The following is a 54913-nucleotide window of genomic DNA, read 5'->3' on the forward strand; positions in this document are numbered from 1 at the left end:
CTATGCTGGCATCACCATCCAGTCGGCAGTTATTTATGCGCTCAACCCCATCCCGCTTCAGGATCTCTGGATCCTTCCCGTTCTCATCATCGTCTACGGAATGATCAGCGTCCCGTTCGTGGCGGCCGGGCTTGCAGTGTTTGGCCTCCCCTTGACCCAACCCTTGCGGCGCTATGCTGACCATTGGTGGGTGGTAATCATTGCCGCTCTGTGGGGCGCAGTATCGGGTGAGATCGTCTACACCTTTATCGACAACGTCATCTTTGGCGCCAACTGGCAGTTCGGCACAGTCAGCCCCCAAAGCCTTGGGCCCATTTATGGCGTGCCCACCGCCCTTGCATGGTGGGTATTCCGACGGCGCGGCTGGCGGCGTGAAGAACAGCTCGCTGCGACAAACGGAACACACCTGCAAGGATGACCGCGGGGGGGCATTTTGGCCCACGTTGCTCGGACTAAAGCCATCCAGAGCCACGCCGAACGCGCTTATGTGCCTTGCTAACCGCCCTCCCCGTTCCATCTGGTTGCCGAGGCATCACACGCATTTGGATGGCAAGCAGTATGGGCACCACTCTGACCGCACAGTTCGAAACCCGTCGCGAGGCCGAAATGGCCGTTGAGCGGCTCGTCCAGCAATATGAGATCGAACGAACCGATGTCTTCATCGCAGCGGCAGGCGCGGAGAACACGGCTGGCGAAGAGCTCAGCGGATCAGACACGGAAGCGGGTCAACCGAGCCCTGAAGACCGCGACGATGCTCCTTTGAACGGCACTATCGAAGTGTCAGTCGATGTCGAGGATGAGGCGAAGGTCGAAAAGATCCTCGAAGCGTTCAGCGAGTTCCACGCGAGCGATGTCGAGCAAGACTGATGCAGCCGTGAGCTTGTGGCCTGCCACTGTCGCGCTGCCTATCAGGCCGCGTTGCGAACGATGGGCAGGCTCCTCAGGCGAGAGCGGTCGGGTTACGTTTTGCGGCTTCTGCCCAAGCCCATGGATCGTGCGATCTCGACACGCCGCTTCGAGTAGCTCTCGGCGACCATGGGGTAGTCGCTCGGGAGGTTCCACTTTGTGCGGTACTGGTCGGGCGTCATGCCCTGCTGTGCCAGATGTCGTCTGAGCGAGCGGTAGGGCTTACCGTTTTCCAAACTGATGATGTGATCAGTGCCGACGGACCGCTTCACACTCACCGCAGGCTTCTGCTTCTCCGCAACTTCGGGAAGCGGCGATGCAACATCTGCTCTTCTATCAAGCCCCGACAGCGACTGATGCACTGAAGCGATCAGGCTCGCCAGTTTGTCGACGGGCACATGATTGCTCCCAACAAAGGCGCTGACGATGTCGACGGTATACTCAAGGGTTTTCGAAGGCACGGCACTTCTCATGCTGGATCAGGGGCGCACCGCGGCTGTAAGTTGCGCAGTTGGCAAGGCGCGAACGATGTCCGCTCAAACGAATGCGGCAAGGAGGTACAGATCGCTTGATACGCTCCGCCGTCTTGATCGGTCATGACCAAGGTTTCCTTGTCAGGCGACCAAGCGCAGTTTGGCTCTCCGCTTGTCTTTGTCCTTTGCCTGTGGGGCCGGAATGGCAATGGCAAGTGGATCGGGTGATGTGTTGGTGAGGTTGTTCGATGCGTTGGCCTCAGCGACATCTTCCAGCTTGAATAGCATCGCCCGGTCATTGAGGGTTGTCGCCTCGTACGACAATGTCTCGGCGGTCATTGTCATCTCTTGTGCTGCACCAGCATTTGCTTGCGTGACCTGGTCAAGCTGGATGATGGCCTGGTTGATCTGATCGATCCCGATCGACTGCTCGCGGCACGAAGCGGAGATTTCGCCCACGAGCTTTGCCGTGTCACGAATGTCGGGCAAGAGCTGCTCGAACATCGCTCCAGCGCTTTGTGAGGCCGACAGAGTGTCGGTAGAAAGCTGACCGATTTCTGCTGCGGCCTGCTGAGAGCGCTCGGCCAGCTTTCGCACCTCTGATGCCACCACGGCGAAGCCCAAGCCGTGTGAGCCCGCCCGGGCGGCTTCGACGGCAGCGTTGAGTGCCAGAAGGTCGGTTTGCCGCGCGATCTCGCTGACAACCCTGACCTTGTTCGCAATCGTTTGCATGGCTTCAAGCGACTGAACGATGGCTGCGTGGCTGGTTGTGGCTCGATCAGCGGCAGTGGCAGCAATCCGCTCTGCCGCGGCCGCATTGTCCGCGTTCTGACGGATGTTTGCGGTCATCTCCTCAACGGCCGCCGATGTCTCCTCAGACGCCGAGGCCTGCTGAGCCGAGCCCACCGACAGCTGTTCGGCTGTTGCCGAAGACTGACGTGATCCGCCTTCAACGTTCCGCGTTGCCCCAACCACGTCTGCGATGATCGCGTTGAGTTTGAGCCGCATCTGGCAGATCGAAGTCAAAAGATCGCCGATCTCGTCATTGTAGGAATGCACAATGCGTTCGGAGATGTCACCGCGACCAATCTTATCTGCATGATGCATCGCGAGCCGGATACCGCGACCCAGCGTCCAGGCAATCCAGACCGCAGCAGCCATGCCAGCCGCAAGGGCTGCCACAATCAATGCGATCTGAATGGAGCGTGTGCGCTCATACACGGCCTGAGCATTGCTGACGAAGCGTGCGGCATCCGCAACTTCGGTGGTCTCCAAGGCTTTGAGCTGGGCGAAGAGCTGCGAAGCCAATGGCGCCTGCTCTGCTTCGATCAGTGCAATGATCCGGTCGCCGCTTGCGCTCCGCCCCTCGGTTCGCTCCTTGGCAGCTTCTGCCAAGACTTTCTCCTGAACCGCTTTGTTCTGGGCAATGAGCGGCATCAGGTTCTGCAACTCGGCTTGGGTCGCTTCGGCTGTGATGCGGCCCCAAGTTGCCTTGAGCTCCTCTTCAAGCTTGGTGACATGGCTTCGCTCAGTGGTGATCAGCGAGCGCAACAGTTCGCGCCGGGTCTCGGTCACCTCCTGCTCGATACGTTGAACAGCTCTGACCTTCTCGAAAGGCCCAGCTGCGAAGTCAGACATGGCGGCATTGGTTTGAGACAGGCTGGCAAGGCTGGAATAGCCTGACGCAGCCACAAGAAGAAGCACGCCGCCAAACGCCAGCGCGAGTTTTGATCGAATAGTGAGACGCACAAAATAACCCCATGAGTTCGACCGATCCCCTCTCCCAAGGGCTGCAATCGATCGAGTGATGGGGAGCTAGGCCTGCAGGGCTTAACGAACAGGCCGATCTTACGTCGCGTCAGCAAGATAGCGAGCACGCCGAGGGAAAGACCTCAAACGTGGTTACGCAACCCGCAACGGCAGCTGGCGTCACACGTCGGAGGCGAGCCATTCGAACTCTATCCAATCCTGAAGCAACGCAAAGTTCACCGAGAAGTCAAACAACCTACCTGCCTTAACGCACTTCACTCTTCTCCCTGCGATTGCTGCAGGCTTGGAGGGAAGAATGCAGGCACTCTACACATGCCTTGGCGATCTGCATGACGGCCGGCTGCTGCTGATCGCTGCGATGATCTGCATCGTCGGCGTTTATGCATCCTTCTCGATTGCCGCGCATGCCGGCCGCAGCGAACGCCGCGCCCGCACAAGCTGGGGGCTTCTCAGCATTCTGGCGGCTGGTGCCACCGCTTGGGCAACCCACATGATCTTGCTTCTGGCATTCCAGCCCGGGATGCTGTCGGGCTTCGATCCTGTGCTCACCGTCCTCTCGCTGATCGTCGGCTTGGTTGTAATCGGTATCGGCATGGGGCTATCGATTGGTCGGCACAGCGCAACAAGACGCTTTGGTGCGGGCACCATCCTCGGTGCAGGTATCGTCGGGTTGCACTATCTGGGCCAAGCGTCCTATCGCGTCACGGGCGAGACGCACTGGGATGGCTCGCTTGTTACCTCCTCATCCGTGCTCGGCATGCTGATCTGCGGGCTTTCCATAGTATCAGCCGGGGCGCGCAGGAAACCGTTGCGGCCATTGTCGGCGCCCCTTCTGCTGCTGTCCATCGCCGTGATCCACATCGGCGGCATGCTAGCCATGCAATTGTTGTTTGATCCGAGCATCTCACTGCCGCCAACGGCTCTGTCCCCTGAGACAGTGGCACCTGCGGTTGCCGCAGTCAGTCTTGGCCTGATCGCTCTCGCCTTCGTCGGGTTGCGCTTTACTATCAATGCCAAGCTTCAGGCCCGCCGCGACCAACTGCGACTGCGTGAACTCGCCAGTGTCGCGATCGAAGGCCTGGCGGTCTGCAACGACGGGATCATCGTTAGCACGAACGCCAGTCTCGAGCGCCTGTCCGGCTATGAGCAGGACGAACTTATTGGCAGACCGATCGCTTCCCTTTTGATGGGCCAGCAGGTCGCTTCGCTCCCGTTGGGCGAGGAACAGGATGCGAAGCTTCTGCATCAGCAAAATCAAGTCGTGCCGGTGCGCGTCGTTCGAAGCGAAGTGAAGCTCGGCAGCAAGGCGCAGACCGTGATTGCCGTGCGCGACCAGCGCGAGCGCCTTCGCACAGAAGCTCACATTCGGGTACTAGCCTACACCGACGCCTTGACTGGTCTCGCCAACCGTCAGCGCTTCAACGACCTCCTGGAGGAGCACGCGGCTGCCTGCGCCTACGGTGTCGAATGCTTCAGCCTTCTGCTTCTCGATCTCGATCAGTTCAAGGCCGTCAACGATACGCTGGGTCATGGGCTCGGCGACAAGCTGCTTAAGGCAGTGGCTGAGCGGCTCACCGCCATCAGCAATTCAAATGACGTCGTTGCAAGGCTCGGCGGTGATGAGTTTGCCATCATCATCACAGGCAGGACAGATGCTGCCAGACAGAGGGCAGACGCCTTGCTTGAAGCATTCAGCATGCCCTTTGCAGTCGATGGGCATATGCTTGGGATCTCCACCAGCATCGGTATCGCCTCAGCCTTCGAGAATGGGTTTGATCCAATCGAACTCACCCGCAAGGCAGATCTGGCGCTTTACGAAGCCAAACGCGAAGGGCGGAACAAGTATCGTCTGTTTGCCGATGAACTGAGCCTCAAGGCGCAGGCGCGTCGAAGCCTGGAACTCGACTTACGCCACGCATTGGCGCACGACCAACTCAGCGTTTACTACCAGCCGCAGGTCGATCCAAGGTCGAGCACGTTCGAAGGCGCGGAAGCGCTTGTCCGGTGGTTCCATCCCGAGCGCGGCTCGATTGCCCCCATCGACTTCATCGCAATTGCTGAAGAGGCTGGACTGATCGCCAAGCTGGGTGAGTTTGTGCTGCGTGAGGCCTGTCGCGAAGCAGCAAACTGGCCTGAGGCCACAAGGATCGCCGTCAATCTGTCTCCCATCCAGCTGCGTGATCGGCAACTGCCAAATATTGTCCGAGCCATCCTCAACCAGACCGGGCTGCCGGCGGAAAGACTGGAACTGGAAGTCACCGAAAGCGCCTTGCTGCATGACGATGGCGTCACCTACAGCAACCTTCATACTTTGCAGGCCTGCGGCATCCGCATTGCACTCGACGACTTCGGGACAGGCTACTCGTCGCTCAGCTACCTGCGCCGCTTTCCCTTCAGCAAGATCAAGATCGACCGCTCATTCGTCAGCCAGGTGCCGCACGATGCCGACAGCATGGCGATTGTCGAAACCGTAATCACGCTCGCGCACAGGCTGGGTATGACTGTCACGGCCGAGGGGGTCGAGACCCATGCACAGCTACACTTTGCTGCGCTCAAGGACTGCCAACAGGCACAGGGATACTTGGTGGGTAAACCGATGGATGCAGAGGAGTTGCGGCTGCAGTTCCTTGAAGAGAAGCAACTGAAAGTTGGGACGTAATCAATCTGCGGATAGCGGACCTTCTCTGAGAGCCTGTCCTGAGATCAGAAAATGGACTTCGTACTAATTCGGAGAGTGCTTCCAGGATTCCGTGTGTTGGGATATCGGAGATCCTGTTTAACGCAGTCTATGACCACGGACGCGTGAGGCTCACTGTTCCAATTGTCGAGGTCGAAATTTTTCTGGTGCAGGAGATCCTGCCAACATCTAACGCGAGCCGTTGAAAAGCTTGCCTGTCCGATTTCCAACTTCTGATCTCTTACTGTGCCAACATACCAATGGCGGCTTTCGGCGAATCTTCAGGGTGGGTGGAATGGCCGGAATGAGGTGCTAAGCGGAATGTCGGAACTTGGGCCGGGAGCCGACCGTCCGGTTTTGGGTAGAATCGATGAAAAGCTGCCGTTCTGCGTTCTATCCTGCTGATGTCACTTGTGGGTGCGAATACACGTATGAATATCTGACGTGAGGTCTAAGGGTCGGGATAGGAATTAGCCCTTCTCCCTCTTCTCGATCAAATGCCACCCCCCGACACGACGGCGTTTCTGCCTCCGTCACGGCATCAGGCATACCACAGGAGCAGACCTGGAATCCAATAGTTGGGATCGGTAGAAGTGCCCGCTTTCCAGCGCGCAGGGGGACCTCAGCCCGCTTCGAAAAGCAGGCTTCATGTGCTTCGAGTTGCCATACGCGACCATGACCGTCAGAGGTTGGGTGGATAGGCCTGTCAGCCACTCACTGCAGCGGCCACACGATCAGCAGCAACGGCACGGCAACGAGGATGACGATCAGCGAGAGCGGCGCTCCAAGTCGAGCGTAGTCGCCAAACCGGTAGCCACCTGGTCCCATCACCAGCGTGTTGCACTGGTGTCCGATGGGCGTGAGGAAGTCGCAGCCCGCCCCGATCGCAACCGCCATCAGAAAGGCATCGGGCCGGAAGCCGAGATCGTGGGCGAAGCCGGCGGCGATCGGCGCCATCACGAGAACCGTCGCAGCGTTGTTGAGAAACGGTGTTACGGCCATCGCAGCGACAAGGATGAGTGCGAGTGCGCCATAAGGCGGCAGAACCGTTCCGACCTCCGCCAGCTTGGCCGCAATCAGGTCGGTCGCACCCGTTGTTCTCAAGGAGTCGCTGACGGGGATCAATGCTGCGAGCATCACAAGAATGGGTCCGTCGAGTGACCCATAGACCTCGCGCAGTGGAATAACCCGAAATGCAACCATCGCCGCAGCCGCGGCAAAGAAGGCAACCGGGACCGGAACGACGCCGAAAGCTGTGGCGCCGATGGCGAGTACAAGGATTAGGACCGGTACGAAACCGCGTCGCACCGATCCGAGCCTTATCTTGCGCTCTGCCAACGGAAAAAGATCGAGTTCCCGCAACGCCACAGGCAGGCTTTCGGGGCTGCCCTGAATGACGACCACGTCGCCAGAACGCAGCATTGCCTGGCCGAGGCTTTCGGTGACGCGCCCGTTGCGGCGGCTCAAGGCGATGAGGTTGACATTGTATCGATCGAACAAGGTCAATGCCTCGGCCGAGCGCCCGATCAGTGGCGAGGATTCTGAAACCACCGCTTCAACGGAATGGAAATCCTCATCCGTGTTCGCTCCACGCCTTTCACCGGTCACGCTGAGGCTGGAATGCGCAACAAGCCGGTCAAGTGCTTCGGCCTCGCCCTCGATCGTCAGCCTGTCGCCTTTTTGCAGAACGGTGTCCGGCAATGGGGTCAGCGACGTAGTCTTGTCGCGCGCAATCGAAACGATCTGCACATCTTCATCGCCCGACGCGCGCAAATCGCCAACGGTCATGCCGATCAGCGACGATCCCTCAACGATGATCGCCTCGGTGACATAGTTCTTGATGTCGATCGCCTCGTGAACATCCGCGCTGACGCGTTGCCGTTCTGGCAGAAGCCGATGGAAGAGAACGAGAAACAGGATGCCCACGAGCGCCAAGGCAGCACCGACCGGCGTGAAATCGAACATCGTGAACGGCTCGCCCGTGATCTCGCCTCTCATGCGAGAGACAACCACGTTCGGCGAGGTTCCAACCTGCGTCATCAGTCCGCCGAGAAGTGCCCCGAATGCCATAGGCATCAAAAAACGCGAGGGTGAGACATTGGACCGGCGCGCGAACTGAAACGCGATCGGCATCATGATGGCGAGCGCGCCTATGTTCTTGATGACGGCTGACAGGAGCGTGACGACGCCAACCAGGATTAAAAGCTGAGCGGACACGGTTTTAACACCGGGCAGAAAACGCTGGATCGCGTATTCCATGACGCCGGACCGCGCGACACCGGCACTGACGAGGAGGGCGCTGCCGACAATGATGACAATGTCGTCACTGAACCCGTTGAATGCTCGGTCGAAGGGAACGATGCCGACTGCAATGGAGGCCAGGAGTGCGCCGACTGCCACCAGATCGTAGCGGAAGCGGCCCCACAGGAACGCGGCCATCATCAGCACGATAACCGATGCCGACAGGATCTGCTCGTTTGTCATTCAGAAGACGGCCCCCCTTTGCGCGCCATATGAACAGCCGGCTCCAACGCGGACAGAAGATCATTGTTGCTCGACAATTCAGGAGCAGTCCGACGTTGCCGAAGGATGTGGCCCGGCGGCAAGATGACGAGAGGCATTCGTCGCGCCGCAGGCGGCTCAGGTCTCGCCTGCAAGATCGCGCCGCGCCTTGTCCAGCTCCTCCGCATAGCGCCGCATCAGGTGGCCTTCGGTCATCAACCCGACAACGCGCCGTGTACGGAAACTGTCGACGACAGCCAGTTCTTCAGCCTTGGCCGCTTCGAAGATGTCGGCGGCCGCCTTGGCATTCATGGGCGGGATGAGCACGGTGTCTGGAAAGCGGATCAAGCTTCGAACGCTTCCCTGCTTCTCCCCTTCTGCTGAAACATCGGCATGCGCGTCGGGCACGAAGATCATGCCTGCATATTCCTCGCCGTCCTTGAGCGCGATCACGCGTTGCGCCGAACCGAGCGGGAAGAGAATGCGGAACGCCGCCAAGGACGTGTTCTCGCTCACTGTGCGGACATCGCTTCGCATCATGCTGCGCACCGTCAGATTGCGCATCCAGCCGACATCGTGCGCACTGCGGATCGTCTCGCCACGCAAGTGTAGGCGCCAGGTCGAGAACGAATAACCGAACACCGAGCGCACGACGAGCGAGGACACGATCGCAGCCGCCAGCACGATGCCAGTAAGGCTCAGGTCCCGCGTCGCCTCAAGTGCCAAGAACGTCATGGTGAGCGGCCCGCCAACCACGCCCACGGCGAGTGATGTCATGCCAACGACGGCGGCGACGCTCGTGTGTATGCCCGCTGAAGGAAGAACGATCGCGAACAGGGTTGCGAACATGTTGCCCAGAAGGGCGCCGAGAAACAGCGACGCGAAGAAGAGGCCGCCGCGAAATCCAGACCCAAGCGAGACGACGGAAGCCAAGACTTTCAAGACGAAGACGGTCGCGATCGCCCAGAAACTGAAATGCATCGTCAGATAAAGGTGCATCGCCCCATGCCCGCTTGACAATATCTGTGGCGAGATCATTCCGAGCAAGCCAATGATGACCCCGCCCAATAGGGGCCGAACGGCCGACGGCGCCTTGATCGATAGAAATCCGCGCTCGACCAGAGTTACCAGTTGCATGATGGCGATCGAGGCAAAGGCGCAAATTGCACCGAGAAGCAGAAATGGCAGATACTGGTGGGGCAAGATCGGAAGCATGGCACCGACTTCGATCGGAAACTGTTCAGCTCCCAACCAATCGGCCATCAGTGAGGCTGAAACCGCAGCCGCCATGACTGGCGCGACATTGGCCAGCGAGTAGACGCCGATGATGAGCTCGAAACCATAGAAGGCACTAGTGAGAGGGGCGCCGAACGCGGCAGCAATGGCTCCTGCCGCACCGCACCCCACGAGAACGCGCACATCGTTGCGTCGCAACTTGAGCGCACGAGCGAGCCTTGAGGCCAAGCCCGCCCCCACCTGCGTGAAGCCGGCCTCCAGTCCGACCGAGGCACCGAATCCGCTCGAAATCATGGTTTGCGCGGCGACGATCCATGTATCGTTGAGCGACATCCGGCCACCGTAGAGTGCATTGGCCTCGATCGGATCGAGCAGGGGCCGGTTACGATACCGGCGAAGAAAATAAGCCGCGATCCCCATGATGAGGCCGCCCGCAACAGGGACAACCGCATCCGCCAGACTCGAAAGATGCAAAAGGCCGGACAGGCGCACATCGACTGGCAGCGAAAACAAGCTCGCATGCATCATCTGCACGGTGCGGCTCATGAGCGTCACGAAGACGCCGGCCACCGCGCCGACCAGGCAAGCCAGCAACACAGTAGAAATGCCCTTGGCCTGAAGAATGCCGCCGATCCTGACACCATGGCCATGGGCAAGCTTCAGATGTTCGCGAATGGCTAAGGTCACGGTCAAATCAAGCTTGATGGGGGCGCGAAACGTGCAAAAAAGCGTAAGGCACGAAAATTGGCTTCGCGTGTACCGAGGATAGTGCAATCGAACAATCGGTTCGACCGTTCTCGTTGACCACATTCATCGGCAACGCGCTGCCGACCGGCATGCTTGCGCCATAGTCGGTGAGGAACTCGCCGCAGTCGACAAGCGCATGCACCCAAACCTTGCACTCACTTTCGCGCTCGGTTTTGACCTCTTCCCGTGAAGTAAGCCGCAAAGTTGTTCAAGACCCCCTGCCAGCAGGCCTGCTGTGCTTGTGGGTCAGACATGGCATTAGACTCAACGTATTGGCGAATGCGTGTGCCTTCACCCTCGCTCACAAATTCAGTTCGAACATGCATGTCACCATCGAGTATCTGCACCGACAGGTCAGGAGGGCGTAGTTCGACGTAGACACCCTCGATCTCATAGGCGGCCTGGCTGCCGATACTGCGTATACGAACTCGGAATGCTCCAGAAGTGCGCGCGTCGATCTCGCACCGGTCAGCAAACCAATCGTCACTGCGGACCCATCTTTGTGCTATTGCGGGGTTGTGATGCGCGCACCAGACTTCTCGAACTGAGGCATTTGCGAAAGCTTCGATGCAGAATCTCATGCATTGTTATCTACTGTACGGTGCTGATTTCGCCACAGCCGTTGGTGATGCACGGGGCACCCACGGCTCCGAACGGAGTCAGACAGCTATCAGCACGAGCACTCAGTTGAGTTTTAGCGCATCGGCAAATGCCGTTTCGGCCGCTAGTTGTACTCCGCCTGCAAGACAAAGGGCTCGCGCATCACCACACGATTGCGACCACTATTCTTCGCTGCATAGAGGCACGCGTCAGCTGCAGCGAACAGTTCTGATCGAGTTTGGATGGCGCGAGCACCAGTAAGCCCAACACTGACAGTCAACTTGCGTACGACGTTGGGTCTCGCTTCAAAATGGACGCTTTGCACGCTTGTGCGAATACGTTCCGCGATCAACAAAGCCTCCTCCGTGCTCGTCTCAGGCAGAAAAACACCGAACTCCTCCCCTCCGACGCGTCCAAAGATGTCGTTCTTTCTCACCTGACGGCGAATGGCATTCGAAAGCAGCTTCAACGCTTCATCGCCTGCTGTATGCCCGTAAGTGTCGTTGATCGATTTGAAGTGGTCGGCGTCGATGATCATCATCGCACCTGGTCGCCCGCCTTCTCTGGCTGTAGCCATCTGTTCGAAGAAGGCTTCACGCATAAGCGCACCGGTCAAAGGGTCAATGCTTGAGTGTGCCCGAAGCTTGGCGTGAGCCGCGGTAAGGTCGGCATGCATTCGTCTGAGCTTTTCGTGCTCCCAAAAGAAAAGAACAGCAAACGGGAGCGTTGTCACCAGAGGCATGAACATATTCATGCCCATAGCAAACGCACTGAAAGGTTTGCCTAGAGCCCAGCGAATGGTGAATGAGATCGACAAGCCCATTACACCCAGCAGGAGGGTGCCTAGGAAAGCCTTCAGAATGATACGCAGCATGCAAAGCCCATGGAGTAGGGCTCTAGTCTGCACCCGGAGCGTTAAAGTGCCTTTGGGGAATGCGATAAAGTTTGATCTGAGCATTAGGGCATACGCCGCCTGCTGATGCCGCTGGCGGGGAAATTCGCATGAACAGCGCTTAGCGGAAGGTGACACCACGACCAGTGGAGATGGGGTAGGAATGGCTCCAGTAATTTTGCCTCGGGTTCATTTGATGTCCTCCCGTTGCGCGGCTCGCAGAACCACGTAACCCAGGAGTCCCGCTGCGAGCGATCCGCACAGGATGCCGATCTTGACCTCTTCCTGGAGGATTGGATCATTGGCAAAGGCGAGCAATCCGATGAAGAGGCTCATGGTGAAGCCAATGCCGCATAGCAGCGAAATACCCAGAAGCTGTGCCGTGCTCGCACCTGCCGGCATGTCCGCCCAGTCCATCTTGACGACCAGCATAGCGGTCCCGAACACGCCGATCAGTTTGCCGAGCAGAAGGCCGAGCGCTACCCCAAGCGTCAGGTGATCGGTGAGCATCGCCGGCGAAAGCCCTACGAATGAAACACCCGCATTGGCAAACCCGAAGACCGGGATGACGAGAAACGTCACCCAGCCGTGCAGTCCGTGCTCCAGTCTGTGAAGCGGCGACTGCGCCATGTCGTCGGGCCGTGCCGGTGAAGGCTTGAGTGGAATGGTCAGCGCCAGAAGCACGCCGGCAATGGTTGCGTGCACGCCGGAGCGAAGCACGACGAACCATAAGATCGCGCCCACGAAGAGGTAGGGCCAAAGCTTGGTCACGCCTGCACCGTTCATGTTCTTGAGCGTCAGCAGTGCGACCGCTGCAAGGATAAGATACGGCACTGAGAGTTCGCCACTGTAGAACAACGCAATAATCACGACCGCACCCAGATCGTCGATGATGGCGAGCGCGGTCAGGAACACCTTGAGCGATGTGGGCACCCGGTTGCCCAAGAGCGACAACACGCCGAGTGCGAAGGCGATATCGGTGGCAGACGGGATGGCCCAGCCCCGCGCGGTGGCGGGATCGCTTGCGTTGAAGAAGAGAAAGATCAGGGCCGGCACGACCATGCCGCCGAGTGCCGCGACACCCGGCAGGATGCGACGGTTCCAGGTGGAGAGCTGCCCGTCGAGCATCTCGCGCTTGATCTCGAGCCCGACAAGCAGGAAGAACAGCGCCATTAGCGCATCATTGATCCAATGCGACACGCTCAAAGGCCCGACATAGGCAGTAAGCGTGTTGAAGTAGATGGATGCCAGGGGCGAGTTCGCGACAATCAGCGCAAGTGCTGCTGCGCCCATCAGCACGAGCCCACCGGATGCAGAACTGTCGAGGAACTCACGCAGCATCGAAAACGGACGGCGTGCACGGGTCGGATGGTCGTTCGGAACAGACAAAAGGCTGCGCTCCCTCGGAAAAACGGTTGATCTCGTTCTCCGTAGTCGAAGCTCGAAAAGCCCCGGGCGCACGCAGCACACGCCTCAAGGCAGGATACAAAAGGTGAAGCTTCGGGTCCAGCCTGCTTAAAGCAACCAGCAACAAAGTGAGCCAATTGCTGTATCAGTTCTTTGCTCGCCGAACGGCGGCCTGAAGCGTGATAGAAACGACTCATGCCTCCTCGTCCTCGCATCAAGCCAATCAGTCTCTCCCGATCGCGTCTGTATCGACGCTCCCGGCGTCTCTGGATGTCGCCGCGCCTCTGGCGGCCACGCCTCGTCTTCTGGCTGGGGGCGCTCGCTATCGGTCTGGTCAGTGTCGGCTTCGCGAAGGCCGCCGATGCGGCTCAGCATCTCTTCCGGTCGATATTGGGCGAAGACGGCGCGTGGCTGCCGCTTTGCCTCCTCCTGACACCGCTTGGCTTCGCACTTTCCTCATGGCTCGCGCTGCGCTTCTTTCCCGGCTCGCAAGGCAGCGGCATTCCGCAGGCCATCGCCGCACGCCACTTCCACGATGACGCCGACCGCCGTCCCTTCCTGTCCCTGCGGCTTGCGTTCGGCAAGGTTCTCCTGACGATCCTGGGCCTTGGCGTCGGTGCCTCCATCGGCCGCGAAGGGCCGACCGTGCAGGTGGGTGCTTCCCTGATGCTGCAGGCCGCGCGCATTGGCAACATGGCGCAGGCGCGTGGACTGATCCTCGCGGGCTCGGCCGCCGGCATCGCGGCCGCCTTCAACACGCCGCTCGCCGGCATCGTCTTCGCCATCGAGGAAATGGGCCGCGCCTATGAAGCGCGCACGAATGGGCTCGTGCTTTCGGCCGTGATCGTCGCTGGCCTTGCAGCCCTCGGCCTGCTCGGCAACTACACCTATTTCGGCGAGGCGAACGCGCACGCAACGACCTTGCGCGACTGGTTCGCCGTTCTTGTCTGCGGGGTCGGCGGCGGTGCCTTGGGCGCGGGCTTCAGCCTGTGCGCGCTGCGTCTGACCCGTCGCATACGCCGCTTCGTTTCTCCCGACCCGTTGCGGCGCACCGTCATGCTTGCCGCCGCATGCGGCCTCGGCGTGGCCCTGATCGGCCTTTTGTCAGACGGCCAGACCTTCGGCACCGGCTATGAGCAGGCGCGGAGTGCGGTGGAAGGCAGCGCACTGTCGCCGTTCTTCTTCGCCGAAAAGCTTCTCGCCTCGCTCTTTTCCATGATCTCTGGCATTCCCGGCGGCATCTTCGCGCCGTCGCTCTCCGTTGGTGCCGGCTTCGGTAGCGCGGTCGGGCAGTTGCTCGGCATGGGCGTCGGCCTTGCCGCCATTTTGGGGATGGCGGGCTATTTCGCAGGCGTCGTGCAGGCGCCGATGACGGCCTTCGTCATCATCCTCGAAATGACCGGCGGCAACGGCAATGTCATCCCGCTGATGCTGTCAGCCATGCTCGGCTACGGCACCGCGCGCGTGATCTCGCCCGAGCCGCTTTATCACGGCCTGTCGCGCCTGTTCATCGCCGATGCGCTGCGCCGTAAGCGGGCGGAGAACCAATATGCAGGCGATGCAAGCCAGATTGGCGCCTCCAATGCTTAAAAGCACCAATCAAGCTCTGCGGGCGTTCCACAATGTATCATGCGCGGTTGCGAAGAGGTCGCGGGCATAAGGGTCTTCTTGCCGACGTTCGACGCTTTCGGCCACACGTCTTGCATAAGCGGCAATTGCGGGGCGCGCTTCGGGAAGTGTGTCGTGGATCGCTGCCAGAACCTTCGTCAGGCGCAGCGCAACCTCGACCTCGGCAACCCCCTCGCGGATGATCGGATCGAAGGCATCCGCCATCATCTCCACCATGGTTGGCGTCGCGACGTGGACGGGTGGAAGATCGGACGGTGTATCGTTATCTTGATCGTCGTCCGGGTCTGGCGGCGCAAGTTTGAGGAACACGCGCAGGAGGCTGTTCATCACTTCGATCGCCGTGCCCGGATCGTTGGTCGCAGGCGCCAAGGCGCGGCTCGCCACCTCCGATAGCACAATCAAGCCCAGACGCGGATCCTGATCGAATGCGCGGTGCCGTCCGAAGGTGAAGGCCTCCCTCATCGCCTCCTTTGCCTCGTCGTCTGCGCTTCCCGTCCAAAAAAGTAGCGGTCGGAAGGGATGCACAAGCGTTCCGGGGATCGCGGCGAGATGGATCGTCAGATTGTTCTTGCTTGCGATCCGCCCGAGTGCTGGCACATCAACATGGATGACATAGCCAACCTGCTTGCCACAAAGCGGCTCGGCGCCGGCAGGCACGTCGACGGGTGGGCGTCCACCGCGAAAGGGTGAACGGGCAAAGTCCTGCATGGATTGGGACGCGGCATCTTCGACGCGGTCGATCACGTCTGACATGCGGCCGAAGGCAGTGATGTGGGTAATCCAGCGCAGCAAGGTCACCACGACGGCTGCCACCATCGCCATTGTGCCGGCAAAGAGCACGATCCGGCCCTGGTTTCCATAGAGGCCGGTTTGCAGGCCGATGATGCCAACGATGGAAAAGACGAAAGCGCCCAGAAAAGTCGACAAGGCATTCTGCGAAGTTGGATCTTCGCGCAGGAGTTGGGTCGCGCGCGGTGTGGCGAGCTGGGTTGCCGATCCATAGGCCGTCACCATTGCCGTCAGGGAGAAGGTCGTCACCGCCAGCATGCTGGATGCCAGGATCTGCAGGATGGTGCCGACGGCATTCTGACCGATCTCGACATGGAACTCGTAGGGGATGAGGCGCCCCGCCAAGCCAGACAGCGAAGCAAGCAGGATACCGCCCAGACTGATCAGTGCGGCACGGAACCCGATATGCCGCCGCATCTGCCTGAGAACCCACGACCATCGGCTCATTCAATGCCCTCCAATGTTCAGAGCGAATGAAGGGCTGCGGCAGGTTGTGACAAGGGCAAGACTGATGGCTTCGGTTAGGCCTGCTTCTCCTGCCGGCAAATAAGGTGCCGCTCAGCGTCCTACGCAGTCCGGGCGTTCGGATTACCGTGCCTCAATGTCAGATTTCGAAACTAAGTCAGAATGAAAGGAATGACTGTAATGAAGGCGCAAAGCGGAACAGCAGCTCATGGGCCAAGAGCCGACTGTCTGCTTACAATTGATGATCACCGCAAAGCAGACGTTCGTGCGCGGTGGAAAGAATGCCAGCTCTCGAGCCCGTCATGGACGTTCGGCATAAAAGGTCGAGTTGCCGAAAGTCGTCTGTCCGCTTGCAGAATTCTCAACATCAAACGACCAATAGAACGGCCTTGCCGGTGAACTCACGATGCACGAGTGCTCGTGACGTCGTGTCGATATCCCCCATTTCACGGTTCGCCCGATCACTGGCCGTAAGGATGGCGCTTTACACGCGAACCCGGCGATGCTCGATTTTCGCAAGGAGTACAAGGCTCGCAATGAGCAGGAGCGCGCCGTTGAGGGGATGGTAGGCGAGGAGCGGCGAGCTATCGCCAGCGGCGGGCGCGAACTGGACGAGCGTGAGAACGGTGAGGATGCCCGCCCACCAGCGGAAACCGCGCAGGCGCTTCACCAGAAGCGCCCCGAGAAACAGCGTCAGGACAGGCAGCGCTAGAAGTGAACCAAGCATGGCGTGAATTGCAAAGTCGCTTCCTGCGAACAGCGCCCGTCCCGCCAGAAGGAGGCGGACCCAGCGGGCAGCAGGAAAGAACCTGCTCGCAAGCGTTACGCATCGAAGAATTATCTGGTTTCGAGCGACTGAACTCGCTTCGCTCAGGTGTCCAACTGTGCGAGCCGATCTATGGCTGCCTCAACCCGAACGCGTTCGTTCGACGGAACCGGCAGAACCGGCCGTGGCGGGAGTATGCTCCCGAGGTTCAGCACATCCGCCATGGCATGCATCACCCGGAAGCTGCCGAACTGCTTGAACAAGGCCCATAGTGGCTGAAACGCCGTGTTGATCCGGTTTGTCTCGGCCAAGTTGCCTGCTTGTGCTGCGCGCGTCAGCGCGAGGGCAGGTTTGGGAAGCAGGCCTGCCACCACGCTGTACCAGGCATCGCAGCCTGCCAGAAGCGCGTTCGATGCACCCCAATCTCCGCTATAGCCGATGGCGAAATGCTTTGGTGTAATGTCCCGCAGCCGGGCCAACTCGCCTGCGAAATCATCGTTCTCGGGCAGTGGCATCTTCACGGCTTCTACATTGGGCAATTCTGCCAGACGCGCGATCAGCGCCTCGCTGAAGATGAAGCGCGTGGTGCTAGGGTTGTTGTAGATGCACAGAGGTAAGCGCCCAGCCGCAGCCACTGCCGCGAAGTGCTGGAACACTTCCTCCTCGGTGAGCGGCGCGTAGGACATGGGAGCAAGCAATAGGCCGTCTGCGCCCGCCTCATACGCATCTTCGGCCAGCGCCACAGCCACATCCGTGCGCAACGCGCCGACGCCGACCACAATCGGCACGCGGCCATCGACATGGTTCACCGCCACGCAAACAGCACGCATGCGTTGCTCGCGCGTGAAATAGGCATAGCCACCAGTACTGCCGAGCAAGCCAATGCTGTCCGCACCAGCCTCCACGATGCGGTCGAGAAACCGGGTCAGCAGCCCATCCTGAACCGAGCCGTTTGTATCGGCAGGCGTGAGCGGAAAGGCTGAAAGACCATGAAAGAGAGCCATATCCGGCCTTTCTAACTGCGCGACAAAAGCAGACGAAGGCCGGCAAACCCGAAGAACAATGCCAGCACGCCCTCGATCCACCGGCGTGCTCTTCGGTACAGGCTGACCATAGGCGCCGTCGAAAAGACGATGGCATAGCCACAGAAGATCGTAATGCTCAGCAGCGCGCAGCCGCCGAGGATCGCCAGGACCGTATGCTGCGCCGCACCAGGGCCAAGCCCGAGTGACATCAAGGCGATCCAAGCCAGCACCGCCTTGGGATTGGTCAGGTGCATGAGAAGGCCTCGTCGGTACAAGGCAAAGGGCGAGAGCCGAGTTTTGGCCATCCCGTTCCCCGATGCTGCACTGTCAGATGCAAGTGCTACCCGAGCTGCCCTGAAAGCCAGGTAGAGCAGATAAAGCCCGCCAAATATCTTCAGCACGATCAGGGCTTCTGCATAGCGTGCCAACATAGCCGAAACACCCGTTGCTGCCATCATCCCCCAGAACACCGATCCGGTAACGACGCCTGCCGCCAATATGAGGGCGGCCCGTCTCCCCTGATCCATAGCCACACCCATGATGCGCATGTTGCTCGGACCAGGGCTTGCCACCGCGATGATGTAAGCCGCATAGACCAGCAGCAACTGACGTATCTGGTCGCTCATGCTTGACCTCGAAGCTCTTGCTCCAACTGCGTCGCCGGTGCTGAACCCTCACCCAAGAGGTTGGCGGCGACACGCATGAACACGCGCGCACCGATAGAGATCAAGTCGTCGGGGAAGTCGTAATCGGGATTATGGAGTGCTGGGTGCTGCTCCCCTGCTCCCAGAAAGAACATCGCGGAACTCGCCTCGTGCCCGAACAGGCCGAAGTCCTCCGACGCTCGCATGGGTAGGTCATCTTCGCTGTGCGCAATGCTCAGTTCGTCGAGGGCCTGGCGAAGATGCTCGACTGCCTCGGGCGCATTTACGCTTGCAACGAATATCTCATGGTACTCGATCTCAAGCGATAGTCCGTGACGGGTTGCGATATCGGTCACGAGAGCTTCCGCAGCCTCGCGAAGTTCCGACATGTTGCTGTCGAGCCGTGTTCGCAGGCATGCCCAGACCTCGGCATAGCCCGGCGCGACGCCATAAACGGCCTCGCCCATGGCGGCGTGCGTGACAGTCACCATCCGGAACTCATCGACGTCGAAGCTCGCCCGACCAAGACGAGGAAGTGCGGGCATCAACTCACTGATCGCCTGCATCGGCGACACGCCAGTCTCGGGCATCGAGGAATGTGCGGTCTTTCCGGACAGTTTGATGCGCATTCCCCGGGACGCGCAGTTCACTGTCCCAGCCCTGAGCCGCACCTCACCCAACGGGACGCCTGGGAGATTGTGAAGCGAGAAGGCATAATCCGGCGCGATCTCAGCAAACCTCGGATCATCAATGACGCCGGCGGCACCATCGCCGGTTTCCTCGGCGGGCTGGAACATCAGCACAACCCGTCCGCGGGCCGGTCTTGCGCGTCCGAACTGCCGCCCGAGCGCGGCAAGGATCGTTGTGTGGCCGTCGTGACCGCACATGTGAGCCTTCCCCGGCACCTGTGAAGCGTGGGGAACGCCGGACAGTTCGTGAATGGGAAGCGCGTCGAGCTCGGAACGGAATAGAACGGTGGGACCAAGCTTGCCGCTGTCATAGACGATCGCTACGCCATGACCGCCCATGCCAGTGAGTATCTGGTCAGGCTTCGTATCCTGAAGAAATGCCACAACTTCGCGAGCCGTCAGCTGCTCCTCATTCGAGATCTCAGGATGCTGATGCAGCTTCCTACGCCAAGCTGTAAGCTCAATCAGGTCGTGGTTTGTTAGTGCCAAGGCGGAAACCTCCCTTCGCTCATGCAGGCTGACATCGAAACAGAAGCGGTCAATTCGCCGGACGTCTAGCCAGAGCGAGGCCAACGCCAAGCGCAACCATGGCAAGGCCGGAGCCCTCACGTATGCGTCGCACGAGATTAGGCCGTGCTGTTGCGCCGTGTCGGATGCCACTCGCTGCAAACGCCACCACCACGTCCGCTGCCGTGTTCAGCACCACGGAAATGAAGCCTAGCACTACAAATTGCAAAGCGATGTTGCCCGTCATATCCACGAATTGCGGGATGAAGGCGAGAAAGAAAGCTGCTGTCTTAGGGTTAAGCGCCTCAACCAAAACGCCCTCGTGAAAGGCGCGCCGTGGGCCGATGGGAGGGGCCGGCTCAATGCCGCTCATGGCGTTTAATGCATCGCGTCGTGCGGACAGGAATGTCCTGACGCCCATCCACACGAGGTAAGCCGCTCCGATGAACTTCAGAGCAGTGAATAGCTCAGCGCTCGCCAGGACTATTGCTGAGACGCCTAGACTTCCTGCCACCACATGGAACATGCCGCCTAGGCCGTTCCCCAAGCTCGATGACAGTCCCTCTGCCCGGCCGCCCGCAAGCGTGCGTGCAGCAACGTAGAAGATGCCAGGACCAGGCGTTATCGCGAGCAGGAATGCAGCAGCCACATAAAGCGCAAGCTGAGAGAGTTCAGGCATGGATAACCTCCAGATTGGCTTGGATGCTGCCATTGGTTGGAAGCAGCACGCAGTCTAGCGGGGATGTGCGAATAGTACGTGCAAAGGCTTTGTTCATGATGGCGTTGCCAGCTTCATCAGCATGAGGCCGCCAAGGATAAGCGCGGCTGCAAGAAGACGCATTGGATTAGCTGGCTCGCCCAAAACCAGAATGCCAACCAGAAATGCACCGACCGCACCGATGCCCGTCCATATCGTATAAGAAGTGCCAAGGGGCAGCACACGCATGGCCCATGCGAGCAAGCCAAAGCTCACCGCCATGGCGACAAACGTGATGACTGATGGCCAGAAGCGACTAAAGCCTGCGGATTGCTTCATGGTGAAGGCCCAGACGACCTCAAACAATCCTGCGATGATAAGAGCAATCCAAGCCACAGCGGCCTCCAGCGGTTCAACCGCCGGGCCGTCCCGGACTTGAAACCCGATATGGGGAAGGACGTGGCCTTACTTCGAGACATTCCTACGCGATGGCTCGGAACTGGTCAAACTACGTAACTGCGGCTGGAAAAGGTCGTAAGCCTCGCAAATTCAAACAGTCAGTCCCCACCAGAGCCAGATCATCCTGGCCAACTTCAACGAACTGAAAAGTGGATGCTACAAAGGTGTCCCCGCCTGCTGACTCCTATTGATGAGATAGCCCTGCCGGTGTGCCAAATGGATTACTGGCTCGCCTACCTCATCCGAAGTGTCTGGTGATAGCCGAAACCGACTGCAGTAGCCACGGCAGCAAGAGCGATGACGACTGCGATGCCGCCTGTGGCCATCGATGCGGTGGCCGAGCCTGTCATTGCGCCTGACTACGCTGCGCATGAACACAGAGCAGTATGTGGGTAGGCTCAGCGCGGAGCGCTATGTCGGCAGAGACTAAGCCAGCGAGCTGTCTGGCTGAGGAAGCCCGACGCATGCGGGGGTTTGGGTGCAAGCGTCGGGCCCGATGCGAACCCGCAGTCTTTGCAGGGAGTGCGGGGGCGTGAGGCTGATATCTGCTTCGCCTCTCATCCCTCATCGATAACGCGACATTCCGTGACGCACAGCTGTGACGCTGCGTCCGCCATCTCAACATCGGAGACTTGTCCGCGGGACATGTACGTCGTTTGCAGGTGCTTGTATCGCGAACTTTTGCCGAGGATTGAGCGCCAGGCTGATTGGCCCGACGCCTTTGCGGTCAACAAGCGCCGGGCCATGTGGATGACGCACCCCCGAACTGTCATCCGAACCTGTGGTGCTCAGCGCCGGTGACGAGCCGGGTGGGGACCAAACATGTCGCTTCGCAGCGCTGAGCGGCTCGGCTGAAGGGACTCTGTCCGAGCAGAGCCAACTTGATGATTGGGTCGGAGTAGCGCATTCACCTTTATCAACATCGGAGACACGACAACGCCTCTTCTCGGTACTTGGCGAGCAATTCTTTTTTGCGTGAATTCGCTTCATCGCAAGGCGACTGAGAAGCTGACGCAGACGATTAATCACCAAAGGAGAGGTTCTAAAACTCACAGTCGAGCGGACAGTGAGCGCTGAGACGAAAAGCCCCGGCAAAGACCGGGGCTTCGCAAGTCAGGTCATTACCAACGCACGCGTCGGCAGACACGGCGCCAGCGACCATTCCGCCGCACGGTGCGGCACACGCGACGGTAGCCTCTGCGGCGTCCGTAGTACTGACGCCTCCACCGACGCTCGCGACGTCGACGCCTGCGCCATTCCCGTTCACGCCAGTTGCGGCGATATTGAACGTCCGTTGCTTCGCCTTCGCTTGCGTCGAGTTCCTCCAAGATCCCGTCTGGGTTGATGACAGCAGCTTCCGCTTCTTCCGGGCCGATGACTTTCGCCACCGCAACAGCGCCAGCGAGACCGAGCAGCCCTGTCAGGAACGAGCGTCTGTCCATTGTCTCTGTCCTCCTATCAGTTTGCCTACCCGCACATGGTGCACCTGACACAGCTGAACAGGGGATGAAGAGTTCCGAGCGTGCCGCTCTCCATGTGACTGAAGATGAACAAGGGGTTGGGACTGCCGGCCAAGGCGGAGGCAGAGCCTGCGAGTTATGATGGGTGCAAGCGATGGCAGCCCAACCCTAGGGCATCGTGATCGATCGGTCTCGTGTCTTCATTTCGATCGAGCTTCTAACTCTACGCGCTACGCCAGCGCCGCAATCACCAAACATGCAGATGCTCCGAGCGACAACTGCCAACGGAGCCGTAGGTAGCCGAGCGGCAACAGACCTCGCCGCGCGGCTTGGGTCTCCACCGCCGCTATCGCCACAAGCAGCAGGGCCAGGACCACAAGCGCCTCCCACACAACCAAGAGTCCTGTCATTGTAGGCAGAAGTGCTGCACCCCAAGCTATCAGAGAAGGCACGACACCGAGACCAAACCGCCACCAAGCCGCGCCTTCCTCATCCGGACACGCCCGCAATGCGAGCCCCCAGTGCACCGCTCCCAAGAACGAGGCGATCACTGCACCATACCCCATCAGAGCGAACGCCGCGCCTCCGCTCCATGGCTCTTGGGTGAGCCACGTCGCAGCCGACAACATCAGGAATGGTATCAGGCCCGCCAATCCTAAGGTTCTTGCTGCAGGAGGCAATTTGTCGTGCATGCTGGTTATCTAGCTTTGCCTGCTATCTAGGAAACCCCCACTAGCCCCAAGCTCGGCTTCGGTCGGGCCTAGGGCTTTGCTATTAGGACCAACGCCAGACATGAACCCGCTCAGCCGCATTCTCTTCCGTAACAGGCTGGGCGGTTATTAACTTCCAGCGCGCTGAACTCGGCTTGGCAATTGTCTGCCACATTAATCCATCCAAATTAGGTCGCGTAGGCGGATGGTTTCGAGGAGAGTGCCGTTCTCGTCGGCAATCTCAATCTTATCGTGACCAATAAGGGCGCCCTGCCTGATCCGCTCGCTTACCATCTCCCGACCTGATGTGATGGCCTCATTGCGAGCGGCATCCAGGTCTTTGTAACTGGCACCATCAGGATCTTCGAACTGACCGGGCATGTTGAAAAAGAAACGAGGCATCGGCGACCTTCTGGACAGATGCGCTGTTCGTGGAACGAGATGGCCGCAGTGTCGTTTTGGAAATTACCTCTCAATAAATGAGAACAGGGAAGCGGGATAGAACGGTGAGCGCTCCAGATCGGTTTGGTGCACAGATTGGCTCACAGACCGGGAAGCAAAGTGAAGCCTTCTTAGGAAAAACCTCGAACCGCCTCCTACGCACACTATCCCTCTCAGATCGTGCGCTGATCGAGTCTCACCTCGAGCGCGTGTCGCTCATCAAAAGACAGGTTCTAATCCAAGCCCACGAGCCGATCAGACACCTTTACTTTCCAGAGGGTGGCATCATCGCTTGCGAAGCACCCGGGTCGAATGTGGGAGGGCTCGAATTCGGTCTGGTCGGACGTGAAGGCATGGTGGGGTGCCCATTCCTGTTGGGCCATCCAACCATTCCAGCGGATGCCGTGGTGCAGGTCGATGGCACCACCGCTCTGCGGATCGAGGCGCCAACCTTGCGCCAACTGACCGAGCAGTCGCCTTCCCTCTTCACCCATCTCTTAAGCTATCTCTACTTCTGCCTGCGACAGATCGCACAGACGGCCTATGCACGTGGCCATCATGACATGACCGAGCGTCTCGCCCGCCTTTTGTTGCTGTGCCATGATCGTGCTGATGGCGACGTGATCCAGCTGACTCATGAGTTCATGGCGCGCATGGTGGCAGGTCAACGCACCACCGTCACAGCCATCCTGCATGTGCTCGAAGGCGAAGGCCTCATTCGCAACAAGCGGGGCGTGGTGATCGTCAAAAACCGCGTAGGGCTGGAGAACCGCGCAGAGGAGGCTTATCGGTGGCCGATTCCTGAAGCAGCAGCGCAAGTGCAGGCCGTGTGAACTTGAGAGTGCCTTCGGTCTGGGCCACAGTTTCCAGATAAGCACTACGGAGTCCTGATCCTCGATCGGCTACGTCCAGCGTTTCAGTGTGTACAGCTCCTGCAGACGACCGTCGGCGTGATCTTCAGCTTAACTGGCCGTAGCCTTGTGCCACTTCAGGGCGTTCTGAGCAGGCATCAGAACGACTAGGCTGATCTTTGCTCGCGCACAGCGGCCGCTTGCCTCAATGCGTCTTCTGTAAGTTTGCGGACACGATCTCGATCCTGCGGATGAGCCTCATGCACAAAGTAGGCTGCGAGTGCGTCTGCTACAACGGCATCGACTGAAGCAAAGCGATGGGTCATCATTTCGAACAAGGCACGTCCTCCACGTTACCATGAAGAAGCCAACGACGTTTGCGAGATCTTGATCCGCGAGCAGTTTGTTTGGTCGTTTACTCGACAATTCAGCCGAGCGTCGACAACTCTAACAGTTCGTCGCCTACGTCGACTGCGGCTAACTAGGGAGCGTCCGCGGAGCGATTGCGAAGCACCAGTCTTACTGACCTAACACGTCTCATATTGAAACAACAGATACTTATGTCGGCCAGCCGACATAGTCCTTCTTGCTATCGATACCATGAAACAACTTTGAGACTGGATCCGTTGCTTCATTCCGACCATCAGAGAGGAGCACCGATAGTGTCGAAACTTAGTAAAACTGTATTCGCCTTCGCCACCTGTGGCATCATGCTTGCAACATTGCCGAGTCAGTCATTCGCTGAAAGCCGAGCCGGCATGAGTGGCGGACGCAGCGGCGGGCTTGGTGTCAGCATCGGCGGCAACGGGCGCGGCGGGCTAGGCGTTGGTGTATCCGTGGGCGGTATCGGAGTCGGTGCTTCGGTTGGAGGCGGCAAGGGGGTGAACGCAGGTGTTGGTGCCTCGGTTGGCGGCCGGAACGGCGTCAATGCAGGTGTAGGAGCTAGCGTTGGCGGTTCGCGCGGAACAAGTGCAGGCGTCGGCGCATCGGTCGGCGGATCGCGTGGCGTGAATGCTGGCGTAGGTGCAAGTGTCGGCGGCGGTCGGGGCGTAAGCGCCGGGGTGGGAGCCAGCGTTGGTGGTCGTAGCGGCCTCAATGCTGGTGTCGGCGCATCAGTCGGCGGCGGTGGCGGGGTTTCGGTTGGCGGCGGCCTTGGCGTTGGAGGTGGCGGCAATAGCGGCGGCAATGGATCTGGAACCGGCGGCAATTCTGGAGGAGGTGGCACCGCAGGCGGTGGTAACACGGGGTCGGGGACGGGCTTCGGTAACGGGCCGAGCAGCGTTGGAGACCGAGGCACCAGCCGCATGCGGTCTTTCGCACTCAGTGCTGACAACGGGCGCACTACTGCAGCCAAGATGAAGAAGCGGTGCGTCGATATCCTGGCCGATCCGGCTTCCTATGATGGTGCCCTTGTCGGCCTCTGCGCGGCAGCTCGCTGATACGCCAAAGCACGTCTCATAGCCCCAGGCTCGGCTTCGGTTGGGTCTGGGGCTTTTTGCTGTTTATGGCGGGGCAAGTGACCTGATCCTGTTCCAAAGACATCGCGTTATTAAGGCACCCCTCATTCTACCGAATTAAGCATGAAGCCAGCCGGCGCGATTTCTCTGAGACCTTTTACGGGCGATCCCGTTAGCCAAAGATCATGCCTCGATACTACTTCAGCAAATTCTTCAACGGCGGTCGCATGATCGATGATCTTGGGGAGGAATGTGCCTCAGATGCCGAGGCTCGACGCAGAGCTGTCGAAGCGCTTTCTGCGGCGGCGCTAGAGGGTAGCGCTGACCTGGCTTGCAAGGGTGCCTATTCCATCCATGTGACCGATGAGACAGGCCGCGTTTTGTATGTTGCGACGCTGAGCCTCTTCCCACTCGATCAAGAGACAACGGGCCCATAGAGCTTAGCTCGCATGCAAGACCGGCCGGTTTATCAGCGGCTGGTGCCCAGCAAACAAAAGCCCCGCGTCAGCTTGTGCCAACGCGGGCTCTTCCGGTTGCTCTGGCTCAAGCTGCAGAACTTGTAGGTGAAGCCCAGCGAGCCGCGATGGCTGTCGTATCTGTCAGCGGAGCTGCGGTAGAGGCGAACGGCACTTCAAAGCGTACTATGTGGTTTGGAGACGCTGGCAAGCACGGAAAAGAGCGGGTTCACTAGATTGCCAATCTGGAGCGCGCAGCTTTGACTGACAAGCTGGTGAGCGTCCTGCAACTTAAGACCCTCGCGAGCCGCCATCCACTGCACGAGACCCGCTACAGCGATCCGGGCAGCATCCTCTAACGGCCGGGCGCAGCCCACCACGCCGACTCTGGTATTAGTCTCGATACGGGGCCAGTCGAACGTAGGATCGAGGGCGAGCTTCTCGACCACAATGGTCGCATGGAGTGCGCCTTCTACTGCAGTTCCTGCGATCTCGCCGTCACCCTGAGCGAAGTGGCCATCGCCGAGATAAATGTGCGCGCCGTCTTGGTTCGCGCGAACATGGAGGGCGGCGCCCACTGCCAGATCGGGCAGATCGAGATTGCCGCCAAAATCGCCGGGCACGACGCTCAGCCGCACCTCGCCATGGGCAGGTGCAACGCCAAGCGTGCCGAGGAAAGGTCGGAAGGGCACCTCAAGCGGGCGCCCGTCGGTGGCTTCTGTCTGGAGTGTCTTGCCGTCTTCGCAAAGCCGCCAGATCCAGACGTGCTCATCTTGTACTGGCTGAAGGTTAGGGCTCACCCGGGTGCCCGAGAGCAGGCCAAAATTGGGGGAGATGGTCGCGACACCCCAAGGGCGAGCAGGCTTTAGAGCCAGGATACGAATAGAGAGAATGTCTCCTGCTCGCACATCCTCTACCGTAAAGGGTCCCGAGAGCGGGTTCACCTGGGGATAGGGCGCGACTTCACGTGGACGCCCTTCGCGGGTCGAGAGGCGCCCACCGAAACAGTCCTCTGTGAAGACGGTGAACGGCTCGCCGAGACGCACCGTGCGCGTGGCCGCGTGCCCCCCAAAGTGGAATACGAAGTTGTCGGTCATGCGAACCAGCGCCCTTCCCCTAGGCTTTCCGCGATCTCCACAAAGGCTTCAGTCGCATCACGATGGACGCTGTGTCCGACGTTGGGCATGATGACAACCGCGCGCTCTCCGACCTCGGCACGCAGCTGTGCTTGATCCTCGGTTGGCACGAAGCGGCTTACTTCGGGCAGAACCCAGACGGTGCGAACCGCATCGGCAAGTGCTCTGGCGCGAGAACGGAGATCCCAAGGCGCATTGCCGGAAAAGGCTGCGCGGGCGTCATCGAAATCGATCTGAAAGAGGGAGACTACCTTCCACGCGGCATCGAGCTCGGACCAGCCGGGATTGAGCGCGCACAAGCCCTCCACGGTGCGGGGCATGTTGGCTTCGTCCCAGTCGAGCATGGCCTTGGGTGTCTCCTTGTCCGCGAAGAAGGAGACCGGGTCTTCGAGCAGCACGGATTTCGGGCGGAAGATGCCACGCTCGACGCCAAGCTGGGCGAGGGTGCCACCGAAGGAGTGGCCAATCAGGAGATCGGGCTCGGTGGGAACGCTCTCCGCGAAGTCGGCGAGGAGCGCGTCGAAGGAAAAGTCACCATTGCCACGTGTGCTTTCGCCATGGCCGCGCATGTCGGGCGCGATGAAGCACCAGCCGCGCTCCGCCATAAGGCGAGCAGGCTCCGTCATCGCGCCGCCGTTGGCGGTGATGCCATGGAGGGCGACGACGGTGCGGGATGCTCCCATGTCACCCCAGCGGAAGGTATTCAGGCGTGCCACTGTTAGTCTCCTGCCGACCAGCCGACGATCCCCTGCCATAGGCGCTTGTAACCCGACCATTCAACGAAGGCGGACGGCGCCCAATGGGGAGCACAGTCAGATGTGAAAGCCACACTCCTGCCCTCTCCGGCCTCGCCGGCCACGATGAGCGGATCGTCGCCCACACAGGCGATCACGGTAGCGTCGGGCTTGGCGGAAACGCGGTTGTAGCCCAAGAGATGCGGCCAGGCGCCGTCGATGCCGGCCACGATCGGGTGCTTGGCCACCACTTCCGGCGTCACGCCCTGCGGGCGCTCGGCGCGGTCGTCGCCACGCTCGAGTGTGACGGGAAGCACCTCTTCCACGGCAGAGCCCGCATACTGACCCTTCCCGTCGATGCCCTGGAAGGTCATGTAGCCGCCCACCATTACAAGGCCGCCGCCGGAACGCACATAGTCGCGGATGGCGTGGAGACGGTTGGGCAGGACCTTGGAGCGAACGAAGGTGTCGGGATGGAGCAGCAGCGTGTTCGCGCCGATGTCGCTCAAAATCACGCTGTCGTATTCCTTGAGCGCGTCAGCCGTGAAGGGGAAATCACGCGCAGCGACGTGCGCGGGCTGGTAATGCACGTCCCAGCCGCCTTCCTCCAGCGCATCGCGCAGGAAGCCTACTCCTTCTTGGTACTCGGTGGTGGTGAAGCTATCGAAGCCCTTCTGGTGGATCGAGTGAACGGTCCAGGACTCACCTGCGATCAGGACGCGGCGGGGGTCAGTCATGATGGGGTCTCGCTGTTGGAAGAAGAGGATGCCAGGCGGCGGAGCGCATCGAGGAAGGCTCGGCGGAGCGCTCGTGGGTCGAGGCCAATCGCCACCTCGCAGTTTGCGGGCATCCCTGCGCGGCAGGCGAAGTCGACGACGGTGCGCCCGTACGTGTGGCGGCCGGCAAGCTCCACCTCGACGCGCGCAGGCGCCCAGCGGGCAAGCGCCGGCTCGGCCGCGAGTAGCGGCGCCACAGGGTCGTTGAGCGGCATCAAAGTAGGCCCTAGCAGGCCGGGGCGGAAGGTGAGCACGAGGGAGTGCAGAAGTTCGGCGGCAAAGCCTGCCATAGGTCCGCCCATACTTTCCACTTCGCCCGCCAGATCGGCGTCGATGCCGAGCTCGGGCGTTACGTCGAGTGGAACGAGTCGGATCGGAACGCCCGAGCCGAACACAACTGCTGCGGCTTCGGGATCGCAGAGCATGTTCCACTCGGCAGCGGCCGTCTTGTTGCCCAGGCCCCATGCGCCGCCCAACGAGACCACGCGCTCGATGCGGGAGGCGAGATCAGGATAGGCGCGAAGCAGCATCGCGAGGTTGGTGAACGGGCCGGTGCAGACGATCGTGGTCTTGTTGGCGGCTTTGAGCGTGTCGGCCATCAGCTCCACCGAATGGCGCGGGTCAAGCGGGACGGCGGGAAGATCGGGGCGTTCAGGGTCGAGGGCTGAGGTCTGGTCGAGCACACCGGCTACCAGCCGCTCGCGCACAAGGGGACCGACAGCACCTGCCGAGACGGGAACGGGCCGGGCATAGCTCAGCGTGATCGCGGCGTTCCTTGCTGTGCGGTGGGCTTCGAGGTGGCCCGCGCCCGTGGTGACAGCGGCAAGCTCCAGACCCGAATGGCCGGAGGCGACCAGGATGGCCAACGCGTCGTCGTTGCCGGGGTCGCAGTCATGGATGATGCGTAGGTTCATACTTTGGTCTCGGTGATGGCGGCAGGACGCCCCTTGGTGCTGGCGCGCCAGCGGGCGAAGGTCAGGCCGACGACGGCTGCGAGATAAGGCAGCATCAGCACGAACTGCGACGGCAGCGCGAAGGCCTGGAGCCGGTCGCCGACCGCGCCGAAGAAACCGAACATCAGCGAGGCCGCGGCCGTCATCCAGGGCGTGCCTGCGCCGAAAAGTGTTGCGGCAAGCCCGATGAAGCCGCGGCCCGCACTCATCTCGGGCAGGAAGAAGTGGAGCCGGTCCATGGCGAGCTGCGCGCCGGCAAGCCCGGCGAGCACGCCACTTAAGAGGAGTGCGAGTGCCTTCATACGGTCGGTGCGGATGCCGGCGGAGCGCGCGGCCGCCTCGTCCTCGCCGGTAGCGCGGAGGTTGGCGCCGGTCGGCGTGCGGTAAAGGAAGACGAAGCTCGCGGGGATGGCGAGGATGGCGAGAAGCGCGATGAAGCTCTGGCCTTCGAGCATGGGGCCGAGCACTGGCACGAAGGACAGCGCGCCCGCAGGTAAATGCCAGATGTCGGGGAAGGTAATGGGGCGAAGGCCGCCGGGGCTGTTGTAGACGCGCTCGAGCAGGAACAGGATGCTGCCCGAGGCGAGGATGTTGATGCCCAGCCCTGCCACAATGAAGTCCGCGCCGAAGCGTAACGTGATGACGGCGAGGATCTGGGAAACGAGGCATGCGGCAACGAGTGCCGCTGCAAAGGCATAGAGCGCGTTGCCGGTGACATCCCCCACGGCGATCGCGGTGAAGGCCGCGACCAGCATCATGCCCTCGACAGCGACATTGAGGATGTTGGCGCGCAGGGTGATCATGGCGGCAAGGGCTGCGAGCAGGATCGGAACGGTCTGCTCGAGCACGGCTGCGGGAAGAGTGACGAGGTCCATGGCGCTTGCCCTCAGTGGCGGGACGACTGGCGGCGCAGGCGGGCCGTCATGAGGAGGACGAGGAGGCCGGTGAGAAGCGCGACCAGGGAGCGGGGCACGTCCGTCGCGATCTGCATGTAGGCGGCACCATTCAGCATCAGCGCGTAGAAGAGCGCAGTGACAAGCGCGCTGATGGGGTGGACGCGAGCGAGCAGCGCAACCGTCAGCGCAACTAGGCCGTAGGCGGGGGAGAAGTTTTGCTCGAAGCGGTGGCCGGTGCCGAGCACGTAGAGCGCGCCGGCTAGTCCCGCCATGCCGCCCGAGACGATCATTGCCTCGATAACGCGGCGGGCGGCGGGCACGCCCACGGTTTCCGCAAAGCGTAGGTTGGTGCCGGCGGCCCTGACTTCCGAGCCCCAGACGGTGCGGAAGAGGAGCACCCAAGCGAGAACTGCGAGCACGACCGCGACGAGGAAGGCGGATGTGGCGTTGGGAACGCCGGGGATCGAGGGCAGCCAGACGCTTTCCGGCAGCGTCCAGCTGATTGCGCCATAGGTGGTAGTGTCGCGCAAGAGGTGATTCACGAGATAGGATGTGAATAAGAGCGCAACGAAGTTGAGCATCAAGGTGGTGACCACCTCGTCCACTTGGAGCTTCACCTTAAGAACAGCGGGGATGTATCCCCAAAAGCCGCCAGCGGCGATCCCGACAAAGACGCAGAGCGGCAGGAGCACGAAGCCCGGCAGGCCAGGAAGCGCCAGCCCCATCACGGTGGCGGCCATCGCGCCGAGGTAGAGCTGGCCTTCACCGCCCACGTTGAACACGCCCGCGCGGAAGGCGAAGACGATGCCGATCGCGATCAGCGCAAGTGGGGTCGCGCGGTTGATGAAGAGCGCGAAATTGCCGAGCGACTGGAAGTTGGCGAAAAGAAGCTCGCGATAGGCGAGCACGGGCTCGTCGGCGATCGAGGCCACGAGCAGGAAGCCGAGGAAGAGCGTGAGCGCGATGGCCCCAAGGGGGGCTGCGACGGCGCGCAGAAGCTGTCGGAACGCCTTCATGCAGCTTGCGCCTCGCCGCCATTCATGAGGATGCCGATGCGCTCTTCTTCCGCTTGCTTGCGCGGCAGTACGGCAAGCATCCGGCCGCGATACATGACGCCGATACGGTCCGAGAGAAGGAGCACCTCGGAGAGTTCAGATGAGATGAGGAGTACGGCAGCACCTGCGTCGGCTGCCTCCAGGATGCGGGAGTGGATGAATTCGGCGGCACCGATGTCTAGCCCGCGCGTCGGCTGCGCAACCACGAGCACGCGGGGGCGGCGCGCCATCTCACGGGCTACCACGAGCTTCTGCATGTTGCCGCCCGATAGCTGGCCGATGGCACGGTCGGGGGCCGCACCACGCACGTCGAACTCCCGGATGGCTCGTTCTGCGAAGGCGTCACGCCGGGCGGGATCAACTAGGCCGCCGCGCAGGAGGTGCGCGCGCCTGTAGTTGGTGGCGGCCACGTTCTCGGCGATGGTCATGGTCGGGCTTAGCCCCCGGTCAAGCCGATCTTCCGGCACAAAGCCCAAACCGGCGCTAATCCGCTCGGGAACGGTCGTGCCGGTGATCGCGCGACCGTTCAATCGAACGGTGCCGGCTTGGATGGGCAGGAGGCCGGCGATGGCCTCAGCCAGTTCGGTCTGCCCATTTCCGTCCACTCCCGCTATGCCCACCACCTCGCCCGCGCGGACGGCGAGCGAAACGGCGTCGAGCAGGCGGCGGCCTGAGGCATTGCTGACGGACACATTCTCCAGTTCGAGAAGGGCGGGGCCGAAGGTGCGCGGCTTGTCGGCATCCGCCCCGCGGCCCGACAAGAACACTTGGCGGCCCACCATGGCACGCGCGATGTCGGCCTCGCTCACTTCCGCTGCCAAATGCGTCCCCACGCTTTCGCCGTGGCGGAGCACGGACACGTGGTCGGCTACCGCCTTCACCTCGCGCAGCTTGTGGGTGATGAAGAGCACGGTGCGGCCGCGCTCTCGCAAATTCGCGATCACGTCGAGTAGCTCGCCGACCTCGGGCGGGGTGAGAACGGCGGTCGGCTCGTCGAGGATCAGGATCTCGGCGTCGAAAGCGAGCGCCTTGAGGATCTCCACGCGCTGCCGTTGGCCGACCGACAGGCGGCCGACTGGGGCGCGGGGGTCGAGGTCGAAGCGGTAGCGCGCGATTAGCTCGGCCGCGCGGCGTTCCATCTCGGCTCGGTTAGAGAAGACAAGATACTTGCGCGGGTTACGCCCGAGATAAAGGTTCTCGGCCACGCTCATCGAGGGCACAAGCTTGAAGTGTTGATGCACCATACCGATGCCGAGCCGCGATGCGGCGATCGGGTCGGGTATTGAGACAGGCATGCCGCGCAGGCTGATTGTGCCCGCATCAGCTTGGTGGATGCCTGCGAGGATGTTCATCAGCGTAGACTTGCCCGCCCCGTTCTCGCCGCACACGACGTGCACTTCGCCGGGTGCAACAGACAGATCGACGCTTTTCAGCGCCTCCTTGTCGCCGAAGCGCTTGGCTATGCCTTGAAGGGTGAGGATGGCGGTGCTGCCGTCCATGGAGCGTGTCCAAGTGAGAAGAAAAAAGAAGCGGACGGGCACGCGGGACCGGGAGACCCCCCCGGCCCGTCCACTCGGGAAGCGCCCTACTTCGCTGCGAAGGCGCTGGCGACGGTGACGGAGCCGGAAGCGACGCCCGCGCGGGCTTCGTCCACCTTCGCCTTGGCGGAAGCTGGTACAATGGCATCGTTCAAGACGAGGCCCACGCCGTCGTTCTTTAGGCCATAGATCACCAGCGTGCCGAAGGGCGCGGTGCCGGACTTCACCTGCTTGATCGAGTCGTAGATCGAGTTGCCGATCTGCTTCAGCATAGAAGCGAGCACGTTCTTTGGGTGCAGGTCGTTCTGATTGGAATCGACGCCGATCGCGTACTTGTTCTGGTCGGCGGCTGCCTTGAGGATGCCGAGGCCCGCGGGGCCTGCCACGTTGTAGACCACGTCGGCGCCGTTGCTGATCGCGGTGCGGGTCAGGTCATAGGCCTTCTGCGCGTCATTGAACGAGCCGATGAAGATCACCTGCACTTCGGTGCCGGGCACGGCGCTCTCGGCGCCCTGCTTGAAGCCCATGATGAAGTCCTGGATGATCGGCAGGTCCATGCCGGCCACGACCGCGACCTTCTTGGCCCCGGAGGACAGCGGGAAGCTCGCCTTGTCTGAGGCTGCAAGGGCAGCGAGCGTCCCGGCGAGGTAGGAGCCCTCGTTCTGGGCGTATTTCACGGACAGCACATTGGGCTGAGCGAGTTCGTCGTCGAAGAAAACGTACTTCTGCTCGGGATGCTGAGGCGCGACCGCCGCTAGATTGTCGTGCATGTTGGGGCCGGTGAAGATCACGTTGTAGGTACCAGCGTTGGAAACGGCTTCCAAGTTTTGGCGCCAGAGCTGGGGGTCTGACGGCGAGGCCTGAAGCAGACGGACCTTTGCGCCTTCTTCCTTTGCACGGTTGAAGCCTTCAGCGGCCGAGTCGTTGAAGCCGTGGTCCCCCAAGTTGTCGCTCATCACATAAACAGTGGAGAATTCTTCCTGGGCGGAAGCGGCAATGGGTGAAAGTGCCAAGCCTGCCGCGGCTAAACTCAGCACGAGGCGGCGGGAAAGGGATGTGGTCATGTGCTTGTTCCTTGTCTCTGGAATGGGCTCTTAGACCCGTTAGCGACTGACTGCCTTTCCACCAGCGCGACCGGGAGGCGCGTGACGGGAGCAGTTTCTTGATTATTGAGAAGTGCCAAGAGAGAGCGGCATGCCGCCTGCCCCATGGCATTAACCGGCTGCCGCACGGTGGTAAGGGCAGGCGCCAGCATGTCAGCGAATGGCATGTCATCGAAGCCGACGACGGAAATATCAGCGGGTACGGCGATGCCACGTTCACGAAGCCGGCCCATAGCCCCAATGGCGATAAAGTCGCTTCCAGCAAAAATAGCCGTGGGAGGCGCGGCACCGTCGAAAAGCGCGTCCACGGCCCTCGCGCCGAACTCGCGCGAGTAGGCACCCGACACGACTTGGGGCACTCCGTCTTCCACCTCTCCCATCGCGCGCCGAAAGCCCGCTTCACGCTCAATGGCGCTCATCAGTCCCGCAGGCCCACCCAGATAGGCAATTTGACGGTGGCCACGATCAAGAAGATGGCGTGTGGCGACATACCCGCCTGCCTCGTTCTCGACGAAGACTCGTGGAACATCGACGCCCGGGACGTCCTCGTCCACCAGTACAACCCGCGCGTGATGCGCCATCCGGGCGGCAAGCATGCCGTCGTCGGGCCGGTTGGTCATCAGGATCAAGCCATCCGCATGCTGATCCTCAAGGAGGCGAAACGCGGACAATTCACGCTCCGCCACCCCGCGTGTGCTCGACATCATTACGGCGTAACCGTGCCGCTCAGCTTCGTCCTCGATGGCGGCTGCAAGGTCTGCAAAGAACGGGTTGGCGATCTCAGGGGCAACGATAGCGATCGTCTCGGTGCGCCCGGTGCTGAGCCGTCTGGCAAGCGGATTTGGTCGGTAACGAAGGCGGAGAATGGCCTCATCGATCCGCGCAGCCGTCGGCTTCGGAAGCTCGATGCGGTGATTCAGATAACGCGAGACAGTGGTCGGCGAAACCCCCGCTTCTTGCGCGACCTCATTCAACGTAGCCAAGCGGTTGTCTCCAGCTCCACACTATGCTGACTTACGAAAGCGCTTTAGTAAAGCGATTTACGAATGCTTATGTCAAGAGGATTCCATATGCTAGAACGTGGCTCGTCCGCCGCTGCAGAATTTATGGATCGGCTTGGTGGGGCTGGCTTCCTGACGGATAATAGGGACACGGCTCCCTTTACTCGGGACTGGCTGAACAACTATGGCGCTCCTCCGCTCGGAGTGGCCCGGCCCGCAAGCACCGAAGATGTCGCAGCAACAGTCGGAATCGCGCAAACGCACGGGCTGGTGGTCGTGCCGCAAGGAGGCAATACCGGCTTGAACGGCGGCTCAGTATTGGGAGATGGCCAACAGGGCATTGTGCTCTCGCTCGGCCGAATGAATCGCATCCTATCCATCGATACGCTCGGCCTTACTGCCACGGTCGAAGCAGGTGTGGCGCTCGGAACCTTGCATGAGGTGCTGGCCGATCAAGGGTTGGGGTTCCCGCTTCACCTAGGTTCCGAAGGCTCGGCTCAGATCGGCGGTCTCGTCGCAACCAATGCAGGCGGCAGCCATGCCTTCCGCTTTGGAATGATGGGCGACCTGGTGCTCGGCCTCGAGGTCGTTCTGTCTGACGGCAGGGTTTGGAACGGCCTGCGCTCCCTCGTCAAGGACAACGCAGGCTATTCCCTGCGCCGCCTCTTCTGCGGCGCGGAAGGAACGCTCGGCATCGTCACGAAGGCGGTGCTGCGACTTCGGCCTGCGGAAAGGGCCCGCGCCACCGCACTGCTAGCCTTGGAAAGCTTGGAAGATGCCTTGGAAGTCGGCCAGCGGGTGCGAGGGGATGCAGGCGAAACGCTGGCGGCCCTTGAATTCTTTCCGGAAGCGGGGCTCGCTCTGGCGCTCAAGCACATTCCCGAGTTACGGCGTCCGTTCGAGACCCCCTATCCCTTCTATCTCCTAGCCGAGCTCGCCACGAGCGTCGAAGCAGCACCGGTGGATGCCGTGCTCGAAACGTGCCTCGGCCATGCGCTGGAGGCGGGGAGCGTAGGGGACGCGCTGATCGCTTCGAACGGCACGCAACGCACGGCCTTTTGGCGTCTGCGCGAAGAAATGCCCGAGGGACAAAGACTCGAAGGCCCGCAGCTGAAGCACGACGTGTCGGTGCCCGTATCATCTCTGCCCGCGTTCGTCGCGGAAGCGATCACTGCCGTGAACGCTGTTCTGCCTGGCGTATGCGTCAATCCCTTCGGTCATCTGCTTGATGGCAACGTGCACTTCAACCTTTCGCCGCCTCAGGGATGCTCAGGCTTCGAAGGACTGGAAAAGGGTCTCACCGAGGCCGTCTATGAGGCAACCACTCGACACCAAGGCTCGATCGCGGCAGAGCATGGGCTAGGTCAAGCCAAGGTGGACCTTGCCGATCGCTTCCGCCCCACGGTCGAACGCGAACTCATGACCCGTATCAAGCTTGCGCTCGATCCCGATGGACGCTTGAACCGAGGCAAAGTGGTGCGAGCTTAAAGACAGCGTCCGAGATCGCATCACCGACTTAAGCGAAAGGTAGATACTTTCGTTCGCCATTCTAAAGACCTCGCGCCCCCTAGCACGGGCATCCCACGACCAACATGTGGTGAAAAAGGCTTAGCGGGTGGTAGCGTATCTAACGAAGGAGGAAGTTTCGTTGCTGAATTGCATCCTTTGAGCAAACTGCAAACGGTGGTTTGCTGATTGCTCAACCGAGTCCAGTGACCTTCAACCATCAAAACGGCGCGCGGGCTTAGATTCTTGATCCGTCGCCTTTGGTTCTGTCCTGTCAGACAGTATGCCGAAAGTTGGCTGGCCGGTCATGGTGATAAAGCTCCGCGCCCTAGCGACTCCGTTTCAGCGAGCGTGCACCATCATCAACATTCCAAACTGCAGCTGGCTCAAGAACGACATAAGACCCGCTACTGATGAATATGAGGCTGGAATCTGAAATCGGAAACACGCGGCATTGGCGAGCAGCGTTGGGCGTCTACTGGAGATGACCAACTGTAATGGGCTATCGAAGACGTAATTGTGGGGCGATTTTTTCAGCGGTAAATTGCGTTGGCAGACGTTTGCAGCTGTCGGGCGAAGTCTTCCGCCACAGCAAGCCGGTCGAGATCCAACCCTAGGTCAAAGCCTCGACCGGTCAGGTGCTGAACCAAGAGGCCCGTCCGAAGATTCCCAGCGGCCCCGGGAGCATAAGGGCATCCGCCGAGCCCTCCGGCGGCGCTGTCGAAGATGCGAACACCAAGATCCAGAGCAACATCAACGTTCTCTAGCGCCACACCGCCGGTATCATGAAAGTGGCAGGCGATACTGTGCGCCGGTACGTCGGAAAGCACAGTTTGCAACATAGCCCGGACTCGCGCAGGCGTACCGCGGCCAAGTGTGTCAGCGACTGCGATCTCGTTGCAGCCGATCTGTCTCAACAGCCGCGCGATGGTCAAAACGGCATCCGGCGCAATCTCACCCTCGTAGGGACAATCAGTGGCGCAGGAGACATAGCCGCGAACCGGAAGGCCCGCTGCGTCTGCGAGCGCAAGAACAGGTACGAAGCGCTGGATGCTTTCTGCGATGGTGCAATTGGTGTTTCTCCGGGCGAAGGTTTCTGACGCGCTAGCAAAGACCGCTAGCGCCTGTGCGCCGGCTTGGATCGCAGCTTGCGCCCCTTTCTCGTTCGGGACGAGTGCGGAATAAAAGACGTCTGGCCGCTTAGGGATTCCGCGCATCACGGCATCATGGTCGGCCATCTGTGGTACCCACTTCGGCGAAACGAAAGCTGTTGCCTCAATACGGCGCAGCCCGGCCTGCGTCAGCTGTTCGATGAGCCGGAGCTTGCTTGGGGTATCAATCGCACCCTTCTCGTTTTGTAGCCCGTCACGCGGACCAACTTCCACGATATCAACGCGACCCGCCACTAATGCACCGCCGCGTACATGATCTTTTCTTCCGTGGCCTCCTCGATCGCCATCTCCTCTACGATCCGGCCCTGTCGCGCCACCAAGACTCGATCCGAGATCGCCAGGATTTCCGGTAGGTAGGACGAGATCACCACCACTGCCGCGCCAGCTTCGGCAAGTTTCTGGATGATGTCGTGGATTTCCGAGATGGCGCCTACATCCACGCCACGTGTCGGTTCGTCGAAAATCACGAGCTGCGGAGCCTGAATCAGACTCTTGGCTATGACAACCTTCTGCTGGTTACCGCCGGAAAGCTCGACTACCTTCGCACTGGAGCGGATCGTGCGTATGTTCAGGCGCTCGATCCAGCCTGCCGCTTCGCGGCGTACTTGCGACATAGAGATCACGGAAGCTGGATTGCTACCCTTGGCGATCCGGCCGAAAAAGATGTTCTCTGCAATGCCCATTGTGTCGAAGATGCCGTCGAGCTTGCGGTCCTCCGTGATGTAGGCAATGCCATGATTGACGGCTTTGCGCGGTACGCTGAAACGCACGTTCCTGCCATTGAGCTTCACACGTCCGCCATGAAAGAAGTCGCGTTTCAGGACACCGGCTGCGATCTTCATCATCTCTGTACGCCCAGCCCCCACCAAGCCAAACATGCCAGTGACCTGGCCGGAAAATACCGACAGTGTGGCGCTTCGCACTGCCCGTCCCATGGACACGTTTTCCAGTGCCAGCACCTTGGTTCCGGGCGGGCGGCCCTTGCGTAGCGCGGTTTGGCCGTAAAGCTCCTCCTTCAACTGCCGGCCGACCATAGCTTGGACGATGCGGTCGCGCGTAAAGTTCGAGCTTTGGTCGGTTGCCACTAAAGCACCATCTCGCAAGATGCTGATCCGGTCAGCAACCTCCAAGGCTTCTTCCAACGCATGGCTGATGAAGATCACAGAATGTCCCTCAGCCTTGAGACGTTCCATCAAAGCAAAGAAATGCTGTTTTTCCTCCGGCGTCAGCGTCGCCGTGGGCTCGTCGAAGATGAAGATCCGCGCATTGTGCTGCACAGCGCGGGCGATCTCCACCATCTGCTTCTTGGCGGCCCCAAGCGAGGACACAAGAGCGGTCGGGTCGACATGGAAGCTCAGGCGCTGCAATTGCTGCTGCGCTTTGATGTTGATGCCCCGAAGTCGGTTGAAGAAGTTCTCTTGACTGAGGAACAGGTTTTGCGCCACCGTCATCGACGGAACGAGGTTGGTTTCCTGGAAAACCATCGCCACGCCATGGGCTAGCGCATCAGCCGGTGAGGCGAAGCTACGCAGCTTACCTTCCACAATCATGTCACCCGAACTCAGAGGATACAGGCCGGCTAGAACCTTGGTCAGCGTCGACTTGCCTGCGCCATTCTCGCCGAGCAGCGCGTGGACCTCCCCGCGCATAAGGGTGAAGTTCACGTCGCGAAACGCAGGAACGTCGCGGAATAGCTTAGTGGCGTTCCGGAACTCCACGATGACATCGCTCAAGACCTGTTCTCCACCGGGAAGCGGAGTACGGCACCGGTGCCGCGCGCAGCCGCATAGACGAAGCTACCGCGTTCCGCGATTGAGGTGACGCCGTGAATGGCGCCGTCTGCTCTGGAATGGTAACTCGCCACCGCATGGAGCGCAGCATTCAGCCGCAGTACTAACCCATAGCTGCGCGACGGTGCCCACGGCTTCAAAATGCCCATCTGGCGCACAGAGCCAGATTGGAGAGGCTGATCGTCGTTAAGGTGATCAGCGAAGTCCGGCCCGATCCAGCTTGAAGGTGGGATTGTTGCCATCATCTCTGCGCGATAATCGTCTTCGCGCAAGATCATCTCCGTCAGTTGTCGGCGCGGCGCAAAGCAGGCTAGCCAGTATCCCCCACTGGCGGCGGGAGCTAAGCGGGCGGGATAAGCCGGCAGTTCCTCCAACCTAGCCTCCAGTCTTGCGCCGGACGCGGCTGCAATGGCAACCAGCCGGTGCTTCCAGCTCTCTGCAACCAGGATTTCCCCGTTGGGAGAAAGCGCCAAGCCATAGGGGAAGGCGAGCCCGTTGCTCAAAACACGCGGCGCGGTCGATGCGGCTAGGTCGAGGCTCAGCACCGCGCCCGTTTTGCCGTGGCTCATCAGGTCACGCTTCCAATCCGACCAAGGATGGCGATGCGAACCGATTGTGACGAGAAGTTCGGTCTCGCCGCGGAACCCGAGGGAGGTGATGCAGCCATTCGCGTTACCAAGGTCGTGAGGCGTCCAAGCACCACCGGCGTCGACCAGAACGCCTTCTCTTTCTATACCGACGGCAATGATGCCGGCAGGCGAGGCGGCCAAGGCCGTGATCGGGTGTTCGAAGCGCCGAATGGGGATCACACAGCCCCCGTTTGGGTCGATCCGGTAGAGCGTGTCGCCGCCACTGCAGAGGAAACCATTCTCGACTGCAACGAGGTTATCCGCACTGGGCAAGTCGACTATCCGTTCGGCTTCGTCCAAACGGTTGTTCGGCTTGAGCGGGCCATCGAGCGGCGGGATGCTCAGGGAATCGTCATCGGAGCGGCTGAATAAGGAAGCCAACGCGTTCCAAATCGACATCAGACCTGACCCCAGTACTCTTGACTGGAAGTCCAGGCAGAGTCGGCATCACACAGCTTCACGCGGCCGATGCGATTGTTTGAAACGCCACCGAGGTACAGATAGCCTTTATGCTCGCAAGTGGAGGTGACGGAAGGGTGGTTCCTGCCGGCAAGATCCCAAAGGACATCAAGAACCTCACCGGTTTCGGAGAGGCGAACGACGCAGCCTCGGTTGACGTTGGGAAACAGCCATTCATCAGACGCAATGCGTTTAGCCATCCGCCTACGGAAGGCCGGCTTGCGCATTGCAAGGTCGAAAGTTGCTGTGCGGAGGCCAAGCAGCGCGACCCAGTAGGTCCCATTGGAGCCGCGATTGATATTGTCGGGGTAGCCCTGCAGGTTGTCGATAAAGATTTCCCTTTGTCCCTTGTTCGGCCCATCGAACCAGTAGCGCGAGATGCGGCAGGCCCAAGTCTCGGCGAACAACAGCGACTGTCCGTCGCGACACATCGTGACCCCATTGGGAAAGATCAGGCCTCGCAGCACCGTGCGCGTTTGCCCGGTACGCGGGTCATGGCAGATCAGGCGCCCGTTGCCGCGCCCTTCCAGAGCATCGGTCACCCAGTCCGAAAGCTCGTAGCGTATGGTGGCTTCACTGAAGAAGATCCGACCGTCTCGGGCAATGTCGAGATCGTCTGGCAAACGGAGCCGCGAATCGTCGATCACGGAAAGCCAGCTGCGGTTGGTCTCATCGGTAACGCGGCTGACGGTCCCCTGTGGGTCCACGCGGTAGACTCCCATGCCGCCAACGCAAGCTAGGAGATCACCATTGCGGGCAAAGGCAAGACCTAGCGGATGGCCGCCGATACGGGCGAAAACCTCGCTTCGCGTGTAGTCTGGCGCGAAGAACCGGACGATCGTGCCGTGCCGAGTGCCGGTATAGAGATGATCGGCGGCATCCAAAACGACATCCTCTGGCCCTTCCACGGCTCCCAGACCGATCAGTTCGCTTTCGCCAAGCCGGTCGTTGGGCGCAAACTGCGCCTGATGACGTTCGGCCCGAGACGGCAGTGCTAGGTAGGTTGGCGAGACATAGACTTTGCTCAGGATCTTGGCCCGGTTCTTCACCCATTTGGCGTCAAACAGCACGGCCAGGATCAGGATCAGTCCGAGCACCAACTGGTTCACGGAGCCGGGTGTGGACATGCGGATCAGGCCATTGGTCAGAATGAGCACCAAGACTGCGCCGACGATCGCATTGCCAACGGAGCCTCGACCGCCGCCAAGCGACACGCCCCCGAGTACAACTGCGGTCAGAACTGCAATCTCCATCCCTATCCCGGTATCCGCCCCCGTGCTGCCCAAGCGTGCGGAAAACAGGAAGGCTGCGGTCCCGGTAAGAAGGCCAGACGTGACGTAGGCAAGGCACACAGTTCGCTTCACGTCTATGCCCGCGTTGTAGGCCGACTTACGCGCACCGCCGACCGCGCGTAGGCGCCAGCCCGGGCGCAATCGTGACAAGGTGATGTGGATTGCAACGGCAATCACGACGAAAGCGATGAAGGATACAGGAAGGCCGTAGAAGGCGCCGAAGCCAAGATAGTCCCAAGCCGGTGAATCCGGCGTGTTCCCAACAATCGCGCTAGCCAGCCGTGGAAAGATAATATCGTAGAGGGCGCGATAGATCACCAGCGTGACGAGTGTGGTGATAAAGGCGCGCAGGCGAAGATAACCGATCAGGACGCCGTTCAGGAGGCCGCAAAGCAGTCCTGCGCCAAGTGCTAAAGCGAGCGAAACTGCGACCGGCAGGCCGAGTACATTCATACCAACAAGCGAGGCCAAGACGCACAGGGCAAACGTTGATCCCACTGACAGGTCGATACCGCCAGACATGATTACGATCGTTAGTGCGAGTGCGACCAAGCCGAACTCCGCCAGCTGCCGCGACAGGTCCGCCATGTAGGCTATGTTGACCATGCCGGGCACCAGGACCGCCATGGTGACGAGCACCACGATGAGCGCGGCAAAAGGGATCGCACTGTCGATCCAGCTCTTAGACAGGACTTCTCCGACCAGACGGCCGGAGAAATACCTGTGTCGAAACTGGATTAGCTTATCGCTATTGGCCATGGCGAGCGCAGCCTTACTTCAGCTCGTCCAGCGTCCAACAGTTACGCTGATTAACGTTGTTTTTCGTGATCATAGTCAGCGGGTTGAAGTACATTGTCTGCACCTCACCTGCTGTTCCATCGGAAAGCAGTAGCCGCACGATCTCCTGGTTCAGAAGATCACCCTGCAGCGGCACATTGTAGCTGATGTAGAGGTTGAACAAACCGTTCTTGACGTTTTCGCATCCTACCTGATTGCCGCCGCCTGAGGTTACGAGGAACACTTGGTCGCTCTTGCCAGCCTCCTTGATTGCGGAGGCAGTACCAGTGTCTTGATTGTCCCAGATGCCGATGGCGCCGCACAGATCGCCATGCTGCTGCAGCACGGTTGACATGATTGAACGGGCCTTCTCAGGGTTGTACTCCGTTGCCTGCTGCGAAACGACTTGAATGTCCGGGTGCTCGTTTAAGACTTTGTAGATGCCATCCAGCTGGAAGACGTCAGAAGCGGCGGTTGGCACGCCGGTGTCAATCGCGACCTTTGTAGAGACGCCTTTGCCTGCATCGCACTTCTCAACAATGGCCTCGGCAGCCTTGCGGCCGATCTCGGTCCAGTCGGCACCAACATAGGAATCGGTGGTGGTGTTCGACTCTAAGTTGATCTGAACAATTTTAATGCCAGCTGCCTGCGCCTGCTTCAGGAGACGTGCATAGGACTGGATGTCCGGATTGTGGATCACCATTAGGTCTGGCTTTTCGGTGATCAGGGACTGAATTGCTTTGGTACCTGCATCCGTGCTCCAAGCTGGGTCGCGGATGTCGAAGCTGTAGCCCAACCGGTCCGCCTGCTTGCGCATCTGCGCCGCCCATCCTTCGGTGAGGTCGAAGCCCATGGACAAGGGTACGAACACCACTTTCTTGTCCTTCAACGAAGTATGAAACGCCGTACTGCGTGGGTTCTCAAGACCCTTGTCCTGTGCGCCGGCCACGGACAGACTGGCCGCTAGGGCCACTGCCGCGAGAAGTGCTTTCGTGAATAGTCCGCTCATCATTCCATCCTCCCAGAGTTGATGAAGCCGTTGGTCAAAGATCTCCCTGCTGCGACGTCTGCTCGTCGCGAGGGTTCACAAGAGAATCGACAACGATCGCCAAGAGCAGGACGACGCCCTTCACTAGGTTCTGGATCGTGTAGTCGATGTTCATGATGGTCATGCCGTTGAGCAGGATGCCAACAAATACGGTGCCCAGAATGACGTTGCGCACGCTGCCGTGCCCGCCGTTCAGGCCGATGCCTCCCAGAACTACTACGAGCAGGATGTCGTAGATCATGGTGGAGTTGAACAACCGCGCATTAATAGCTGCCGCCGAGGACGCTAAAATCAGCCCGGCAACATAGGCAATCAGGGCAGTTGACGCATATTGCGCCACGATCATCGGGCGGGTCGGCAGGCCGCTCACGCGCGCTGTGTTCGGGTTGTTTCCCATCGCATAGGTCATCCAGCCGAAGCGGGTTCGTCGCAGCACCAGTTGGACGACTACGCAAAGCAGAGCGAAGGCAACAACGGTGACGGGGATCCCAAAGACGTTGCCTTGTCCAATCAGCCGGAACCATTCTGTGTCCGGTGGAACGTTCTGCATCTCGAGCGTGAAGAAAAAGGTTCGGCCGGTTCCATAGATGACAGAGCCTGCCGCCAGCGTGGCAAAGATGGGCGGCACTTCGCCGAACGCGATTAGTGTGCCGATCATAATTCCTGCCAGCATTGCAAAGCTAGCACCGATCAGCAGCGCTAGTTCGAACGGATAGCCAGCGCGCGTGATGACAAATGCCCATGACACGGACACCACCATCACTGCGATCATCGAGACGTCGATACCGCGGGCGATCACCACGAGGGCCATGCCGAGCGCTAGAATGCCGAGAATGGATACGCTGCGCACAAGGACGAGGAGGTTGCCGCTGCTGAGAAAACTTGGGAGCAAGATGGAGAACGCCAGGAAGGCGACTACAGCTAATAAGAAGACAATGCCTTCCTGGCTCTGCAAGAGCCGTTCCCGAATAGTGGGGCCCCTAGCGCCAGTTTGCTGCTCCGCGGCACTCATGATCTGTCCGCGCTACGGATAACTTGAAGTAGTTCCTTGGCGCGGTCGACCCGCACATCGTGGGTACGCGCTAGTTCGGCGGCTACCCGCTCGACCTCGTCCCCCGAAGCTCCGGCCACGATCGCGATATTGCGAGCATGAAGCGCCATATGTCCTTTCTGAATGCCTTCGGTAGCAAGAGCGCGAAGCGCCGCCATGTTCTGAGCAAGGCCCACAGCGACTGTTACCTCCGCAAGTTCCTGCGCGCTTTGCACGCCCAGAAGCTTCAACGCCGCGCGTGCTGCAGGATGGGTCTTGGTCGCGCCTCCCACGAGGCCCAGCGCCATTGGCATTTCTAGCGTTCCCATCAGATTGCCACGGGCGTCGATCTCCCAGCGACTAAGCGAAGTGTAGCGGCCTGCCCGGGCCGCCCAAACATGGGCGCCAGCCTCGATGGCCCGCCAGTCGTTGCCGGTCGCGACGACGATCGGGTCAATCCCGTTCATGATGCCCTTATTATGGGTCGCGGCACGGTAGGGATCGACGATTGCGAAGGCACAAGCCTCAACGATGCCCTGCGCGATCCGCTCGCCTGAATAGTCCTGCGTTTGCAGGGCCTGCGGCGTCACTGAGACAGCTGCACGGGCAAGCCGTAGATCGGCATAGTTAGACAGGATGCGCAACCGCACCACCCCACCCGTGATCGTCTCGATCAGCGGGGCGACGGTTTCAGCCATGGTGTTCACAGTGTTGGCGCCCATGGCATCACGGACATCGACCAGGAGATGCACGGCGAGCATTGAGCCAACCGGCGTATCCTCAAAGATGTGCACCTCGATATCTTGGCAGCCGCCACCGAGCGAGATCAGAACCCTGTCCCGTTCGTTGGCTGCGGCGATAATTGCATCGCGGTCGCGAAGCACGCGGGCACGTGCGGCGTGCGGATCGCGGACTTCGAGGACCTGTACCTGAGCCCGCATGATCGGCCCGGTGCTCGAAGTTACGAATCCACCACAGTCGCGCGCAATGCGCGCCATGAAGGATGCGGCGGCCACAACCGATGGCTCTTCCACCGCCATCGGAATCAAGTAGTCGCGGCCATTGATGGTGAAGTTGGTAGCAACACCGATCGGCAATTCGAAGGTACCGACCACGTTCTCGATCATGCCGTTGGCAAGGGTAAGCGGAAGACCGCCTCCACCCAGGACGCCGCGCTCGGCTTCACTCAGATTAACGGCGACCGCAACCCGATCAAGCCGCTCGGCCGGCGACAAGTTACGCAGGTTCTCCAAACGTGAATTCAAAGCGGGACGCGTCGCGCTTTCTTGTAACACTGCCAAGGCCGCTCCTCCCAGATGCAGTCTCCCCTTGCGTCGGATCAGAGCCTTTTGATAGCGTCATGGAAAGGTACAGTTTGGCACAATTGCCTTGAACTGTACCGTGGGAGTGAAGAGGTGACAGTTTCAAAGCAAGGGCGTAGCGGATTTACGCTCGCTGAAACGATCGCTCGCAGACTCCGCGATGACATCTCCGCTGGAACCCTCCTGCCCGGAGCTCGCCTCCTTTCAATACGCCAGGCTGCTGTCCACTTCGGTGTATCTAAGAACACAGTCGTGGACGCCTATGAGCTGCTTGTTCTATCCGGTGATGTGATCGCACGCGCTGGCTCCGGCTTTGCTGTCACTAGTAGGGGAGCTGCAGCGGCAGGCTCTCGCCCGCATCATGTTACTGAAGCCGTGGACATCGCCTCGCTTCTTTCCGCTCAACTTGAACAGGATTTTGAAGTTCGCGTAGGGGACGGACGCCCTCCCCCGTCTTGGACGGAGGAGTCAGAAATCCGTCGCTATCTGGGCGCTTACGGGCGAGCCCTGCCTTTGGATTCTGACGCCTATGGTTCGGCTATGGGCTTTCTACCCATGCGCCAACAGTTGGCGCGTCGCTTGGCCAACCAGCAGATCGAAGCAAGCGAGAATAACCTTCTCCTGACGTTCGGCGCCAATCATGCCTTGGACCTGATTATCAGAGCCATGGTTTTGCCTGGCGATACGGTGTTTGTGGATGAACCAGGCTACTATCCGCTGTTTGCCAAGCTTAAGCTTGCCCGCGCTAACGTCATGGGCATCGCGCGCACGCCGGATGGGCCCGACGTTGAAGACTTTATTGCCAAAACCGCAACGGCGCGTGGTGGCTTGTTTTTTACGCAGTCCATTGGCCACAACCCAACCGGCGGCTCGATAACGCTCTCAGTGGCTCATGCCGTTCTCAACGCGGCAACGCGACATGGCATCTTAATTGTCGAAGATGACCCATTCGCGGATCTTCCGATCGTAACGCAGGACAATCGACTCGCTCGTCTCGGTCAGCTGGAAAACGTTATTTCCGTGGGTACGTTTTCCAAGACGCTCTCAGCTAGCCTGCGCTCCGGCTTCATCGCGGCGCGAGCAGACAGGATATCGGCCCTCGCAGAACTAAAGATGCTCACGACCGTAAACAGTTCGGGGCATGTCGAGCGAATAATTCATCGGCTGATCAGCGACGGGCACTACGACCGTCATCTAAAGCGGCTCGGACGCCGAATCCAGCATGCCGCTCAGCGAGTACGTACGGACTTGGCTAAAGTGGGAATGACGATCTTCTCCGACCGCAGCGACGGGTACTATATCTACTTGCGGCTGCCGGACAGAGTAGATGACATCGAACTTGCTAAGCAGGCGGCACAGCAGGGCATCCTTATCGCATCTGGTAGCGTATTTTGCCTCGACCGACACAGTCCTCATTCAAGGGGAATGCGAGTGAACATTTCCCGAGCAGACAATGAAAGGTTCTACCACTTCCTTCTGCATGCGCTTGCTTAAGACGTCGATGAGTATGATTTAACATAGAAAGCAATCTTTGCGGAAACCTGTCCTCGCCTCTCATGTCGCTCCTTGTTGATTAGTTAGAGTTGCGGACCGTCAGCTCTAGGGCCCGCTCCATCCGTTGATACTTGTGGGCGCTTAACTTGATGTGTGCACAAGTCAGAATAAATCGGCGCTCTTGTGCTCATGCCCAAGCACTTGCCCGATCCGCAGATCGGAAGTTTCTGGGCTACTTCCGAACGATATGAACAAGTTCGCCTTGATCCATTTTCCCGAAGCGTTGGCGCCGGTGCCCAGTTGGGCGTTGTCGTTGGGTCATTGAGAGAGCTATCCGAGGCTTACGCTCATGCTTGAGGTTGCGATCCCCGCCGCCTGAGCTATCCCACGTGTCCAAGCACGGCGACGCGTGAACTTAGTTCATGGCCTGATTAGTCGATCAACCTAACCTTGAAGGACACCGAAATGATTGAACGGATCGGTGCGGCGGACCGTTGGAGCGATGCGGTTATTGTTGGAAACCTGATCTTCCTGGCTGGCCACGTTGCCGAGCAAACCGTGGGTGCGGACGTGCGCGAGCAGACCAGGGAAGTGCTCGCGCTTTTGGATGACACGCTGGCGCAGGCGGGCGTGACGAAAGCCAACCTTGCGTCCGTCCAGATCTATCTCTCAGACATTTCGACAATCGACCAGATGAACGAGGTTTGGGACAGTTGGGTACTGCCGGGCCAAGCCCCTGCGCGTGCCACGGTCGAGGCACGGCTTGCGCACCCTGGACTCGCGATCGAGATCACGGCTGTGGCCGCACGCTGACTTGAGCGGTGCCAAAAGACCAAAAAGTCTGTCCGGTGTGGTGTTGCATGCGGACACGAGAAGGGGTCGTAACATCCTCTGGGTGGCCTTCGTAGCTGTGCAAAACGAGTGAGCGAAATAAAGGGGAAGGACTTGGGCCGGCAGCGGACGGTCTGGGTTCCTGCACAATCAGTGCAAAGCCCGTCCTTCCACCTTGAAGTGCATTATCGCCTAACATCTGCAAGGTAATAGGATATCACTCCCACACCTGTATTCCGCGGCTTCAACGGATGTTCCTCCGGTGGCGTAACGCAATCGCCTACTTCTGGCTTGAAGAATCTGCTGACAGCGGCACCACGATCTCGTTCCAGAACTCCTCTTCATCGATGTGATTCTGGATAGCGGCCTTCTGCGTGCCGACCGGGCCCGGAATGGCTTTTGAGTTGGGATCATCGCTGTCCCCAAATGCCAGGCTTCGACCGTAGTCGAGGCCCATCTCGGTGTTCACGTCGACCGCAACCCCAATGATCGGCTGCGGTTTGCCGTCTGCAGGACGGGGCGCGTTGTTCCATGCCAGGACGATGGATGGGTCGATCACATAGGCGGCAGCGAACAGGTCCCAGACATTGGTCGGCCCGAACTTGGTCTTGCCCTGTTTCTTCATACGCTCTTCCCGTTCGAGCCACAATTTCCTGATCCCCGGGAAAGTGCTGTCGACCATGCGGCGATAAAGGTCTTCCGGCATGCCGCCGCTGTGCTCGTTGGCTTCGAGGCCGGCGATGACTTGGTTGCCATACGTCGCGAAGGTCTCGGATTTCGGATCACCCCATTTCGCGCGTACGCTGATCTTGGCCGCTTCGGGGTCGGCCCACCAGTTGAACTCGGCGGATGCGGATGAATTGCCGGGCACGAAGAAGGCGCCGCCCATATAGACGATCCTCGAAACCTTGGACGGGAATGTCGGGTCTTTCAGGATGGCGCGCGCGATGTTCGTCAGCGGGCCGATCGCGATGATCGTGATCTCCCCGGGATGCTTGTTGACCGTGCGGACCATGAAATCGACCGCATCGTCGCTGCCATCCGCGTCGGGATGATCGAGGCCATAAACATTCGCGTATGAGGGCGCCTCTCCATATTTGAGCTTATAGACATCGGCCCAGTTCGCCATCGGGTCGGCGTCGATGCCGTCGCCGGCCGACGGACGCATGTAGCCGCCCCATCCGATGATCGGGCTGATTTGCTGCTCCGCCGCCATGACTGCCGGGTTGGTGCGGTCGCCGCGCCAGTTACGAATGCCGTAGCGGCTGCCCTCATAGATCGGAACGCTCGATCCGGTCGCCTCCAGCTGGCGCACCCCGGTCGCCACGCCTGCCGGCATCGGCGTGTTTCCAGCCACGACCGTAACGCCGAGCAGATCGATATTGGGCGCACGGTCGAGCAAGAGCATCGCGGTGCCATCGTCGAACAACTCGACCATGTCAGTGTCCAGAATGACTTTCGCGGGGTTCTCCGCCGTCGGCTTTTCTTGGGCAATGGAAGGGCCAGCCAGGATCAAGGAACCGACAACGAGTAGGAGCTTGCGGCTTCCTGCTGATATCCTTGGCCAGTCGACCTCATGATTTTCGAATAGCAACTTCATCGTCTTCCTCCCGCGAAGCCGTGCCGTCTTTTTGGTCGAAGCGGTCATGTGAGCGGGGCAGTCGAGTTCGAAGTTCTGAGCCATACGCCGCAGCCGATCGAAGGTGCGACTGTAGGCTTCAGGGTCTTCGAGCGTCAAGAAAAGGCGAAAGAGCCAAGGCTCCACTGTGCCTCAGTTTGGTTGGTCTGTCGTATTGACAGCTTTTCGATCCGAACCCTACGCTGCATTCGGTCGGCTTCGCGGGAGGCGTTCGCCGACCGAATGGGAGGAATGCATGACCAAGGTTTCGATTGCCCAGAACCTGGGCCTGGGTTCAGGCGCGCTTTCACGCCGGCAACTTCTTCTGACGGGCGCGGCCGGAGCAGGCGCCCTGCTGCTGCCGGCCATTCCAGTTTTCGCTGCCGACAAGCCGAAGATCGGTCTGGTGATGAAGTCGCTCGCCAACGAATTCTTCAAGCAAATGCAGGCCGGCGCGGAAGATTACGCCTCGAAGAACACCGACAAGTTCGAATTTGCTGCGGTGGGCATGAAGGACGAGCGTGATTTCGCCGCGCAGGTGGATGCGGTCGAGAACTTCATCACGCAGCAGTTCAACGTGATCGTGCTGGCACCTGCCGATTCCAAGGCCATGGTCACGCCGGTGAAGAAGGCGCTCGAGGCCGGCATCAAGGTCATCAACATCGACGTGGCGCTGGACGAGGAAGCCAAGAAGCAGGCCGGCGTCGATCTCGCCTTTTTCGGGCCCGACAATCGCGAGGGCGCGAAACTCTCCGGCATGGCGCTCGCCAAGGAACTGGGCAAAGGGGCCAAGGTCGTCATCCTCGAAGGCAACCCGGAAGCCGACAATGCCAAGGAGCGCAAAAAGGGCTTCGACGATGCGGTGGCCGAGGGCGGCCTCTCTCTTCTCGATTCCAAGACCGCGCATTGGGAAACCGAGGAAGCCAACACGCTGATGACGAATTTCCTGACGCAGTATCAGGACATTCAGGGCGTGATGGCGGCCAATGACTCCATGGCGCTTGGTGTCGTTAAGGCGCTCGATGCCGCCGGCAAAAGCGGGCAGATCAAGGTGGTCGGCTTCGACAACATCCCCGCCGTCCAGCCGCTGATCAAGAGCGGCAAGATGCTCGCCACCATCGACCAATATGGCGCGCAGATGGCGGCCATGGGTATCGATTACGGGCTCAAGGAGCTTGCCGGCGAAAAGCACTCGGGATGGGTCAAGACGGACATCAAGCTGATCACGGCTCAGGATCTCTAGAGCCCGGAGTGACGGCAGGGCTGGCATCGGTGGGTAGCGCCAGCCACGGTCCTGCCGCATCCCCGGCGTCAGGACACAGCATGCCAGCAACCGACGTCATTCTCACGCTGGACGATGTCGGCAAGACCTTTCCGGGCGTCGTCGCGCTGGATGGCATCTCCCTGAAGCTCAGGCGCGGCGAAACGCACGTCGTGCTTGGCGAAAACGGCGCCGGCAAATCGACGCTCATCAAGCTCCTCGCCGGCATCCATGAGCCCGACTCCGGCGAAATTTTCCTGAACGGAGAGCCCTACAGGCCCAAGACGCCTCACGACGCGCAGATGCAGGGCGTTCGCATTGTGCATCAGGAACTCAACCTGCTGCCTTACCTTTCCATCGCCGAGAACCTGATGCTGGAGCACCTGCCACGGCGTTTCGGCATGGTGGATCGAGCGGCACTGAACCGACGCGCGGGCGAGTTGCTGGCCGAGGTCGGGCTGGCAGTGGATCCGCGCACGCTGGTCGCGGAATTGGGCGTCGCCCAGATGCAGTTGGTCGAGATCGCCAAGGCGATCGGCTACGACAGCAAGCTTCTGGTGCTGGACGAGCCGACCGCGACGCTGACCCCGCCCGAGATCGAACGGCTCTTCGCGATCATCGGCCGGCTGAAAGCCAAAGCTGTTACAACTATCTACATCTCCCACCGCCTGCACGAGGCCTTCCGCATCGGCGACCGCGTGACGGTGCTGCGCAACGGGAAGCTGGTCGAGACGAGCGATCTGGAAGGGCTCTCCGTTCCCCATCTCGTGCGCCGCATGATCGGCCGCGACATCGCCGACGAGTACGGCTTCGATGCCGACATCGTGCCGGGCGCGGTCGCGCTTGCCGTGAAGGGGTTGAAGCGCACGCCGGATGCCGCTCCGGTTTCCTTTTCGGTGCGTCATGGGGAAATTCTGGGCGTTGCCGGCCTCGTCGGCTCGGGCCGCACGGAAGCGATGCGCGCGCTGTTTGGCGCCGACCGCAAGGCGGGTGGCACAATCGAGGTCGAAGGCAAGGCAGTGGATGTCCGCGACCCGCGAGACGCGGTGCGGCAGGGCCTTGGCTTCCTTACGGAAGACCGCAAGAGCCAGGGGCTGTTGCTCGACTTGCCCGTGGACGTGAATTTCACGATCACCGACTTGCGAAAGATCTCGGCCAGGGGCCTGCTCGATCGCAGCAAGGAAAAGCGGGCAGCAAATGAACTGGTCAAGCAATTGCGGGTCAAGACGGCCTCGATCGACACGCCGGTGCGCAATCTTTCGGGCGGCAACCAGCAAAAGGTGGTTCTCGCCAAGTGGCTCTTTCGCGGCACCTCGACGCTGATCCTGGATGAGCCGACGCGCGGCGTGGATGTGGGCGCGCGCCGCGAAATCTATCAGCTGCTCTGGATGCTGGCGGCGAACCGCAAGGCCATCGTCATGGTCTCCTCCGACCTGCCCGAACTGATCGGCATGTGCCATCGCATCATCGTCTTTTCCAACGGCAAGCTGGTGGGAGAACTTTCCCGGTCGGACTTCGACCAGGAGCGGATCCTGTCGCTTGCCTATCAGGAACATGTTCAAGCATGACCGATACGCCCATCTCTCCGGCAAGCACGCCCACCGCCGATCGGGGCAAGCTGAAACGCTTCTTGTTGCGCGATGCCGGCGTGTTCCTGGCGCTCATCCTGATCACCGCCGTCTTCTCCTTCACCGCGCCCTACTTCGCGACATCGGGCAACGCGCTGAAGATCTTCGTCCAGATCGCCATCAACACGGTTCTCGCGGCGGGCATGACCTTCGTCATCCTGACCGGCGGCATCGATCTTTCTGTTGGCTCGGTGCTGGCGCTGTGCACGGTGATCGGCGCGCTGATCATGACCTCGGGGCTGGAGCCGGCTCTCTCGATCCCGCTTGCCATCCTCGCCTGCATCGCGGTCGGCGGGCTTTGCGGGTTCATCAACGGCAAGGTCTCGACCTATTGGCGGGTGCCGTCCTTCATCGTCACGCTCGGCATGCTCAACATCGCGGCCGGGGCGGCGCGCGTGGTTTCCGACAACACCACCATCACCGGCCTGCCGCAGGGCTTCGTCGATTTCGGCAACCTGATCATCACCGGCTTCCTGCCATCGATCTTTCTGGTCGCAGTCGCAGTGATCGCGGTCGGCTGGTTCGTCCTTCGCTTCACCGTTTTCGGGCGGATGATCTATGCGGTCGGCGCCAATGACGAGGCGGTGCGCCTGTCCGGCCACGATCCCGACCTCTTCAAGATTGCGGCCTTCACTATTTCGGGCGTTACCGCCGGCATCGCAGCGATCGTTTATCTGCTGCGCCTCAACATCGGCAGCCCGATCGCCGGCGTCGGCTACGAGTTAAACGCGATCGCGGCCGTCATCATCGGTGGCACCAGCCTGTTCGGCGGCAAGGGCTCGATCATCGGCACGCTGGCCGGCGCCTGCATCCTGCAGGTGCTCGCCACTGGCCTGCAGTTGCTGGGCATCGGCGACAACTACAAACCGATTATCATCGGCGCAGTGATCATTCTTGCGGTGATCGTCGACACATATCGGGAGAAACTCCTGCGTTCCATGCGATAGCCGTTGCATATTGGTGGGCAGCATTCTGGTGTTTGAACCGTTGATTTTTCTGCGGCATAGCAGCGAGCGCATGATTGCGTTTGGGTGAGTGGCATCACCATTGCGAACGGCTGAGATTGGGCGCAATGCCGCCAGCGCAACTTGCCCGCGATGATCGCATTTTGGCCAGCATCGCTGTCGGCGTTTCCTGTGTCACTACCAATAAGCTGCCAAAGGCTGGCGCCTGATGCACAGCGGATGGGAAGGGCGCTTCTGATGAATGGCAGCATCTTCATCAGTGGCGCTGGTTTCTACCATGCCTGCTAAGTTGGGCTCTGCCACGCGCTCCGCATCTGCCTCGTTGAATTGTGTTGCCGTGCCATACTGTCTCCGCAGCCCTGCCTCACCAGACAGCACGCCCTCACGTGTCAGCTGCTGCACGCGCCGTTCAGTCAACAGCAACAGCTTGACGATGGTCGCAACAGGATGAGTGGCAGCCCCACCGCTCATGCGGCTGTGCTCTGCTGAGGGGCATCAGCCAAGGTCACGCCCCGGGCGGCAGCAACAGCGGCAAAGGTCAGCGCTTCTCCATCTGCCTTGCCCTCTAGCCTCGCCTCCTGTCCTGTGAACGCCTGCCAGCGTTGGATGGCGACATCCACATAAGCGGGGCTGAGCTCGATGGCG

The 54913-nt window shown here is 60.3% G+C and carries 47 protein-coding genes; 13 read left to right on the forward strand and 34 right to left on the reverse strand.

Annotated features, from left to right (window positions below):
- Both NGM99_RS20495 and NGM99_RS20500 read left to right on the forward strand, forming a co-directional pair.
- A partial coding sequence (locus NGM99_RS20495) for a hypothetical protein (RefSeq protein ID WP_252822445.1) occupies positions 1-418 on the forward strand: 418 nt, incomplete at its 5' end.
- 140 nt (positions 419-558) lie between these two features.
- A complete protein-coding gene (locus tag NGM99_RS20500; protein ID WP_252822447.1) occupies positions 559-867 on the forward strand; it encodes a hypothetical protein in 309 nt (102 codons plus the stop codon).
- 92 nt (positions 868-959) lie between these two features.
- Here NGM99_RS20500 and NGM99_RS20505 read toward each other — a convergent pair whose 3' ends face one another.
- The gene (locus NGM99_RS20505) at positions 960-1367 is read right to left on the reverse strand and encodes a Ros/MucR family transcriptional regulator (protein WP_252822451.1); all 408 of its coding nucleotides are present in this window, start codon (positions 1365-1367) and stop codon (positions 960-962) included.
- 153 nt (positions 1368-1520) lie between these two features.
- Positions 1521-3128, reverse strand: coding sequence for a methyl-accepting chemotaxis protein (locus tag NGM99_RS21840; RefSeq protein ID WP_252822453.1), 1608 nt, complete (start codon positions 3126-3128; stop codon positions 1521-1523).
- Between the two features lie 316 nt (positions 3129-3444).
- Here NGM99_RS21840 and NGM99_RS20515 point away from each other — a divergent pair, with 316 nt between their 5' ends.
- Entirely contained in the window at positions 3445-5808 is a 2364-nt protein-coding gene (locus NGM99_RS20515; protein WP_252822455.1) for a bifunctional diguanylate cyclase/phosphodiesterase, read from the forward strand.
- A gap of 732 nt (positions 5809-6540) precedes the next feature.
- On the opposite strand, the gene NGM99_RS20520 is transcribed toward NGM99_RS20515, so the two are convergent.
- The 5 genes from NGM99_RS20520 to nhaA all read right to left on the reverse strand — a co-directional run bounded on the left by NGM99_RS20520 (position 6541) and on the right by nhaA (position 13192).
- Positions 6541-8310 carry an SLC13 family permease gene (locus NGM99_RS20520; RefSeq protein WP_252822457.1) on the reverse strand — a complete coding sequence of 590 codons (1770 nt, stop codon included), beginning with the start codon at positions 8308-8310 and terminating at the stop codon, positions 6541-6543.
- Positions 8311-8466: 156 nt separating this feature from the next.
- A complete protein-coding gene (locus tag NGM99_RS20525; RefSeq protein WP_289852606.1) occupies positions 8467-10227 on the reverse strand; it encodes a chloride channel protein in 1761 nt (586 codons plus the stop codon).
- A 239-nt stretch (positions 10228-10466) separates the two neighbouring features.
- The gene (locus NGM99_RS21845) at positions 10467-10892 is read right to left on the reverse strand and encodes an SRPBCC domain-containing protein (RefSeq protein ID WP_353937443.1); all 426 of its coding nucleotides are present in this window, start codon (positions 10890-10892) and stop codon (positions 10467-10469) included.
- A 143-nt stretch (positions 10893-11035) separates the two neighbouring features.
- Complete coding sequence (locus NGM99_RS20530; protein WP_252822459.1) at positions 11036-11785, reverse strand: GGDEF domain-containing protein; 750 nt, start codon at positions 11783-11785, stop codon at positions 11036-11038.
- 207 nt (positions 11786-11992) lie between these two features.
- Positions 11993-13192: a Na+/H+ antiporter NhaA gene (gene nhaA, locus NGM99_RS20535; protein WP_289852602.1), complete on the reverse strand. Its 1200-nt coding sequence runs from the start codon at positions 13190-13192 to the stop codon at positions 11993-11995.
- A gap of 213 nt (positions 13193-13405) precedes the next feature.
- On the opposite strand from nhaA, the gene NGM99_RS20540 reads away from it, so the two are divergent.
- Positions 13406-14800 (forward strand): chloride channel protein, encoded by a 1395-nt coding sequence (locus tag NGM99_RS20540; protein WP_252822462.1) that lies wholly within the window; start codon positions 13406-13408, stop codon positions 14798-14800.
- 9 nt (positions 14801-14809) lie between these two features.
- Here the strand turns inward: NGM99_RS20540 and NGM99_RS20545 are convergent, their stop codons facing one another.
- The 9 genes from NGM99_RS20545 to NGM99_RS20580 all read right to left on the reverse strand — a co-directional run bounded on the left by NGM99_RS20545 (position 14810) and on the right by NGM99_RS20580 (position 23452).
- A complete protein-coding gene (locus tag NGM99_RS20545; RefSeq protein WP_252822463.1) occupies positions 14810-16075 on the reverse strand; it encodes a DUF2254 domain-containing protein in 1266 nt (421 codons plus the stop codon).
- A gap of 502 nt (positions 16076-16577) precedes the next feature.
- Positions 16578-16967: a DUF6220 domain-containing protein gene (locus NGM99_RS20550; protein WP_353937446.1), complete on the reverse strand. Its 390-nt coding sequence runs from the start codon at positions 16965-16967 to the stop codon at positions 16578-16580.
- On the reverse strand, positions 16964-17863 hold the full coding sequence (locus NGM99_RS20555) for a dihydrodipicolinate synthase family protein (RefSeq protein ID WP_252822467.1): 900 nt from the start codon (positions 17861-17863) through the stop codon (positions 16964-16966). Before NGM99_RS20555 ends, NGM99_RS20550 begins: the two co-directional genes overlap by 4 nt.
- A gap of 11 nt (positions 17864-17874) precedes the next feature.
- On the reverse strand, positions 17875-18510 hold the full coding sequence (locus NGM99_RS20560) for a LysE family translocator (RefSeq protein ID WP_252822469.1): 636 nt from the start codon (positions 18508-18510) through the stop codon (positions 17875-17877).
- A complete protein-coding gene (locus NGM99_RS20565) occupies positions 18507-19706 on the reverse strand; it encodes an amidohydrolase (RefSeq protein ID WP_252822525.1) in 1200 nt (399 codons plus the stop codon). Before NGM99_RS20565 ends, NGM99_RS20560 begins: the two co-directional genes overlap by 4 nt.
- A gap of 49 nt (positions 19707-19755) precedes the next feature.
- Positions 19756-20403 (reverse strand): LysE family translocator, encoded by a 648-nt coding sequence (locus NGM99_RS20570; protein ID WP_252822471.1) that lies wholly within the window; start codon positions 20401-20403, stop codon positions 19756-19758.
- Positions 20404-20496: 93 nt separating this feature from the next.
- Positions 20497-20817: a quaternary ammonium compound efflux SMR transporter SugE gene (gene sugE / locus NGM99_RS20575; RefSeq protein ID WP_252822473.1), complete on the reverse strand. Its 321-nt coding sequence runs from the start codon at positions 20815-20817 to the stop codon at positions 20497-20499.
- 1753 nt (positions 20818-22570) lie between these two features.
- Positions 22571-23032 carry a DUF3429 domain-containing protein gene (locus tag NGM99_RS21850; protein ID WP_353937444.1) on the reverse strand — a complete coding sequence of 154 codons (462 nt, stop codon included), beginning with the start codon at positions 23030-23032 and terminating at the stop codon, positions 22571-22573.
- 192 nt (positions 23033-23224) lie between these two features.
- Positions 23225-23452 carry a DUF6894 family protein gene (locus NGM99_RS20580; protein WP_252822474.1) on the reverse strand — a complete coding sequence of 76 codons (228 nt, stop codon included), beginning with the start codon at positions 23450-23452 and terminating at the stop codon, positions 23225-23227.
- 104 nt (positions 23453-23556) lie between these two features.
- Here NGM99_RS20580 and NGM99_RS21855 point away from each other — a divergent pair, with 104 nt between their 5' ends.
- The 3 genes from NGM99_RS21855 to NGM99_RS21955 all read left to right on the forward strand — a co-directional run bounded on the left by NGM99_RS21855 (position 23557) and on the right by NGM99_RS21955 (position 26236).
- Positions 23557-24324: a Crp/Fnr family transcriptional regulator gene (locus tag NGM99_RS21855; RefSeq protein ID WP_252822476.1), complete on the forward strand. Its 768-nt coding sequence runs from the start codon at positions 23557-23559 to the stop codon at positions 24322-24324.
- 1322 nt (positions 24325-25646) lie between these two features.
- A complete protein-coding gene (locus NGM99_RS21655) occupies positions 25647-25781 on the forward strand; it encodes a hypothetical protein (RefSeq protein ID WP_289852603.1) in 135 nt (44 codons plus the stop codon).
- 203 nt (positions 25782-25984) lie between these two features.
- A complete protein-coding gene (locus NGM99_RS21955) occupies positions 25985-26236 on the forward strand; it encodes a DUF6894 family protein (RefSeq protein WP_435371470.1) in 252 nt (83 codons plus the stop codon).
- Positions 26237-26430: 194 nt separating this feature from the next.
- Here NGM99_RS21955 and NGM99_RS20595 read toward each other — a convergent pair whose 3' ends face one another.
- From NGM99_RS20595 to NGM99_RS20635, 9 genes are all read right to left on the reverse strand, one after another.
- Positions 26431-27351 (reverse strand): acetamidase/formamidase family protein, encoded by a 921-nt coding sequence (locus NGM99_RS20595; RefSeq protein ID WP_252822478.1) that lies wholly within the window; start codon positions 27349-27351, stop codon positions 26431-26433.
- Positions 27348-28106, reverse strand: a complete 759-nt coding sequence (locus NGM99_RS20600) for an alpha/beta fold hydrolase (RefSeq protein ID WP_252822479.1) — start codon at positions 28104-28106, stop codon at positions 27348-27350. Before NGM99_RS20600 ends, NGM99_RS20595 begins: the two co-directional genes overlap by 4 nt.
- 2 nt (positions 28107-28108) lie before the next feature.
- On the reverse strand, positions 28109-28861 hold the full coding sequence (locus tag NGM99_RS20605) for a glutamine amidotransferase (RefSeq protein ID WP_252822482.1): 753 nt from the start codon (positions 28859-28861) through the stop codon (positions 28109-28111).
- The gene (locus NGM99_RS20610; RefSeq protein ID WP_252822484.1) at positions 28858-29814 is read right to left on the reverse strand and encodes a nucleoside hydrolase; all 957 of its coding nucleotides are present in this window, start codon (positions 29812-29814) and stop codon (positions 28858-28860) included. The genes NGM99_RS20605 and NGM99_RS20610 overlap by 4 nt, the downstream gene beginning before the upstream one ends.
- Complete coding sequence (locus tag NGM99_RS20615) at positions 29811-30728, reverse strand: ABC transporter permease (protein WP_252822486.1); 918 nt, start codon at positions 30726-30728, stop codon at positions 29811-29813. Before NGM99_RS20615 ends, NGM99_RS20610 begins: the two co-directional genes overlap by 4 nt.
- A gap of 11 nt (positions 30729-30739) precedes the next feature.
- On the reverse strand, positions 30740-31765 hold the full coding sequence (locus NGM99_RS20620; protein ID WP_252822487.1) for an ABC transporter permease: 1026 nt from the start codon (positions 31763-31765) through the stop codon (positions 30740-30742).
- The gene (locus NGM99_RS20625; RefSeq protein ID WP_252822489.1) at positions 31762-33303 is read right to left on the reverse strand and encodes an ABC transporter ATP-binding protein; all 1542 of its coding nucleotides are present in this window, start codon (positions 33301-33303) and stop codon (positions 31762-31764) included. The genes NGM99_RS20620 and NGM99_RS20625 overlap by 4 nt, the downstream gene beginning before the upstream one ends.
- A gap of 86 nt (positions 33304-33389) precedes the next feature.
- A complete protein-coding gene (locus tag NGM99_RS20630) occupies positions 33390-34406 on the reverse strand; it encodes a BMP family lipoprotein (protein WP_252822491.1) in 1017 nt (338 codons plus the stop codon).
- Positions 34403-35419: a LacI family DNA-binding transcriptional regulator gene (locus NGM99_RS20635; protein ID WP_252822492.1), complete on the reverse strand. Its 1017-nt coding sequence runs from the start codon at positions 35417-35419 to the stop codon at positions 34403-34405. The genes NGM99_RS20630 and NGM99_RS20635 overlap by 4 nt, the downstream gene beginning before the upstream one ends.
- Positions 35420-35515: 96 nt before the next feature.
- Here NGM99_RS20635 and NGM99_RS20640 point away from each other — a divergent pair, with 96 nt between their 5' ends.
- Complete coding sequence (locus NGM99_RS20640; RefSeq protein WP_252822494.1) at positions 35516-36934, forward strand: FAD-binding oxidoreductase; 1419 nt, start codon at positions 35516-35518, stop codon at positions 36932-36934.
- Positions 36935-37485: 551 nt separating this feature from the next.
- Here the strand turns inward: NGM99_RS20640 and NGM99_RS20645 are convergent.
- Genes NGM99_RS20645 through NGM99_RS20675 form a run of 7 tightly spaced genes read right to left on the reverse strand, consistent with a single transcriptional unit; the run spans position 37486 to position 46450 of the window.
- Positions 37486-38358, reverse strand: a complete 873-nt coding sequence (locus tag NGM99_RS20645) for a hydroxymethylglutaryl-CoA lyase (protein ID WP_252822497.1) — start codon at positions 38356-38358, stop codon at positions 37486-37488.
- Positions 38358-39857, reverse strand: a complete 1500-nt coding sequence (locus tag NGM99_RS20650) for a sugar ABC transporter ATP-binding protein (RefSeq protein ID WP_252822499.1) — start codon at positions 39855-39857, stop codon at positions 38358-38360. Before NGM99_RS20650 ends, NGM99_RS20645 begins: the two co-directional genes overlap by 1 nt.
- Entirely contained in the window at positions 39854-40942 is a 1089-nt protein-coding gene (locus NGM99_RS20655; RefSeq protein WP_252822501.1) for an SMP-30/gluconolactonase/LRE family protein, read from the reverse strand. The genes NGM99_RS20650 and NGM99_RS20655 overlap by 4 nt, the downstream gene beginning before the upstream one ends.
- Positions 40942-43053 carry an ABC transporter permease gene (locus NGM99_RS20660; protein ID WP_252822502.1) on the reverse strand — a complete coding sequence of 704 codons (2112 nt, stop codon included), beginning with the start codon at positions 43051-43053 and terminating at the stop codon, positions 40942-40944. Before NGM99_RS20660 ends, NGM99_RS20655 begins: the two co-directional genes overlap by 1 nt.
- Before the next feature lie 13 nt (positions 43054-43066).
- Positions 43067-44080, reverse strand: coding sequence for a sugar ABC transporter substrate-binding protein (locus NGM99_RS20665; RefSeq protein WP_252822504.1), 1014 nt, complete (start codon positions 44078-44080; stop codon positions 43067-43069).
- A 34-nt stretch (positions 44081-44114) separates the two neighbouring features.
- Positions 44115-45074 carry an ABC transporter permease gene (locus NGM99_RS20670; RefSeq protein WP_353937445.1) on the reverse strand — a complete coding sequence of 320 codons (960 nt, stop codon included), beginning with the start codon at positions 45072-45074 and terminating at the stop codon, positions 44115-44117.
- A 53-nt stretch (positions 45075-45127) separates the two neighbouring features.
- The gene (locus NGM99_RS20675) at positions 45128-46450 is read right to left on the reverse strand and encodes a hydroxymethylglutaryl-CoA reductase, degradative (protein WP_289852604.1); all 1323 of its coding nucleotides are present in this window, start codon (positions 46448-46450) and stop codon (positions 45128-45130) included.
- Positions 46451-46564: 114 nt separating this feature from the next.
- Between NGM99_RS20675 and NGM99_RS20680 the strand changes: the two genes are divergently transcribed.
- Positions 46565-47965 (forward strand): aminotransferase-like domain-containing protein, encoded by a 1401-nt coding sequence (locus tag NGM99_RS20680; protein WP_252822508.1) that lies wholly within the window; start codon positions 46565-46567, stop codon positions 47963-47965.
- Between the two features lie 465 nt (positions 47966-48430).
- A complete protein-coding gene (locus NGM99_RS20685) occupies positions 48431-48778 on the forward strand; it encodes a RidA family protein (RefSeq protein WP_252822510.1) in 348 nt (115 codons plus the stop codon).
- A 298-nt stretch (positions 48779-49076) separates the two neighbouring features.
- On the opposite strand, the gene NGM99_RS20690 is transcribed toward NGM99_RS20685, so the two are convergent.
- Entirely contained in the window at positions 49077-50480 is a 1404-nt protein-coding gene (locus tag NGM99_RS20690) for a nucleoside hydrolase (RefSeq protein WP_435371471.1), read from the reverse strand.
- Between the two features lie 190 nt (positions 50481-50670).
- On the opposite strand from NGM99_RS20690, the gene NGM99_RS20695 reads away from it, so the two are divergent.
- From NGM99_RS20695 to NGM99_RS20705, 3 genes are all read left to right on the forward strand, one after another.
- Entirely contained in the window at positions 50671-51657 is a 987-nt protein-coding gene (locus tag NGM99_RS20695) for a sugar ABC transporter substrate-binding protein (RefSeq protein ID WP_252822514.1), read from the forward strand.
- 80 nt (positions 51658-51737) lie between these two features.
- Positions 51738-53243: a sugar ABC transporter ATP-binding protein gene (locus NGM99_RS20700; protein ID WP_252822515.1), complete on the forward strand. Its 1506-nt coding sequence runs from the start codon at positions 51738-51740 to the stop codon at positions 53241-53243.
- Positions 53240-54250 (forward strand): ABC transporter permease, encoded by a 1011-nt coding sequence (locus tag NGM99_RS20705; protein ID WP_252822517.1) that lies wholly within the window; start codon positions 53240-53242, stop codon positions 54248-54250. Before NGM99_RS20700 ends, NGM99_RS20705 begins: the two co-directional genes overlap by 4 nt.
- A gap of 195 nt (positions 54251-54445) precedes the next feature.
- Here the strand turns inward: NGM99_RS20705 and NGM99_RS20710 are convergent, their stop codons facing one another.
- Positions 54446-54739 carry a hypothetical protein gene (locus tag NGM99_RS20710; protein ID WP_252822519.1) on the reverse strand — a complete coding sequence of 98 codons (294 nt, stop codon included), beginning with the start codon at positions 54737-54739 and terminating at the stop codon, positions 54446-54448.
- Positions 54740-54913 lie beyond the last annotated feature (174 nt).

Source organism: Mesorhizobium liriopis, from assembly GCF_024053505.1.
Taxonomy (GTDB): Bacteria; Pseudomonadota; Alphaproteobacteria; order Rhizobiales; family Rhizobiaceae; genus Mesorhizobium_B; species Mesorhizobium_B liriopis.

What these genes read in the sequence shown, in the direction of transcription:
- NGM99_RS20560 (WP_252822469.1), bottom strand. Translation starts at nt 18,510, where the DNA reads ATGAGCGACCAGATACGTCAGTTGCTGCTGGTCTATGCGGCTTACATC.
- NGM99_RS20605 (WP_252822482.1), bottom strand. Translation starts at nt 28,861, where the DNA reads ATGACTGACCCCCGCCGCGTCCTGATCGCAGGTGAGTCCTGGACCGTT.
- NGM99_RS20595 (WP_252822478.1), bottom strand. Translation starts at nt 27,351, where the DNA reads ATGACCGACAACTTCGTATTCCACTTTGGGGGGCACGCGGCCACGCGC.
- NGM99_RS20540 (WP_252822462.1), top strand. Translation starts at nt 13,406, where the DNA reads ATGCCTCCTCGTCCTCGCATCAAGCCAATCAGTCTCTCCCGATCGCGT.
- NGM99_RS20700 (WP_252822515.1), top strand. Translation starts at nt 51,738, where the DNA reads ATGCCAGCAACCGACGTCATTCTCACGCTGGACGATGTCGGCAAGACC.
- NGM99_RS20570 (WP_252822471.1), bottom strand. Translation starts at nt 20,403, where the DNA reads ATGCCTGAACTCTCTCAGCTTGCGCTTTATGTGGCTGCTGCATTCCTG.
- NGM99_RS20520 (WP_252822457.1), bottom strand. Translation starts at nt 8,310, where the DNA reads ATGACAAACGAGCAGATCCTGTCGGCATCGGTTATCGTGCTGATGATG.
- NGM99_RS21955 (WP_435371470.1), top strand. Translation starts at nt 25,985, where the DNA reads ATGCCTCGATACTACTTCAGCAAATTCTTCAACGGCGGTCGCATGATC.
- NGM99_RS20685 (WP_252822510.1), top strand. Translation starts at nt 48,431, where the DNA reads ATGATTGAACGGATCGGTGCGGCGGACCGTTGGAGCGATGCGGTTATT.
- NGM99_RS20660 (WP_252822502.1), bottom strand. Translation starts at nt 43,053, where the DNA reads ATGGCCAATAGCGATAAGCTAATCCAGTTTCGACACAGGTATTTCTCC.
- NGM99_RS20620 (WP_252822487.1), bottom strand. Translation starts at nt 31,765, where the DNA reads ATGAAGGCGTTCCGACAGCTTCTGCGCGCCGTCGCAGCCCCCCTTGGG.
- NGM99_RS20610 (WP_252822484.1), bottom strand. Translation starts at nt 29,814, where the DNA reads ATGAACCTACGCATCATCCATGACTGCGACCCCGGCAACGACGACGCG.
- NGM99_RS20515 (WP_252822455.1), top strand. Translation starts at nt 3,445, where the DNA reads ATGCAGGCACTCTACACATGCCTTGGCGATCTGCATGACGGCCGGCTG.
- NGM99_RS20630 (WP_252822491.1), bottom strand. Translation starts at nt 34,406, where the DNA reads ATGACCACATCCCTTTCCCGCCGCCTCGTGCTGAGTTTAGCCGCGGCA.
- NGM99_RS20690 (WP_435371471.1), bottom strand. Translation starts at nt 50,480, where the DNA reads ATGGCTCAGAACTTCGAACTCGACTGCCCCGCTCACATGACCGCTTCG.
- NGM99_RS21655 (WP_289852603.1), top strand. Translation starts at nt 25,647, where the DNA reads ATGCGGTCTTTCGCACTCAGTGCTGACAACGGGCGCACTACTGCAGCC.
- NGM99_RS21850 (WP_353937444.1), bottom strand. Translation starts at nt 23,032, where the DNA reads ATGCACGACAAATTGCCTCCTGCAGCAAGAACCTTAGGATTGGCGGGC.
- NGM99_RS21845 (WP_353937443.1), bottom strand. Translation starts at nt 10,892, where the DNA reads ATGAGATTCTGCATCGAAGCTTTCGCAAATGCCTCAGTTCGAGAAGTC.
- NGM99_RS20545 (WP_252822463.1), bottom strand. Translation starts at nt 16,075, where the DNA reads ATGAGCCGATGGTCGTGGGTTCTCAGGCAGATGCGGCGGCATATCGGG.
- NGM99_RS20640 (WP_252822494.1), top strand. Translation starts at nt 35,516, where the DNA reads ATGCTAGAACGTGGCTCGTCCGCCGCTGCAGAATTTATGGATCGGCTT.
- NGM99_RS20555 (WP_252822467.1), bottom strand. Translation starts at nt 17,863, where the DNA reads ATGGCTCTCTTTCATGGTCTTTCAGCCTTTCCGCTCACGCCTGCCGAT.
- NGM99_RS20500 (WP_252822447.1), top strand. Translation starts at nt 559, where the DNA reads ATGGGCACCACTCTGACCGCACAGTTCGAAACCCGTCGCGAGGCCGAA.
- NGM99_RS20655 (WP_252822501.1), bottom strand. Translation starts at nt 40,942, where the DNA reads ATGTCGATTTGGAACGCGTTGGCTTCCTTATTCAGCCGCTCCGATGAC.
- NGM99_RS20710 (WP_252822519.1), bottom strand. Translation starts at nt 54,739, where the DNA reads ATGAGCGGTGGGGCTGCCACTCATCCTGTTGCGACCATCGTCAAGCTG.
- NGM99_RS20615 (WP_252822486.1), bottom strand. Translation starts at nt 30,728, where the DNA reads ATGGACCTCGTCACTCTTCCCGCAGCCGTGCTCGAGCAGACCGTTCCG.
- NGM99_RS20665 (WP_252822504.1), bottom strand. Translation starts at nt 44,080, where the DNA reads ATGAGCGGACTATTCACGAAAGCACTTCTCGCGGCAGTGGCCCTAGCG.
- NGM99_RS20695 (WP_252822514.1), top strand. Translation starts at nt 50,671, where the DNA reads ATGACCAAGGTTTCGATTGCCCAGAACCTGGGCCTGGGTTCAGGCGCG.
- NGM99_RS20580 (WP_252822474.1), bottom strand. Translation starts at nt 23,452, where the DNA reads ATGCCTCGTTTCTTTTTCAACATGCCCGGTCAGTTCGAAGATCCTGAT.
- NGM99_RS20625 (WP_252822489.1), bottom strand. Translation starts at nt 33,303, where the DNA reads ATGGACGGCAGCACCGCCATCCTCACCCTTCAAGGCATAGCCAAGCGC.
- NGM99_RS20705 (WP_252822517.1), top strand. Translation starts at nt 53,240, where the DNA reads ATGACCGATACGCCCATCTCTCCGGCAAGCACGCCCACCGCCGATCGG.
- NGM99_RS20530 (WP_252822459.1), bottom strand. Translation starts at nt 11,785, where the DNA reads ATGCTGCGTATCATTCTGAAGGCTTTCCTAGGCACCCTCCTGCTGGGT.